The sequence below is a fragment of the Kitasatospora sp. NPDC088861 genome (assembly GCF_044750105.1).
In the GTDB taxonomy this organism is placed as follows: domain Bacteria; phylum Actinomycetota; class Actinomycetes; order Streptomycetales; family Streptomycetaceae; genus Kitasatospora.
Window position 1 is genome coordinate 14,577 of sequence record NZ_JBIVJF010000013.1, and the last position, 57,416, is coordinate 71,992.

A 57,416-nucleotide genomic window follows, 5' to 3' on the forward strand; every position below is an offset into this window, starting at 1 on the left:
GCCGTGCGCGGCCTCGGCGGGGAGCCGAGGCCGCGCGCCGGGTTCAGTTGGCCAGGCTGAAGTCGCCGCCGAGGGGTGCGGCGATCTTGTCGACGCCGGTCAGCGCGGTGAGCGAGGTGACGGGGGTGCTGCTGTCGGTGGTGGTGCCGTTGCCGAGTTGGCCGGAGCCGTTGTTGCCCCAGGAGCGGACGGTGTTGTCGCCGAGCAGGACGATGGTGTGTTCGCGGCCGCCGGCGATCAGTTGGATGCCGGTGAGGCCGGGGACCTGGACGGGGGTGATCCGGTAGTCGGTGGTGCCGTCGCCGATCTGGCCGGAGGTGTTCCGGCCCCAGGCCTTGAGCTTGTTGTCGCTGTCGGTGACGGCCAGGCTGTGGTGGGCTCCGGCCGCGATCCCGGAGACCCCTCCGAGCCAGCTGCCCTGGGTGTCGACCGGGGTGAAGCGGCTGATGGTGGTGTTGTCGCCGAGCTGGCCGGTGGCGTTGTAGCCCCACGCCTTCACCGCGTTGCCGCTGGTGGGCTTGGTGGAAGTGCTCGGCGGGCCGACCAGGGCCAGGTTGTGGTCGGCTCCGGCGGCGATCCGGGTCACACCGGTCAGGTTGTTCACCGGCGACGGTACGTTGCGGCTCGCCGAAGTGCCGTCCCCGAGCTGGCCGTTGATGTTGTAGCCCCAGGCCCACACGGTGCCGTCCTCGCGCAGCGCCAGACTGTGGTTGAGTCCGGCGGCGATCGCGATCACCTTGTTGAGTCCCTCGACCCGGACCGGGACGCTGCTGTCGGCGTTGGTGCCGTTGCCGAGCTGGCCGTAGTTGTTGCGCCCCCAGGCGACCACGGTCCGGTCGGCGAGCAGTGCCAGGCTGTGCACTCCGCCCGCGGCGACGTCGGTGGCATCGGAAAGGTTGACGACCTGGCCGGGCGCGTTGTGGCTGAACACCGAACCGTCTCCGAGCTGCCCGGACCCGTTGGCGCCCCACGTCTGCACCGTGCGGTCGGTCAGCAGGGCCAGCCCGAAACCTGCGGTGGGGCCACTTCCCCCGGCGGCGATCTTCACCACCTCGGCGCTCGTCAGCCCCAGCACGGTGGTGGCCGTCGTACGGATGTCCGTCCAGGTGCCGTCGCCGAGCTGACCCGCGCGGTTGTTGCCCCAGGACTTGAGCCGCTTCTCCTGCACTTCATCTCCTCATCGGGTGTGCTGTCACTCGGGAACGCGACCGCGCCGGGCGCGGCCGCCGAGGCCGCCACGAGGACGCGGCGATGTCGCCTCCCGACAGACCGCTCCTGCCCGGCACTCTCCGCAAGATCTCGAACGCATCATCGGTGACGAGCGATCAGAACTCGGGGCCCAATCTCGATCTTCACTCGAAAAGGTGACCTTCCGGTGTTTCCAGGCGCGCCGGGCCGTCCCGCACCGCGCACACCCGCCCCTTGGCGGCGCTCCTGACGTCAACACGACGGCCCGGCACCTCGTGGGTGCCGGGCCGTCGGGTGGGGTGTGGGGGCGCGGGTTACTTGGGCATCTCGTTCCAGAGCTGCTGGGCGCTCTTGCCGGTGAGCTGGACCCAGATCTGCTCGTTGTAGTTCGTGGTGTTCAGCAGGTGTGCCAGGTCGGGCTTGTTGTAGGCCTTCGAGACGTAGTCGATGAACCGGGCGGTGGCCTGGTAGCCGCTGTCGTAGTTGGAGTCCGGGCCGAAGCGCTGGGCGCCGGTGCCCGGCTGGAAGTTGTAGTCGCGCACCCAGTCCGCCAGGCCCTCGCCCAGCCACCACTTGCCGGAGAACGGGCTGTCCCAGACCGCGACGTGCACGGCCTCGTGCACCAGGAAGCCGGTGTCACCCTGGTTGCCGCGGGTGTAGCCGATGTTGACGTGGACCTCCTTGACGCCGCTGCTGGGGTTCACCGTGGTGAACGCGGGGTAGTCGGTCAGCTTCGGGTCAAAGATGATCTTGAAGTAGCTGGGGGCGGCGAAGGCTCCCTTGGTGATCAGGTTGGAGATCGTCGGGTAGTAGTCCGCGACGGTCCTCTTCTGCTGCTCCAGCCACGGCCCGAGGTCCGGGGCCTGCGAGTAGTCGAGGTCGATGGTCGGGCGGCCGGCGGTCGGCGGGGTGGTGGCGCCGTTGCGGTCGAGGTTCCAGGACTGCGCCGGGTCCCCCGCGTTGCAGGCGGCCACCTTGGCGTTCAGGTCCGCGCCACGGGCGAGGCAGAGGTTGCTGTCCGAGACGCTGTGCAGCAGCCAGGCCCGGCCGTTGCCCATCGAGGTGTTCTCCAGCCACCACTTCTGATTGTCCGCGCCGACGTAGTTCCAGGCACCGACGGTGTTCTTGCCCCGGTCCCGGTCGACGGCGTTGTTGGTGCCGGGCACCTTGACCGACCAGGCGCCGTTGCCCTCGTCCCTGACCGTCCAGACCTGCTGGGCGGAGGACTCGTTCCAGTCGCGGACCACCACGTTGGAGGCGTTGTTGCGGCTGTCCCACTGGAGGGCGCCGCCCGCGTAGCTGGAGATGCGGTAGTCGGCGCCGCTGGACGGGAGCGACTCGGCCGCACTGGCGGTCCCGGCGCCGAAGGCCATCCCGGACACGACGGTCGCGGCGGACAGGACGACGGCGGCGGCGGCCGTACGACGGGTGATCATCTCGGGGTTCTCCTCTCGGGCGGCTCCCCCCTGGAACCGGCCTGCGGTCATGCCACCGGGCCCCGGTAGACGCGGCGTCAACGCTCCCGTCAACGGGTGCGTTGACGGGCCGTCGGTCCGGTGGTGTTCACCCGAAGGTCCAGGCCTTCTGCCAGGTGGCTCCTCACTCGCGGATGCCCGCGCTCTCGACCGCCCGCCGCCGGGTCGCCCGCCGCCGGTGTCGCCCGACAGCGACAGCGGCGCTGTCACGCGGTGACATGCCGCGCACTGACCGTCGGATCCGTGCCAGGCCCGGCCAACGCGAGCCCCTGAGGGGCAACGCGACTCGCCGGAGGTCGGGTGCCTTCGTCCTCGGACTCTGGCACGCTCGGTGTGGCGAGGTCGAGTCGAGTGGTCGTCCCATCACCGATGTTCCGTACGAGGAGGCATAGTTGACGCTGAGGAAGAAAGGGTCGCGCCTGATCACCATCGACGAGGTGGTGTACCGGTGGCGGGTACACGGTGGTGTCCGCTGCTGCATCGCGTGCGCATGGGGCCGGTCCGGTTTCGCGGTCCAGCGGGTCGACCAGATGGGCCCGGTGCTTCTGGCAGCCACGTCAGCGTTCCCCGTCGTGCCGTCCATCGTCGAGGCGGGAGTGCGCACCGCGCTCGATCAAGGATGGCAATCTACCGGGGCAGGGCCCGCTTTCCGCCTGCGGGAGCTGGTTTAGAGCGGAGGCGAAGGCCGCGGTCTGCGGCATCGGATCGGCCACCGGCAGGTCGACACGACTCCGTGTAGAGCGACGCGCTCGACCACCCGACCAGGAGCGGCGCAGCCGGGAGCGGCTGCCGACCGGACGGCGACGGCGCCTGCTCCACCCGCCTGTCCGTGATCGGGTCCGATGGCAGGAGCCCCTGATAGAGCACCTCAAGGGGTGGCAGCCTCGATGGCAGAATGACGGAATGGTGACGAATCAGCCGTGGGCAGGACTTCATGCTGACCTGCTGGCGGCGAAGGCCTTGGTGTACGACCCGAGCGGTTTGGCCTGTTCGCCCCCGGTGGCCGAACCGGAGAGCACCGAATACGCGGCTTGCCGGTTCACGATCGACGGCCGCTCGGTCCGGTTCCGCGCGGCCAAAACCACCCCGACGAAGGCGGGCCAGTTCGTCACCGTGTGGCTGCGATCCGAAGAGGGACCGATCCGGCCCTTCGACACCGACGACGGGGTGGACCTCTTCGTCATCAGCTGCCGCGACGACAACGGCTTCGGGCAGTTCGTCTTCCCGTCCGAGGTGCTGTGCGAGCGCGACATCGTCTCCCGCAACGGCTCCGGCGGGAAACGAGGGTTCCGCGTCTACCCGCCATGGGTGACCACGACCAACCGGCAAGCGCGCAGCACGCAGGCCTGGCAGGTGAACCACTTCTTCCACATCGGCCAGAACGGGCCCGCCGACCTGGCGTACGCCCGCGCCCTCCACCACCCGTAGCCGCCCCCGTGCGCCGGCTCGGCTGTCGGGATGACATCCGGGCGCGGCCCACCCGGAGCGGCGGTCCGCGCTCTGGTACGACGGGGCTGATGTCCGCGCCGGCGGTGCGTCCCCCGTCCGCCGGCCGTCCCGGAGGAGAGATCGCCGTGCCCGTGCCCACCACCTTCGACCACCAGGCGAAGAACTACAGCGTCCCGCACGCCTACTGGCTGGCGAAGGCGTCCGAACTCGCCTACCAGGACGAGGCCACCATCGAACAGCAGGCCCGCGACTGGGGCTTCGACCGGGTGCGTCACCACCAGACCCGGTTCACTCCGCCCTTCCCGCTGGAGGACACCCAGGGCTACACCATGGCCAGCGACCACATGGTCGTCACGGCGTTCCGCGGCACCCAACCGACCGAGATCCGCGACTGGCTCTCCGACTCCTCCACGCCGCCCTGGCCCGGCCCCGCCCGCACCGGCTACGTCCACTACGGCTTCGCCGAAGCGCTGGAGTCGGTCTTCCCGGACGTCCGGGACGTCCACGCCCAGCTGCGCACCAACGGCCAGACCGTGTGGTTCACCGGCCACAGCCTCGGCGGAGCCCTGGCGATGCTGGCCGGCGCCCGGTTGTACCTGGAGGACCCGCGCCTCCAGGCCGACGGCATCATCACGTTCGGGCAGCCCCGCACCTGTGACCGGCTGCTCGCCGCCGCCTGCAACGAGGGCTTCAAGGGACGCCTGTACCGGTTCGTCAACAACAACGACATCGTGCCCCAGCTGCCGCCGGAGCCGGCCTACACCCACGTCGAGGCGCTGAAGTACATCGACTCCTCGGGCCGGCTCCACGACTCCATGGGCCTGGTCGCCGGGCTCGCCGACCGCGCCAAGGGCCTGACCGCCGACGCGTTCGCTCCGGCCACGGCCGGTGTGCGCGACCACGCGATGAAGCGCTACCTCGCGGCCCTGGAACAGAACCTCGCCTGACGGAGTCAGGCCCTGCGGGCGGGACGGGCGCCGGTGGGTCCACGGCCGGCAGGCCGGGCCCGGCGAGCGGAACCGGGCCGAGGGCCGAGTGAACCGATGGTACGAACAGCCTCCCCCCGGTAGCGATGCGCACACGACCGTGTGTGGATGGTGACGGGCCGCCACACCACGGCCGTCCGATCCACCCTCACCATTCGCACCTCGAAGGGTTCCACCCATGCGTACCGCGCACCGCATCCTGGCCGTCTCCGTCCTCAGCCTCCCGCTCGTCATCGGCGCGGCGACCACCGCCTCCGCCGCCGAGACCGACAACATCCCCACCGTCAACTTCGACAGCGGCGCGTTCGCCGTCGGCCCGAACGGCAGCGCCCTTCAGGTCACCGACGCCCAGTTCGGCCCCTGTGGCTCCTCCTTCCTCACCGGCGCCGTCGTGGTCGGCCCTGGCGGCGTCGCGGGCAGCGCCACCGAGACCGGCATCAGCACCGGCGGGCAGGGCTGACCCCACCCGCACCCGCGCCACGGCTGCCCCGGGAGCACCCCGCCCCGGGGCAGCCGCCCGTCCGAAACCGGACGGGGCCAGGACAAAACGCCCTACCCGGCCCGCGGGAGGACACCCGCCCCCTGCCGGACGGCACCGCCAACGCCACGATCACCGGCGTCAGCGGCGCCGCCGTCCTCACCGAAGCCACCGGGGGACCGGGCGCCGGAGGGCACGGCAGCCGGCGCGCGCAGTGTCCGTCCGGCATCTGGTGCGTGGTCACCGGACGGCCCAGGCCAGGCAGGCGGGCTGGTGCCAGGTCGTCCGGACCACCTGGCCGCCGGGCAGCCTGTGCTCGCTGTTCCAGGTCCGGCAGCACCCGGCGGCAGGTCGACGCGGCCCGGACGGCACCGCGGGACCGACGGCCTGGCGGACGGGCACGGGCGCGAAGGCCGGCTTGCCAGGGCGGCCCCGGCGGCGCCTGGTGGAGGAAGTCGTCATGCCCGCCGTTCTGCCACCCCCGGCCCCCCTCCAACCTCGCCTCACCCGAACGGATGAGCAGCCCGGGCCGGCTGCGGGACGCTGACGCGGCAGCAGGAAGCGGTGAGGGGCGTCCCTGGGCGAGGACGTCGAGCAGGGGGCCTGCTGGGAGGCGGGCTTGCCGTCGGCGCGGCCCGTCTACAGGTCCCGCACGGGGATCAGGATCATCTGGGGCTGCTGGTCGACCGTGGCCACTGGCGGGGCATCGGACCCGTCGCGGGTTCACAGCTGGTACCGCAGCGAGATATACGCGCCAGGGCCATCCGTTCATCGTTTGTCTACCACCCACTGTCAACGTGCCCCGGTACAGCTGTGAAGTTTCAAGGAGTTTCTCAATGGCACACCCGGGCACGGCCGCCTCACCGACCGAACGGCGAATACCGTGGCGACCACAATGGGCGTACACGGCGGTCGTACCGCTGTTCGCCCTGCTGGCGGGGCTCATCGGCGCGTTCCCGATACCCGCGCACGCGGTGGGCCCCGTCGCTCCGCCGCAGGCCGTACCAGCGACCGTTCAGGAACACTCGGCCGCGACCTACAACAATCGGTACGGCACCAGATGGCGGGGGGAGATCTTCGATCTCGCCCAACGTGTTGACATTCTCGCGCTGCAGGAAATCCGGGACGCGGAACCGGACGATCCGGACATCGTGCCCGAAGCATCGATCAACACGAACGGTTTCGAGGTCCAGAGGTACCGATGGGAGGTGTTTCCCGCCTGGACAGGCGGCACTCGCACCATCTACCGGGTCAGGACAGCCACCCGTGAAGAACGCTCGCTGGCCCTCGTGGTGCCCCGGAGCATCGACAACGCTGCGGCGCCCGTGGTGAGGGTCATCCCGCCTCAGCCGGAGAACAACGGCCAGGTGGCTAACGATGCCAAGCCCATCCTGGGCGTCAAGCTCGCGGACGGCACGTGGTACTACTCCATGCACGCCACCAACAGGGCAGCAGGCTTCCATGAGCGGAACAACGTGCCGGCCGCCATCCAGGCGGTCACGGCGACGGGCGACGCGAACTGGGCCCTGATGGGCGACTTCAACCGCGAGCCCGGGTCGCTGTCGATGGCGCAGGTGTTCGGCGACGGCCGTCGGCTCGTCAGCTCCGGCATGATGACCTACTCCAGGAACCGCCCGACCTCCGAATACGACTACATGATCGCCCGGGGGCTGCCGGCCGACCACCAGTACACGGCGCGCCGCCTCGGCTACGTGGAGGAATCGGACCACTTCCCGGTGATGTTCAGCAAGGACCCGCTGCGTCGCAAGGACGAGACCTGTCGGCCGAACGTCCCGTCCCCGCCCCGAGCAGCGGCCGCGTCCATGATCTCCCTCGCGGCGGCCGGCGTCCCCGCTGACGTCCCGGCCGGCGTCCCGGCCGACAGCGCGCCGCCGACGGCCTCCGCTTCCGCCGCCACAGCCCGGGAGCCGCAGCACGGGAAGGTCTCCGTCCTGACCTCCGGAGCCGCCGGCCTGGTCGCCGACGTGCCGGACGCCTCGCCCGCTCCGGGCAGCCCGGTACGGGCCGCCGCCCCCGACTGCTCCGCCGGGCAGAGCTGGGCGACCTGGCAGAAGGCGGACGACACCTGGGTGATCGAGACCGGCCGGACCAACGGCACCACCCCGGCCGGACAGGGCAGCGTGCTCAGCGTCCCCGCGTACGGTGACCGGCTGGCCGTGCGGCCGATCGAGAACGACGCGACGAACGGCAAGCCCGACGGCAGCCCCGGCCAGCGCTGGCGCTTCGTCGCCGACGGCGCGGGCGGCTACCGCATCACCACGGCCACCGACGGCCGTTGCCTCACCCTGGACGGCACCGCGCTGACGGTGGCGCCGTGCGACGGCTCCGACCGGCAGGGCTGGCACCTGTCCGTGCCGTGCTCCGGCGCCGGCCACACCGTCCCCGGCTTCCCCGACCTGCCGTGGCCGACCGTCGCGGACCGCCCCGAGGTGACCTGGCCGTCGCTGCCAGGGCACCCGGCGATCCCGTGGCCGTCCGTCCCGGGCTTCCCGGGCGTCCCGATGCCCGGCCACCCCGACCTGCCCGAGCTGCGCTGGCCCGGCTTCCCCACTCTGCCCACCACGGCGTGGCCCGCCGTCTCCGGCCACCCCGAGGCGACCTGGCCGGCCGTCCCCGGCTCCCCGACCGTCCCGTGGCCCGCCATGCCGGGCCACCCCGGCGTCCCGTGGCCGGTGCTGCCGCTGCCCGGCAACGGCAACGACGACGGCAGGGCCCTGATCCCCGGGCTGCCGAGCGCCACCGACCCGGCGATCCCGGGGCACCCGGACCTGGCCTGGCCCACCGTGCCGGGATTCCCGCAGGTGAAGTGGCCCTCGGTGCCCGGCTCCCCGAACGTGCCGTGGCCGGGCCACCCCGACCTGCCGGACGCGCCGGGGACGGACGGGCCCTCGCTTCCGGACGTCACCTGGCCGACGCTCCCGAGCATCCCGCTCTGGCGCTGGCCGTCCGTCCCCGGGTTCCCCACCGTCCCGTGGCCCTCCCTGCCGGGGCTGCCGGACGTCCCGTGGCCCACGACCACCGGCTTCCCGAACGACCCCGCCGCCTGGTCGAACCCGCCCAAGTCGCCGGAGGAGCCTCCCAAGTGCAAGCGGAAGGACCAGCCGGACGGCAACACCCCTGGCGGTGACAACGGTTCCACCGGCGGCCGTCCGCCGGTGCCCGCGCCTCCGGGGATCTCGCTGCCCGGGTTCCCCGTTCTGCCCATGTTTCCGCCGATCTTCGGCGGCCCGTCGACTCCCAGCGGCCCCAACAACGGCACTGGCCCCGACGGCGGCACTGGCAACGACGCCGGGACCGGCGCATACCTCCAGCCGGGCACCGGGGACACCCTCGTGCCCGACGTCCGCGGCTCCAGCACCGTGGCGGGCAACGCCGTCCAGGCCTACGAGCCGAACGGCACGGACGCGCAGAAGTGGGTGTTCTGGGACCGCGGCAACGGGAACTGGGCGATCGAGACCCGGCTCACCTACAACCGCGCCTCCGCCGCCGAGCGCATGCTGCTGGCCCACGACACCGGCCGGCACGAGAGCGTGCTCGCACCGGCCGCCGCGGACGGGCAGCCCGGCCAGCTGTGGCAGTTCAGGGACGCCGGGGGCGGCTGGACGAACGTCGTCAGCGCGGCCGGCGGCTGCCTGACCCAGCGCGGCGCGCACGAGGTACTGGCCGTCCGCGACTGCGACGGCAGCGCGCAGCAGAAGTGGAAGCTCTCCGGCACCGTGCCGACGACCGGGGGCGGCAACGGCAACAACGGCGGCAGCACGGGCGGTGGCGGCACCGGCGGCCAGCCGCCGCTGGGCGCCGGTGGTGCGCAGCCCGTACACAACCGGACGGTGGTACTGCAGTCGGGCAACGGCGGCCTGCTCGCGGACCTCGACGGCGCCAACACCGCCGCCGGGACCCGCATCAAGGCGCAGGGCCGCAACGGCAACGACGCGCAGAAGTGGACGCTGTGGCAGAAGCCGGACAGCCGGTGGCTGATCGAGACGAAGCTCGGCGGCGGCATGGTGATGGACCACAACCCCACCACCCACCGCACCCATCTCATCGGTGCGCAGGAGGGCAACGCCAACCAGCTGTGGCGGTTCACCGACGCCGGGGGCGGCTGGTTCACGGTCGTCAGCGCCGCCGGCAACGGCTGCCTCACGGCGGCGGCCGACGGTGCGGAGCTGGCGATCCTCGGCTGTGACGGCACCAACGCCCAGAAGTGGCGCCTGACCGAGGCCGTCGACAACCCGTCGACCGGCGGTGGCACCGGTGGCACCAGCGGTGACGGTGGCGGTGGCGGTGGCGGGAACTCCGGCGGCGCGGCCGCGGTGCCGGTCTACTCGGCGCTGCCGTCCAAGTGCCTGGACGTCACCGCCGGCAACACCGCGAACAACACCCCGATCGACCTCTACGACTGCAACAACACCGCCTCCCAGCAGTGGACCCCGACCGCGACCAGCGACGGGCTCGTCCTGAAGGCGTTCGGCAAGTGCCTGGACGTCGCCGCCGGCAACACCGCCGGCGGCACCCGGGTGGGTCTGTACGACTGCAACGCCAGCGCGGCGCAGAACTGGCGCCAGGGCGCGGACTCCTCCCTGGTCAACCCGAACTCGGGCAAGTGCCTGGACGTCGTGGGGGGCAACTCCGCGAACGGCACCGCACTGCAGATCTGGGACTGCAACGCCAGCGACGCGCAGCGCTGGGGCCTGGGCACCGTCCCGCCGCGCGCCCCACAGCGGCCCGCGCAGCAGCCCGGCACCACCCCGGTGGTGAGCCCCGGCGTCGGTTCGTCGCAGGTCGCCACCCTGCGCTCGGCGAACAACACCATGGTCGCGGACCTCGACGGCGCGAACACCGCCTCCGGCACCGCGATCAAGGCGCTCGGCTCGAACGGCAACGACGCGCAGCGCTGGGCGTTCTGGCCCACCGCGAACGGGCGCTGGATCATCGAGACGCTGCTGACCGACGGCAAGGCCGCCGCCGGCCAGGGCATGGTCATGGACCACGACCCGGGCACCCACCGCGCCCACCTGATCCGGACGATGGACGGCAACGCCAACCAGCACTGGGCCTTCCACGACGCCGGAGGCGGCTGGTTCTGGATCACCAGCGACACCGACAGCGGCTGCCTGACCGCCAACAACGCCGGTGAGCAGCTGGGCATCTGGGCCTGCGACGGCTCGGACCGCCAGCGCTGGCGGCTCGACAACATCCAGAACGGGCCCACCCCTGGCGGCGGCTCCGGCGGAGGCGGCGCCGGTGGGAACACCGGCGGCTCGTCCGGCGGTGGCGGTGGGAACAACGGCGGGAACAACGGCGGCTCGACGGGCGGAGGTTCGACCGGCGGCGGGAACGCCGGCAGCGGGGGAACCCCGCAGGCGCCCGGGGGCAGCGGGGTGCGCCACGGCGTCACCACCGTCCTGCGCTCCGGCAACAACGGCCTGGTCGCGGACCTCGACGGCGCCAACACCGCCGGCGGCACCCGGATCAAGGCCCTGGGCGGCAACGGCAGCGCCGCACAGCAGTGGATGCTGTGGCAGAAGCCCAACAACCAGTGGCTGATCGAGACGAAGTTCGCCGGGGCGATGGTGATGGACCACAACCCCAGCACCCACCGCACCCACCTCACCAGCGCCCAGGAGGGCAACGCCAACCAGCTCTGGCGCTTCCAGGAGAGCCAGAACTTGCCCGGCTGGTACCGGATCATCTCCGCGGCCGACAACGGTTGCCTCACCGCCGTCAACAGCAGCGAGGACCTCGCCGTCTGGGCCTGCACCTCCTCCACCGCCCAGTGGTGGAAGCTCGACGACTCAGCGGTCACCGGAGGTGGCGGTGGGAACACCGGCAGTGGCGGTACCGGCGGAGGCGGAGGCGGCGGGAACACCGGCGGCGGTGGCGGAGGAAGGGACCCGCGCTTCCCGGACAGCATCCAGCTCCCCCCGGTCTGCAACGGGCGGCAGTCCTCCGACTCGTGGATGTGGCACGGGGACACCCTGTGCCCAGGGCAGAGCCTGGAGTCCTCGGCGGCGGAGCAATCCACCCGGCTCGTCATGCAGCAGGACGGCAACCTCGTCGCCTACTACACGCAGGGCGACGCCATCGGCGACCACACCTGGCCCGTATGGGAGTCGAAGACCGTGGGCTGCGGGGCCAAGGCCGTCATGCAGGACGACGGGAACCTCGTCGTCACCGCCGCCGACGGGCGGGTCTGCTGGGCCTCGGGAACCAATGGCCGCAATGGCGCCTGGCTGATGGTCAGCCCCCTGGGCGACGTCCAGATCCTGCAGGCCGGCGACGCCACCGGCGCCGCCATCGACGGGGCCCGCGCGGTGGCCGCCGCAGGAAAGGGCGACTTCCTGGAGGCCTTCATCTACGCGCTCCAGGCGATCATCAAGGGCGTCCCGAAGGTGCAGTGGCAGACGAACACCGGACACCCGCGCCTGGTGCCGCCCAAGTGCGTCGTGACAGGAGGCCGGGTCATCCCCTGCACCTGACCTTCCTCCCACGGGCGGCCCGCGTGCGCCCGGCACCCGCCGGGTGCGTCCGGACTCGCCGGCCTCTCGGAAACCGGCCCGGTGGCCTCCATCCCGCTCTCGGGGTGGAGGCCACCGCCATGTGCCCATCGCCACGTGCCCACCGCCGCGTGCCCATCGCCATGTGCCCACCGCCATGTGCCCACCGCCATGTGCCCACCGCCGACGGCCTCGCCGGCCCGCTCCCGGAGGGGGCGTGGTCGGAGGCGCGGTTCAGCGGATCGGGGCGTGGTCGGAGGCGCGGTTCAGCGGATCGGGGCGGCCCGCAGGGGGAAGTGGCAGGCGGCCAGGTGGTCGTCGGGGCCGAAGGCGGTGAGCTGTGGCTCGACCTCCGCGCAGATCTGCTGCGCCGCCGCGCAGCGGGTGCGGAAGCGGCAGCCGGACGGCGGGTCGATCGCGGACGGGAGTTCCCCGGCGACGCCCCGGCTGCTCTTGGCCTTCTCCACCACCGGGTCGGCCACCGGGATGGTGTCCAGCAGGCCGCGGGTGTAGTGGTGCACCGGCCTGGCGTACACCGACGGCGCGGGGCCGATCTCCACCAGTTTGCCCAGGTACATCACGCCGATCCGGTCGGACAGGTACCGGACCACGGACAGGTCGTGCGAGATGAACAGGTACGACAGTCCGAGTTCGCCCTGAAGGTCGCTCATCAGGTTGAGCACCTGCGACTGGATCGACACGTCCAGGGCCGAGACGGGCTCGTCCGCGACGATGAGCTTGGGGCGCAGGGCCAGCGCGCGGGCCAGTCCGATGCGCTGGCGCTGGCCTCCGGAGAACTCGTGCGGGTAGCGGTCCAGGGCGGTGAGCGGCAGGCCGACCAGGTCGAAGATCTGCCTGATCCGCCGGTCGCGCTCGGCCTGGCCGTCGACCCGGTGGATGTCCAGCGGCTCGCGCATGATCGATTGGACGGGCATCCGGGGGTTCATCGCCGCGTAGGAGTCCTGGAACATGAGCTGGACGTCCCGGCGCAGTCGGCGCCGCTCGGCCCGTGGCACCAGGGCCAGGTCCCGGCCCTCGAACACCAGGCTGCCGCTGGTGGGCCGCTCCAGGCCGACGATGAGCTTGCCGACGGTGGTCTTGCCGCAGCCGGACTCGCCGACCAGGCCGAGCGTCTCTCCCCGGCGGACCGTCAGGGAGATGTCGGCCACGGCGCTGACCGCGCCGACGGCCCGGCGCAGGATCAGGCCGCTGGTCACCGCGTACTGCTTGACCAGGTTGTCGATGCGCAGCAGCGGTTCGGCCGGCGCGTCGTCGGGCACCGCGGGGGCCCGTACCGCCGGGGCCCGTACCGGCGTCGCCGGGGGCGGTGCCACGGCGGTGGGGCGGCCGCCCGGCTCGGCCTCGCCGACCGGGAAGTAGCAGGCGTAGCGGTGTTCCGGGGCCTCCCCGGACAGCGGCGGCTCCTGCGCGTGGCACCGCTCGGTGGCGTAGCGGCAGCGTGCGGCGAACCGGCAGCCGGGCGGCGGGGTGGTCAGGTCCGGCGGCAGGCCGGGGATCGAGTAGAGCCGGCCGCCGGACTCGGCGAAACGTTCCGGCAGCGATTCGAACAGTGCCTCGGTGTACGGGTGGCGGGGGTTGGTGTAGAGCTCCTCGGTGCCGGTGGTCTCGACGACCTTCCCGGCGTACATGACGGCGATCCGGTCGGCCCGTCCGGCGATGACGCCGAGGTCGTGGGTGACCAGGATGACGGCCATGCCGAGCTGCTGCTTGAGGTGGTCGATGAGTTCGAGGATCTGCTTCTGGACGGTGACGTCGAGGGCGGTGGTCGGCTCGTCGGCGATGAGCAGCTTGGGCTCGTTGGCCAGGGCCATGGCGATCATGGCCCGTTGGCGCATCCCGCCGGACAGTTCGTGCGGGTAGACCAGGGCCCGCTGGGCCGGGCTGGGCATCCCCACCAGGGACAGCACCTCGACGGCGCGCTCGTGCGCCTCCTTCCGGGAGGCCCGGCGGTGGATGCGCACGGACTCGGAGATCTGCCGGCCGATGGTCATCGTCGGGTTGAGCGAGGTGGTCGGGTCCTGGAAGATCATCCCGATGTCGTTGCCGCGCACCCGGTCCATCTTCTCGGGGCCGAGCGCGAGCAGATCGCGGCCGTCGAGCAGGACCCGGCCGTCGACGACGCTGCCGCCGTTCGGCAGCAGCTGCATGATCGACATGGCGGTCATGGTCTTGCCGCAGCCCGACTCCCCGACGATGCCGAGGGTCTCGCCGACGTCCACCGCGAGGTCGACGCCGTCCAGGGCGTGCACCACCGAGCGCTTCAGCCGGATCTCGGTGCGCAGGCCGGTCACTTCGAGGAGCGCCACTGCTGATCCTCCGTCGGGTTCACCGCTTCTGCAGCCGGGTTTCGAAGGCGTCGCGCAGGGCGTCGCCGATCACGTTGAAGCACAGGATGATCAGGATGATCACGGCGGCGGGCGGATAGATCATCCACCAGCAGCCCTGGCCGGCGAAGGTGGTGCCGACGTCGAGCATGCCGCCCAGGTCGTTGTTGGGGGCCTGGAGGCCCAGGCCGATGTAGCTGAGCGTGGACAGGGCGAAGACCGCGTCGGCGATCGAGAACGTGGTGTTGACGATCGTGGTCCCGATGGTGTTGGGCAGGATGTGCTTCAGCACGATCCGCCGACCGCCCGCGCCCATCATCCGGGACGCGGCCACGTACTCGCGGACCTTGATGGCCAGGGCCTCGCCGCGGACCAGGCGGGTGATGCCGAACCAGGAGGTCAGGCCGACCTCCAGGATCAGCATGGCCTTGCTCTTCCCGTAGACGCTGCTGAGGTAGATCAGCAGGAAGATCAGCGGGAAGGACATGAAGGAGTCGATCACCCGCATCATCAACGCGTCGATCCAGCCGCCGAGATAGCCCGCGACCGCGCCGTACAGCGCGCCGAGGACGGCGGCGATCAGACCGGCGGCGAGTCCGATCTCCAGGCTGGTCTGCCCGCCGACCATCACCTTGCCGAGCTCGTCGATGCCGTCGTTGTCCGTGCCGAGCGGGTGCCCGGCGCCCGGCGGCAGGGTGACGGCGGAGAGGTTCACCACCGAGGTGTCGGCGTGGTAGAACAGCGGGCCGAGGAAGCAGAAGGCGATGATCGAGACCAGGACGGCGACGGCGACCAGGGCCAGCCTGTTCTCGGCGAAGACCTCCGCGCCGCGCCGGAGCATCGAGCGGGGCCGCCCGGCCGGCTCCCCGCCCGGGGCGGAGGCGGGCCGACCTTCCGTGGTACCGGGTGTCAGGGCCATCAGGTGAGCCTCACTCGTGGGTCCAGCACGGCGTAGCCGAGGTCGGCCAGCAGCGAGCCGACCACGGTGGTCACCGCGGTGAGCAGGGTGGCCGCCAGGGTGATGCCGTAGTCGTTCTGCAGCGCGGCACGGGTGGTCAGCAGGCCGATGCCCTGGATGTTGAAGACGTACTCGACGATCAGCGCGCCGCCGACCAGCGCGGGCAACGAGAGACCGACCAGGGTGACCATCGGGATCAGGGCGTTGCGCAGCACGTGGCCGTACAGGGTGCGGCGCCGGGAGGCGCCCTTGGCCTGGGCGGACCGCACGTAGTCCTGGGTGATCTGGTCCAGCACCCCGGAGCGCATGTAGCGGCTGTAGCCGGCCACGGTGGTGACGGTCAGGGTCAGGACGGGCAGGCAGACGGCCCCGGGGTGGGTGAGCGCGTCGCCGAAGGTGGCCACCTGGTCCTGCACCGAGACCCAGTGCAGGTCGTCCTCGAACCACTGCTGGATCAGGAAGCCGATGAAGAACGTCGGCACGCCGTAGGCGACGAAGGAGAACACCGTGAAGGCGTGGTCCAGCACGCTGTTGCGGCGGGTGGCCTGGAGCAGGCCCGCCGGCACCGCGATCAGCAGCGCGAGCAGCAGCGAGGCGCCGACGATGTAGGCGGAGGCGCCGAGGGCGTTGAACAGCAGGTCGGAGATCGGGCGCTGCTGGATGTAGTCGAAGCCCAGGTTGCCGTGCAGCAGGCCGTCCAGCCAGGTCCAGTACTGCACGTAGACGGGGCGGTCCAGACCCATCTGCTGGGTCAGGTGGGCGATGTTGGCCGGGGTGGCGTGGGAGCCGAGGATCGCTCGGACCGGGCCGCCCGGCATGAGCTGCATCAGGCCGAAGGAGATGACGGTGACCATCAGCACCGTCAGGAGGGCCTGGAACAGCCGTCGGATCAGGTAGGCCGTCACCGCCGCCCCCCGAGGGGGGCAGCGGCGACGCCGTTACGGATGGCCGTCATTTCGTGTAGTACCAGTACTCCGGCTCGTAGCCCTGGAAGGGGTCACCGGCGTCGAGGTGCAGCTTCTTGGTGACCTCGCTGATCGCGAGCGTGTTGGGGGTGTAGATGACCGGCTGGTCGCCCGCGATGTAGTCCTCGTAGGCGTACAGGTCGTTGACGTCGCTGCCGGTGGTGGTCTTGACGATCAGCTGGTCCAGCTTCGGGTCGGAGAAGCTCCAGACGTTCGGCCCGGCTCCGGTGGCGAACAGCGCGTCGCCGGTCGGGTAGTAGTCGGGGGCGTAGACCCAGCCGCCGTAGAGCAGGCCCTGCCACTGGCAGCCGGCCGGCTGGTCGGCGCCGCAGGCCACGCCCTCGTTGCCGATGGTGTTCTGGGTCTGGCTGACCATGGTGATGCCGATGCCCGCCTTGGCCGCGTCCGAGCGCATGTCCGCCGCCATGGTGTCCAGCGCGGCCTGGCCGGAGGGGTAGTCGAGCGTGAACGCGGCCTTGGTGCCCGCCGCGATACCGGCGCCGCACTGGTTCGGGCCGGTGCCCGGGTCGGTGCAGGTGGCCGGGACGCTGTCGGTGTTCCAGCCGTGGCTGCTCAGCAGCTGTTTGGCGGCCGCCGGGTCGTAGGTGGCGCGCTCGGACTGGCTCTTGGGGGAGAGCGGGTTGCCGGCCGGGAGGCTGGGCACGGCGCCGGTGCTCGGGTAGCCCCAGCCCTTCCAGATGCCGTTGATGATGCCCTGCTGGTCCACGGTGTCCTGGACGGCCTTGGTGAAGTAGGGCTGCTTGAACAGCGGCCCTACGGCCGGGTTGGCGAAGTTGATCTGGTAGTACGAGATCTCGTCCAGGTAGGTCGGGGCCGGGATGTAGTAGCCCGCGCCGCTCAACGGGTTGCCCGCGTCCGGGTTCTTGGCGTTGAAGGTCGGGGAGTTCTCGGCCGGCAGGTAGCCGACGTCGATGGCGTTGGCGCCGCCGCTGCCGGCCTTCAGGTCCGCGTACTCCGTGGTGGCCGAGGTGTACGGGACGAAGTCCACCTCGTCGAGGTGCGGCTTCTGCGGGCCCGAGTAGGCGGGGTTCGGCACGATCCCGTACGCGCCGGAGGTGCCGTTGTAGTTCTTGAGCTTCCACGGGCCGTCGACCACCGACCACAGCGGGCTGCCCGCGAAGTCGCCGCCCTTGGTCGACTGCGCGCTGAGGTAGGCGTAGTCGGCCGCGCAGTCCTTCGCTGCGGCGTCCGAACCGAACGCGTCGCTCGCGCAACTGCCCTTCTGCCCCTGGCCGGTGAGGTCCCAGGCGAGCGGCATCGGCGTGATCTGGCTGAGCTCGTCGTCGGTGAACCAGGTCTGGTTGACCGGGGTGTTGAGGGTCAGCGTCAGGGTCTGTCCCGAGGCGGTCGCCGAAGCCACGTTGTCCGGGAAGTACTTGGCGCCGATCGCCGGGTTCGGCGGGGTGTAGTAGCCGCTGTTGGACGACTCGGCCTTGGCCATGTTGATCCAGAACAGCACGTCCTGGGCGTTGACGTCCTCACCGTTGGACCACTTCCACGGCTTGACCTGGAGGGTGACGGTCCTGCCGTCCGCGCTCCAGGTGGGCGCCTCGCCGAGGGAAACCTCCGGGTCGAGGGCGACCTTGTCGTTCAGGCCCCAGTAGTACAGGGGGCGGTAGAACAGCTCCTGGAACTGGCTGGTGTTCACCGTGGTGACCTGGGCCGGGGAGTCGAACGGCCAGATGGCGTCCGGGAAGGTGGAGGGCGCCTCGGCGACCCGCACCACACCTCCCTGCACCGCCGCTCCGGCCGGCCCCGGGTTGCCGCTGCCGCCGCCCCCACCGCCGCCACTGCAGGCCGCGGCGGTTGCCACGACCGTGACCAGCGCCACCACCTGCGCGAATCTGCGCGCTCCTGCGGACTTCGTCATCCTTGACTTGCCCCTCTCCCCCACGTGAACACCACGAGTTCTTTCCTTGCGCGACCTGACGGTTCGCCGACGCGGGCATGGCGATGCCGTGGCCGGGCAAGGTGAGCGGCTTTCCCGACGGCGGGAAGGCACCGGCGTCCGTGGGCTTCAGCCGCTTGCCGCGTGCTGGCCCTGCCCCGTCCGGTGCTACCAGTTAGACCGATTTTTCGAACAGAGAGAAGCCTTGGGGACGACTCGTGTTCGTCAAGTTTCCATCAAGGAAAGGATCTTGAGGATGCGCGTGGTTCTCGCACCGGGACCGGCCGGAGTTCTTACACGCCTTTGCCGTCGCTCTGCCGAACCGCTGACCGGCACCCGGCAGGGTCGTGCCCACACCGACCGCAGAACGTACGGAGGGCACCACGATGACGACGAACACGGCGACGAACACGGCGGCAGGGACGACCGGTACGGCGACGGACGCGACCGCGAGCCGGGCGAAGGAGCCGGCCCGCCGGGGCGGGCTGGCCGCCGCCGCGCTGGCGGTGCTGGCGGCGGTGCTTCCGGTCACCACCGCCTCGCCCGCGCAGGCCGCCCCCACCGGGGCGGCGGGCCGGCCCGCGTGGTGCCCGACCGTCCCCGGGCACCAGGTCGACTGCACGACCATGCGCCGCCCGCTGGTGGCGGACGAGCCGCGCCTGGGCGGCATCGGCGTGAGCTACGCGGTGGTGCGCCACAGCCGCCCCGGCCCGGCCCGGGGCACCATCGCGTTCAACCCCGGCGGCCCCGGCGAGACCCTCATCGACCGCGCCGACCAGGTGGCCGGGGCACTGCAGGGGGTGCTGGACGACTACGACCTGCTCCTGCTGGACCCGCGCGGCACCGGCCGCTCCGGCCGGCTCCCCTGCGACGTCACCGAGGCCGACTACCGCTTCGCCCCGCGCCCCGCCCAGCGCGAGCTCGTCGCCGACTGCGCCGAGGAACTCGGCCCGCGCGCCCGCGGCTACACCAGCGCCGCCACCGCCGACGACCTCGATGCCGCCCGCGCGCGCCTGGGCGCCCCGAAGCTGGTCCTGTACGGCCTGTCGTACGGCACCTACCTGATGCCGGTCTACGCCGACCGCCACCCCCAGCGGGTCGAGTCGATGGTGCTGTCCGGCGCCTACCCGCTCGCCTTCGACTCCCTGGCCCGGCCCGGCGCCCAGCAGGTCTCCCTGACGCTGCGCCGGATCTGCGAGCGCAGCGGGGCCTGCGACCCGGAAGGCGCCGTCCGCGACCTCGCCGCCACCACCGAGCGGCTGCGCACCCACCCGCTGGTGCTGACCGCCTCCCTCGGCGGCAGGCCGCGCACCGTGGTCTTCAGCGAGGACAAGCTCGCCGACCTGATGTACGAGCCCGCCACCCGAGGCATCGGCCTGCACCCCGAGGAGCCCGGTCTGCTCGGCGCGCTGCCGGCCGCCCTGCACGCCCTCGCCGCGGGCGACGAGGGGCCGCTGGCCGCCCTGGTGCGCGCCGAGGTCGAGCACACCGGCACCGAGGACCAGGCCTCCTTCCTGGCCGTCACCTGCAACGACTACGCCCGCGCCTGGGACCCGGCCGCCCCGCCCGCCGAGCGCCGCCGCCAGTACCGGGCCGCGCTGGCCGCCGCCGACCCGGCCGACTTCGGGGCGTTCAGCGTCAAGGGCTGGACCGAGGGGCAGACCGACGGCGGCGACAACTGCCTGTCCTGGCCGCGCCGCGGCACCGCCGACCCGCAGCCGACCGACCTGAAGAACGTGCCCGACGTGCCCGTCCTGGTGCTCTCCGGGGACCTCGACACCAACACCCCCGAGGCCAACTCCCGCCTCTCCGCAGCCCAGTTCCGCCGCAGCGCCTTCGTCTCCGTGCCCAACAGCGGGCACATCCCGGAGATGGAGTCCACCGGCTGCGCGGTGGACATCTCCACCCACTTCATCCGCACCGGCGCGGTCGGCGACACCTCCTGCCTCGCGCACATCCCCCCGGTCCCCGTCGTCCCGGTCCCCCGCTGACCCTCTGACCGGCCGCCCTCGACCACCCCCCGACCGGCATGACCACGCCCGCCACCAGCGAAGATGACACCATGACAGATCCCACCGCCGCCCGGCGCACCGTCCTGGTCGTCGAGGACGACCCCGGCGTCCGCAACACCCTCGACCACCTGCTGCGCTTCGAGGGCTACCGGGTACTCACCACCGCCGACGGACAGGAGGCCCTGGAGCTCCTGGAGCACCGGCGCCCCGACCTCGCCGTGGTGGACGTGGTCATGCCCCGCCTCGACGGCCTCGCGCTGTGCCGGATGCTGCGCCGGCGCGGCGACCGCCTGCCCGTCCTGGTCCTCACCGCCCGCCACCAGCTCGGCGACCGGGTCGCCGGGCTCGACGCCGGCGCCGACGACTACCTGGCCAAGCCCTTCGCCACCGAGGAACTCCTGGCCCGTATACGCGCCCTGCTGCGCCGCACCGAGCCGCTCGGCGGCGAGAGCGCCGAACTCGGCCTCGACGACCTCGCCCTGGACCCCGGCGCCCGCCAGGCCCACCGCGGCGGGCGCCGGCTCGACCTGACCAAGACCGAGTTCGACCTGCTGGAACTGCTCCTGCGCAACCAGGGCACCGTCCTGACCCGCCACCAGATCTACGAACGCATCTGGGGCTACGACTTCGACACCGACTCGCGCTCGCTCGACGTCTACGTCGGCTACCTGCGCCGCAAGACCGAAGACGGCGGCGCGCCCCGGCTGATCCACACCGTGCGCAACGTCGGCTACACCGCCAGGACCGCCTGATGCTGCGCACCAGGATCGGCCTCGTGGTCCTCGCCTCCGTCCTGCTGGCCATCGCCGTGCCCGTCACCGCCGCCTACCGCGGCGTCAGCACCCTGGTCGCCGACCAGCTCGACCGGAGCCTGGAGGACCGGGCCCACACCGTGCTCGCCGCCCTGGACCTCGACCGCTCCCCGCCCGCACGGCCCGACACCGTCGAACAGCTGCTGCTCCCCGACGGCACCACCCGGCCGCTGGGGGCCCCGGGCGGCCCGGCGCTGCCCGTCTCGGCCCGGGCCCGGGAGGTGGCCCGTACCGCACAGGGCGCCCACCAGGAGGACGCCACCGTCGACGGCACCCCCTACGGCATCCTCACCAAGGCCCGCCCCGACGGGCAGGGCGCGGTGATGGTCGGCCAGACCTACGCCGGGGCGCAGACCGTCGACGACGCGTTCCTGCGCCGCATCACCTGGACCAGCGCCGCGGCCGCGGCCGCCTCCGCGCTGCTCAGCTGGCTCGTCCTCGGCCGGATCCTGCGCCCGGTGCGACGCCTGGCCCGCGCCGCCGAACACATCACCACCACCCGCGACCTGGCCACCCCGCTGCCCGCCGCCGGACGCGACGAAGTCGGCCGCCTCACCCGCGCCTTCGAGGCGATGGTCGGCGCCCTGCGCCGCTCCCGCGACCAGCAGCAACGCCTGGTCCAGGACGCCAGCCACGAGCTGCGCACCCCGCTGACCTCGGTACGCGGCTGCGCCGAACTCCTCCAGCGCGCCCGCGGCCGGCTCGCCCCCGCGGACGAGGAGCAGATCCTCGCCACTCTGGTCACCGAAACCGTCGCACTCGACGAACTCGTGCGCGAACTGGTCGAGTTGGCCACCGACCAGCAGACCGTGGAGGACCCGGAGTCGGTGGACCTGACGGCCGCCGCCGAGGACAGCGCCCGGCGCTTCCGGCGCCGCACCGGCCGCGAGATCACCGTCACCGCCGAACGGCCCGTGCCGGTGCGGGCCCGCCCGCGCGCGCTGCAGCGCTGCGTGGACAACCTGGTCGGCAACGCCGTCAAGTTCAGCCCGGACGGCACCCCGGTGGAGGTCCACGTCACCGGCACCCGGCTGGCCGTGCGCGACCACGGGCCCGGCATCGCCCCCGGCGACCGGCAGGCCGTCTTCGAGCGCTTCTACCGCGCCGCCGGCACCCAGTCGACCCCGGGCTCGGGGCTGGGCCTGGCCATCGTCCACGACCTCGTCGCCGCCGACCACGGCACCGTCTTCGCCACCGCCGCCCCCTCCGGCGGCGCCGAGGTCGGCTTCCACCTGCCACCCGCACCGGAGGGCTGACGGCCCGCCCGGAGGTCGGGACGGCGGGTCGGTGGTCTGCGAGCCCGGCCGAACGGCGTGGCCCGTCGCGGACGGGTCGGCGCGTCAGTCGGGCTGTTCGGCGTTGCGGGCGCAGCGGAAGCCGGCGTGGCCGCTGGAGCTGTCGGGGGTGTTGGAGCTGCGGGCGGCGACGCGGTAGCGGTTGCAGTAGGACTCGTGGCACAGGTGGGAGCCGCCGCGGATGACCTTGGCGGTTCCGGTGGCGGGGCCGGTGGGGTTGGCCGGGGTGGGGGATGCGGGGTGGTCGGTGGTCCACCAGTCGGCGCACCACTCCCACACGTTGCCGGACATGTTGTACAGGCCGAAGCCGTTCGGTGCGAAGGAGCCGGCGGGGGCGGTGGCGCGGTGGCCGTCCGCGGCCGTGTTCTTCGCCGGGAAGGTGCCGCGCCAGATGTTGCAGCGGTGGGTGCCGTCGGGATCGAGTTCGTCGCCCCACGGGTACCGGGCCTGTTCGAGTCCGCCGCGGGCCGCGTACTCCCACTCCGCTTCGGTGGGCAGGCGCTTGCCGGCCCAGGAGGCGTAGGCGTGCGCGTCGTTCCAGGAGACGTGGACGACGGGGTGGTCGCCGCGGTCGGCGACCGTGCTGCCCGCGCCCTCGGGACGGTCCCAGGCGGCTCCGGTGACCGCGCACCACCAGGGGGTTCGCTCCACCCGCACGGCGGTGCGCCGCACGGCGGCCGGGAGGAAGCCAGCGAAGACGTAGGACCAGCCCAGGCGCTCGGCGTCGGTGCGGTAGCCGGTGTCGGCGGCGAACGCGGTGAACTGCTCGTTGGTGACCGCGCGGGCGTCGATGAGGAACGGGTCCAGCCGGACCTGCCGCACGGGGCCTTCGCCGTCGTCGGGGAAGCCTTCGTCGCCGTCGGTGCCCATCAGGAACCCGCCGCCGGGCAGGAGGACCATGCCGTCCGTCGGGCCGGCGGGACGCGGGGCCGCGAGGTGGAGCGGGCGGAGCGCGCCGGGGCCTCGCGAGGGCGTGCAGCAGGGCGCCGAGGGCAGGTTCACGGGTTCCTCCGGGAGTGGGTTCAGCCGGCCGTGTGAGGCCGGCCGTGCAAGGCGGGCCGGGTCAGGCGGGCCGGGTCAGGCCAGGGCTGCCCGGCGCCTGAGGTCGAGCTCCCGCTGCACCCGCTGAACGTCCTTCGCGTAGGGCAGGTGGAGGAGCGTCAGGAAAGCGCCGTTGACGAGCATGAGGACCACCAGGACCGCCAGGAACACCGGGCGGAGTCCGACCGCCTGGCCGAGGAAGCCGGCGCCCAGGCCGAAGGCGGCCCACGCGAGGGCTTCGAAGACCGAGACGTAGATCGTGAAGGCGGTGGCCCGCAGCTCGGGTGGGGTGACCGCCATGACCATCGGGCGGTTGAGGCTGGGATTGACGCCCTGGGCGACACCCATCAGGCAGAAGAGCAGGGCGTAGGCGCCGATGCCGCGGTAGTGGACCTGGGTGCCCAGGAAGGCGAGGACGGCGAAGGCGACCTGGGCGCCCTGGAGCGCGCCGGGAAGCCCGTGGCGGGGGCTGCGGCGGGTGGCCCAGTCGGCGAGGAAGCCTCCCAGCAGGGTGCCCAGCAGGTATCCGATGCCCAGCGGCATCAGGACGACGGCGGCTCGCTGGGTGGTGAAGCCGAACACGTCCACCAGGTAGACGACGGCGAACGAGGAGAGCAGCAGGTGTCCCGAGAGCAGCCGCGACACCAGGAGGATCGCGAAGCTGGGGATCTTGAACAGCGAGACGACGGTGGCCAGGCCGACCTTCGTCCGGGGCTCGCGGGCGGCCCGGTCGAGGTCCGCGAGTTGCCGCTCGGCCGCGCCGCGGCCGGGGTCGCGGAAGCAGAGCAGCAGCACCCCGCCGAAGAGGATGTTCAGGACGCCGACGCCCCACAGTCCCCAGCGCCAGCCGTCGTGGACTCCCGCCAGTTGCCCGATGAGCGGGCCGAGCACCGAGCCGACCAGCGACAGCGCACCGTAGAGGGCACCGACGGCGCGACCGCGCGACGCCGGGTCGAACAGGTCGCCGATGATCTCGGAAACCAGCGGCTGGGCGGCCGCGTAGCCGGCCGCGAGGACCGTGACGAAGACCAGCAGTTCGGTGAAGTCCCTGGAGAAGCCGGCGGCCACGCCCCACACCCCCCACAGGCCGGTGGACAGGACCAGGACGCTCTTGCGCGACCAGCGGCGTGCCGCCCACACCCACAGGGGGGCCGCGAGCACGCCGATCAGCTTGCCGGCGGCGGTCAGGACGCCGAGCGAACCGAGGGTCAGGCCGAGGGCGTTCCTGATGACCGGGAACAGGCCGGTGACCAGGCCGGCCTCGGTACCGTCGACCAGCATGGCGCCGCCGAGGACCGAGAGCTGGGCCCATCGGCCTTTGACCGGGGGCGGGCCGGTCCTCGTGGCGGGCCCGGAGGTGCCCTCGATAAGGTCGGACATGCGCGACTCCACTTCTTCGCATCGTTCGTCACAGGGGCAGTGCGGGGGAAAGGCGGCGTGCTCGCCGGTGACGGGGCTGCAACCCCGTCACCGGTACGTCGTGCGCCGGCTGGTCAGAGAGCGGCGAGTTCCTCGGCCACCCGGCGCAGGGCCGACACGTCGGTGAGGCCGCCGGCCAGGGCGGCGACGTCGATCAGCGGCGTCGGGCCGAGGAACTGCAGGAATTCGGAGTCGACGATGCCGGGCAGGTGCCTGCGCATCACCTCCACGGCGACCGGGTCGGAGATCAGGGCGAACACGGGGGTCCGCAGCGAGAAGCGTCCTGGGGGGTAGTCCTCCGGGTGGGGCAGCGGCTCGGCGGCCCGGTCGGCCTGCTCGCGCTGGGCCCGGACCAGCAGGTGCTCCGCGCCGACCGGGCCCTCGGCCGGCAGGCCGAGGCGCTCGTACTGGCTCGGCGGTGCGTCGCCCGCGCGCATCAGCTCCACCAGCAGGGTCGCCATCCGCAGCTCGGCCGCGTCGTCGACGAGGGGGGTGCGCTGGTCGGGGTCGCCCTCCAGGTCGAACAGCAGGGTGCCGTGCTGGTAGGGGTTGATGAAGGTGCGGCCGGGGACGCGCAGGGTGCGCACGCCCTTGGTGAAGGTGAACGGCTCCGCCAGTTGGAGGTTCGCCAGCTCGGCCGGGGAGAACCGCCCGCGCATGTGGGTGGGCATCAGCGTGTGTTCCAGCAGCGGCGCGTTCTGCGCCGTGGCGGGGGCGCGCATGTAGACGTACCGGCCGTCGGTGACGTTGACGTGGCCGCCGTGGATTCCGAACAGGGCCGCCTCCCGCACCGGGGTGTCCTCGGCCACCGGCAGCGGGCGGCCTTGCACGTCCGCGGGGCGCTCGATGCCGAAGTACTCCAGCAGCGTCGGTGCGAGGTCGATCGTCTGCACCAGGGCCCGGCGCCGTTCCCCGGCCTTGCCGGCCCGCGGGTCCCACACGAACAGCGGCAGGTGGACCAGTTCGTTGTACCAGGGCTGGACGGTCTTGCCCCACCAGCCCTTCTCTCCCAGCAGCAGGCCGTGGTCGGTGTTGACGATCAGCAGGGTGTCGTCCCAGAGGTTCTGCTCGTCCATCAGGTCCAGCACCCGTCCGAGGGAGTGGTCGCACATCGACAGCAGCGCCGCGTACTCCAGGCGGGCGTGCTCGACCTGGCCGGGGGTCTCCACCACGCGCTTGTAGTCGGGCCAGTCGAAGTGCGGGCCTTCGTAGTCGTGCGGGTAGAGGTCCTTGAACCGCTGGTGGCTGAAGAACGGCTCGTGCGGGTCGAAGGTCTCGATCTGCACGAACCACCTGTCCGCCTCCCGGTTGGTGCGGACGAACTCCAGGCCCGCGTCGAAGGTCAGCGTCTGCGGGTGGCGGTCCTCGGTCGCCAGGTGCGGGCGGTTCACCCAGTCCTGCCGGTAGGACTCGAACCGGAGCTTCTTCAGGTCCTCGGGGATCTCCGGGTCGGCCACCTGGCCCTTCCACGGGTCGCCCTCCTGGCCGCGGAAGAACTCCCAGGTGTTGTACCGGCCGTGGTAGGTGGCGCCGCCGTCCTCCCAGTAGTGCGGGTGGTCGCTGACCAGGTGGGTGTACACCCCGTTCTGCTTGAGGAGCTCGGGCATGGAGTCGTCGAACGGCTCCAGCGGGCCCCAGCTGCGGTGCAGGAAGTTGTACCGGCCGGTGTGGATCTCGCGGCGGGCCGGCATGCACGGCATCGACCCCGCGTAGGCGCTGTCGAAGGTGACCGACCGCTCGGCCAGCCGCGCGAAGTTCGGCGCGTGAGTCCAGTCCCCGCCGTAGGGCGGCAGCATGTGCCGGTTGAGGCTGTCGAACATCACCATGATCGCCTTCATGCGGCGCTCCCTTCTCCGGCCGGTGGCGTCTTCCGCCCCGGCTGCCACTGTTCGAGACGCCGGAGCATGCGCTCCAGCCAGGCCACCCACGCGTCCATCGCGCCGGCGCCGTACTGGTGCAGTTCCTCGTAGACCTCGCGTGCCAGTTCCTGGTCCAGCTCGGGCAGCGGGTCCTCGAAGCGGACCGTGCGGTCGCGGGGCCGGTTGCGGGCGATCTGCTCGCGCCGGTGGTCCAGTTCGGTGCGGATCAGCAGGATCGCCGCCTCGCGGTCCAGGACCGCGGCGAAGGCGAAGCGGGAGAGGAAGTCCGCGTCCTGGAACCGGCTGGGCGGCTCGTACGGGGAGCGCACCCACTCCATCAGCGCTTCCCGCCCCACCGGCGTGAGCCGGTACACCTTCGCGTCGGGACGCCCCTCGCGCGGGTCGACCTCGAACGCCACCCAGCCGTCCGCCACCATCCGCCCCAACAGGCGGTAGATCTGGCTGTGGTGGGCCCGCGAACGGAGGAACTGGCCCTCCGTCTCGACCCACTTGCGCAGGTCGTACCCACTGAACGGCCGGCCGGCCAGCAGGGCGAGCAGGACGTACTCGAACTGCATCGAGCCCCCTATGTGCGGAATCACTTATGTGCTCAGTGTTCTATCCGCGACACGGGGGTCGTCAACGCGGCGGGCGGTGAATTATCCGACCGTTCATATGAGTTCACGGTGATTCACAGTGCACAGCGCACAGTGCACAGCCCCTGCGCTACCGGCGGGGACGTCGAAACCCGGCGCGGCTGCGACGGAACAGGCCCCTCCCGGGAAAACGGGCGCCCCGTGGCGGTCCGGGCGAACCCGGAACCGCCACAGGGCGGGCCGTGCCTGTCGTCACCGGAGCGGCACGGTCCCCGGCCTGCGCGTCCGGGGCGACCCGGGCGGCCGAAGAGGTGTGCTCAGGAGAGGCGTGCTCAGTTGAAGACCAGGACGTCGGTGCGCATCGGCAGCGCGCTGCCCCAGCCGATATTGATCTTGAACGTCACCAGCCCGTTGCCGGGGGCGATGCTCGACACCTGGAAGGGCGCCGCGCCGACGAACCGGTTCCCGTTGCCGTCGATCTCGGAGGCCGTGATGACGACCGTCGAGTCGATCCCGATGACGTTCCAGGCGATCTGGAGGTTGAACGTCCCGTTCCCCGGGGTCCACGTCCACCACCCCCGCCACACGGCGCCGACGTTGCCGCCGATCGCCGCGAGGCCCTGGTCCCGGTCGGCGGGCTGCGAACTGCTCGCGATCCGCGGCACCTCGATGGAGGAAGATTCGGCTGCGGCCATGACGGCTCCCCTCGCGCCGGGAGAGCTCCCATGAGCTCCCCGATACTTAGAGTGTCCAGTAATGTGCACAGCGTAACAATCACTCGTGCGAGTGAACCTCCGGCGCGCCTCCCCCGGTACTTCGTTACGGCCTCTGGTCGGGCGGTTCGATGGCGAGGGCGTGCCGGAAGATGTTGCACGGGTCCCAGCGGGCCTTGATCTGTTGCAGGCGGGGGTAGTTGTCCTTGTAGTACAGGGCGTGCCACGGGGTGCCGGAGGTGTTCCACGCCGGGTCGGCGAGGTCGGTGTCCGCGTAGTTGATGTAGGAGCCGTCACTGACCTCGCCGGGGACGGGGACGCCTCCGGTGTCGCGGTACACATCGCGGTAGAAGCCGCGGACCCAGGCCAGGTGGGCCGCGTCGTCCGACTCGTCGGCCCAGACGGTGTAGTAGACGGCTTTCATGACCGAGTCGCGCTGGGCGACGGCGGTGGCGTACGGGGGCACCGCGTTGACCTGGCCGCCGTAGCCGACGAGGAGCAGGCCGCACTCCGCACCGCCCGTGCCGTCCGTCAGGTACCGGTAGGCGGTCGCGAGTTGGGGGTCGGTGAGGGAGCGGCGCAGGTAGCCGGCCTTGTCCTTGTAGCGCCGGGTGATCGAGCTGCCGGCCTCGCCGGTCCCCGGCCAGGTGCTGGTGGGCAGCCAGGGCATGGTGCCCCGGAGGGTGGCTGGTTCGGTGGCACCCACGTCGGCGGTCACCGCGCGCACGAAGTCGGTGAGCACCGCGTCGGAACCCGGAACACCCGCGTCGATCTGCACGACCAGCTCAAGGGTGCCGGACTTGCGGTGTCCGGCGATGAGGACGGCATACAGGTTCGCCGCGGGGGTGCCCGGTTCGCTGTTGCGCTCGTGCCAGGCGCCGTAGTTGCGCAACAGGGTGGTGAACGCCCGTTCCGTCATCTTCTCGTCCCAGGTCCAGGCGACCAGGCACCTCCGCAGCTCGCCCGGGGCGCGCGGCAGGAGTGCCGCGGGGTCGCCGTGGGAGCGGGTGCCGGGGCCGGGGGCGTCGGGGCCGGGGGCGTCGGGGGTGTCGTGGGAGCGGAGCCAGTAGCGGGTCACGACGCCGAAGTTGCCACCACCGCCGCCGGTGTGGGCCCACCACAGGTCGTGGTTCGGATCGTCCGGGTCCCGGGTGGCGACCACCGCCCGGACGGTCCCGTCCCGGTCGGCCACCACCACCTCCACAGCGTGCAGGTAGTCCACGACCGAGCCGTAGGCGCGGGACAGCGGACCGTACCCGCCGCCGGCCAGATGCCCGCCCGCGCCCACCTCGGGGCAGCCGCCGGCCGGGATCGTCACACCCCAGCCCTTGAACAAGGCCCGGTACACGCGCCCGAGGGTCGCTCCCGGCTGCACCGCGAAGGCACCCATCACGGGGTCGAAGCCGACGGCGTCCATGGGAGAGAGGTCCAGCAGGAGCTGCACCGCCGGGTCGCCGGTGAAGTTCTCGAAACAGTGGCCACCGCTGCGCACGGCGATCCGGCGCCCGGAGCGGACGGCGTCGGCGACGGCCCGCACCACCTGCTCGGTGGAGCCGGCCAGGCGGATCTCCTCCGGCCGGCCGACGAAACGGTAGTTGTCGCCCCGCAGCAGGCTGTCGTAGCGGGAGTCATCGGGGCGGACCGTGACCGGCCCGAACGGCCGGCCCTCCGGCCCGCCCCCACCTCCCGCCGGACCACCTCCCGCTCCCGCCGGCCCCGGGCCTTGGCGGCCCGCCGCCTCGGCGGGCCCGACGGCCAGGCCGGCGACCGCACCGCCGACCGCCACCGCACCGGCCCGAGCGAGCAGGTGGCGACGCCCCAGCCGTTCGTCCGCCGACCAGTCCATCTCTCCTCCGTTCACCACGACCATCCGTCAGCGCATGCTACCGGCGCTCACGGCATCCAAATATGCTTACCGTAACGACTATTGACGTAGAATCAGCAACGCTGATCGCCGACACGCCCAGCCCGCCCCCGGCGGACGTTCAGCGGGCGCCGCAGAAGACGGCGTCGAGGAACTTGATGCCCGCCTGGTTCTGCGCCGTCTGCTCGGCGTCATCGCCCCGCGGGGTGTAGGAGACGGCGACCTGGCGATCGGCGGTGCCCCACAGCTGGGTGCTGAAGCCGAAGGTGCCGCCGTTGTGGCCCAGCACGGTGGTGCAGGAGAGCTGCGCCCGCGCCAGCCCCATCCCGTAGTCGATCTCGTGCGAGCCCGGCACGGTCTCGAGCATCGTGGTCATCTCGCGCTGCTCCGCCGGACGCAGCAACTTCCCGTTCAACAGGGCCTGCTGGAACCGGATCAGGTCATCGGTGGTGGAGATGATCTCTCCGGCGGCGCCCGCCCAGGAGGGGTTCTGGTCGGTGACGTCGATGTCGGTCTTCTTGACGTTTCCGGTGCCGGCGCCGTCCACGGTGGTCCAGTAACTGTGGGCGTGCGGGCCGGGGATCGTGGTGGAGCGGCCGGGGACCGTGGTCTTCGTCATCCCGAGCGGGCGCAGGATGCGCTGACCGACCTCCTGTCCGTAGGGGTGCCCGGTGACCTGCTCGATGATCAGGCCGAGGACGTCGAAGTTGGTGTTGGAGTAGCCCCATTGGGTGCCGGGCGCGAAGTACGGCGCGTGGGAGACGGAGGCGGTCACCAGCTGGCGCGCGGTGAACGTACGGTTCAACCCGCCCTGGGCCAGCCACGTCCGGAAGACGGCCGGGTCGTTGAGGTTGGGAAAGACGTCGGTGCCCTCGTTGGTGACGTCGAACAGGCCCGTGCGCTGGTTGAGCAGCTGGCGGACGGTGATGTTCTGCCCGTTGGGGACCAGCCCCGGCAGGTGGCTCGACACCGAGTCCTCCAGGCCGAGCCGGTGCTCGCCGACCAGTTGCAGCACCGTGGTGGCGACGAACGTCTTGGTGACGCTGCCGATCCGGAACCGGCCGTCACCACGGACGGGTGCCTGACCGACCAGGTCGGTCACCCCCGTGGTGCCGCGCCACCGCTGGTCACCGTCACGCACCTCGGCGATCGCGGACACCGCCTTGGCGTCGGTCAGCCCGTTGAGGGCGAGTTGCAGCGGACCGCCACGCGGGCGGACCGACGAAGCTGCGGAGTCCTCGGCTCCCGCCACAGCGGCGGAGGCGGGTGACGCGGACACCGCCAGGCAGAAGGCTGCGATCAGGGCACTGGTCAGACGACGAGACATGGGGCTTCCCTTCACTCGGGCGAACAGGAGTTCGCCACGAGTCAGCCTGTCAGCGCCGCCACCGAGGGAGCATCACTCCGGATGAGGACCCGTCCATCCTTCAACAGGCTTACGAAATCGACACCTTAGGACACCAAAGAGGTACGTGAGGGGTCGTCCGGCGGTCGCATCCGGGGATGCGCCCGCACGCCCGGCGAGTTGTGGCCGGGGGGAGCCTCTGGTCTGGTGGCTCCCGCCGGCGTCGGCACAAGGTCCCGCGCTTCGGCCGGTCAGCCGGTCAGCCGGCGCTGACGACCTGGCCGCAGACGATCGTTCCGTTGAGCGTGACCGTTTGACCGAGGTCGTAGGTGGCGGCCACCTCCGTGTTCGTCAGCGTGACCGTCCAGCTGTCGCCGGTCTTCGTCGCCTTGACGCCGGTCGCGTTGTTCTTCACGTAGCCGCCGACGTGGGCGGCGGTGCTGACCGGCATCATCCAGCCGGTGCCCGACTGGACGCCGGCGACGCTCGGGCCGCCGGCGTTCTGGTCCGACGGCGCCTGGAAGGACTCCAACTCGCCCTTGATGACGGTGCAGGTGCTGTCGGCGGCCTTGATGGAGCCCGACTCCACGCCGCTGAAGGTCACGTCGGCGCTGCCCTTGCCGGCCTTCCCCGGCGCGCCGGTGGGGGCGCCCGCCGCCGGGGGCGCTGCCGCGTCAGCCGTCGCCGCACCTGCGGACGTCGAGACCGCGGCCCCAGGTGCGGTGGCGCTCTTCGCCGAGCTCGACGATCCGCATCCGGCGAGGGATATCAGCGTCGCACCGGTTATGAGCCCGATGACGACACGTCGTCGGTGGAGTTCGGTCCGTGACATGTTCTCGCCCCTAGATCTCGCGTGTGAGTACTTGTCGATCACTGCGCAGAGTACGGCAGGCGGATGTCGGTCTCGGGATGCCGGCCGGATGCCGGGCCGGTGTTCTGCGCTGTGATCGCCATGCCCGGCACCATAGCCTGACGGTCTGACAAAAAGTGTTCGCGATCGAGTTGGTGGACACCGGTCCACCTGGCGGCAGAACGGCCGACCCTGACCCGCCACGCGGAAAACCGGATTCCTCCCCGGGCTGAAGGCCGGGACATCCCCCGACACCCGGGTGAAGCACCGCACGAGCGGTTCTTCGCCCCGGAGGGCCAGGCGGAGCGGATCCTCGTCGACTGAGCGTATGTCCCCTCCAGCAACGGCCGCCGGGCCGTACGCGGGCCTCCGGAGGTCGCGCGATGGCCTGATCGGCGGTTCCGTGTCCTGAGCCGGCGCGCTACCCGGTCAGCGCCGTGTGCAGGGGGCCCAGTAGGGAGAGGTCGTCGGTGGTGACGGTGAGGTGGGTGGCGCCGGCGGACCGCCAGGCCTCGGCGAGGGAGCGCCAGGTGTCCGGCCGGCCGGGGGCGGGGCGCAGGCGGGCCTCGACGCCGAAGGCGCTCCAGTCGCGGCCGGCTTCGGTCACCGCCGTCCGCAGTTCGGCGATGAGTGCGGCACCGCGGTCGACCCGGTTGGCGAGCAGGCCGGACATGGTGAAGCCGTCGGCGAGGGTGGCGATCCGGCGCAGTGAGCCCGGTCTTCCTCCGGTGCGCAGGGTACCGCCGCCCATCCAGAGGGGTACGGGACGCGGCCGGGGGGTGAGGGTGACGCCGGAGAACGCGACGTGCTCGCCGGCGAAGTCCGCGTCCGGCCGCGTCCACAGCAGGCGCAGCGCCTGGACCTGTTCCTCGAACAGTGCCGCACGGGTGCCCGGGGCGACGCCGAGGGCGGCGGACTCGGCGGGGTCGGATCCGATGGCGACGCCCAGCCGCAGCCGGTCGCCGCTGAGGTGGGCCAGTTGCGCGGCCTGCTTGGCGGCGAGCACCACCGGGCGGTGCGGCAGGATCGTCATCGCGGTGGCCAGCTCGATCCGGGTGGTGACGGCTGCCAGGAACGCCACCAGCGTCAGGCTCTCGTACGCGGGAACGTCGGACACCAGGTGTTCGGGGACGGACAGGTGGTCGTACCCGAGGCTCTCCGCGGTCACCGCGAACGCGCGGAGTCCGGCGGGTGAGAGGGTCGTCGGGACGGTCCAGCCGAGGCGGAGGGTCATTTGCGGAAGGCCTCCGGGTCGGCGGTGGAGACGAACACCGCGCGCGGGCGTTCGGCGGGCAGCAGCTGGGAGTTGAGGAGGTGGCGTAGCGCTTTCTCGCCGCCGGGGAGGGTGCCGGTGACCGACAGGTGGACGTGGAGGACTTGCGTGCCGTCCTCGTTCACCACCTCGGGCACGCAGTGCACGACCCCCGGGATGGCGTGCGCGGCCTGCCGGACGGTGTTCAGTGAGACCTTCTCGCCGCGCAGCACCACGAAGTCCGACAGGCGTCCGTGGAAGGTCAGATAGCCGTCGTCGATCGAGAAGGCGTCCCCGGTGGCGATGGTCCGCGGCCCCAGCAGGACTCTGCCGCTGTGCTGCCCGACCCGTCGCAGCAGGACGGTGCCGGATTCGACCAGCAGTTCTCCCACGTCGTCCTGCACCCCGCGCAGTGACGCGCGCACTCCCGGCAGCGGGCGGCCGACCGAGCCGTACCGGTGCGCGGGCTCGGCGTGCGCGGCCAGGGTCGACACGCGTGGTCCGGCCTCGGTGAGCCCGTAGGTCAGGTACAGCTCCGCGGAGGGCCGCGCGGCCAGCAGGTCGGCCACCTCCGCGGGTGCGAGCCGGTCCCCGCCGACCGCCAGTGCCCGCAGGCCGCGTGGCACGAGCCCGGGGTCGGCCAGCAGTTGGCGGGCGATCGTCGGGGTCACCGCCGAGTGGGTGACCCCGCGCGCGGTGACCGCGTCGCGGTACGCGGCCGGCGAGAACGGCGGCCCGTCGAGCACCAGCCGCGCCTTGGTCACGTACGCGGCGAACGCCTGCGCCACGAGGGCGTAGGAGTAGTACAGCGGCAGGTTCACCAGCAGGGTGTCGGCCGGGGTGATGCCCGTGGCCCCGGCGTGCAGGCGGGCGTTGTGCAGGAGCGAGGCCACCCGGTGCACGCACGCGCTGAACATCCCGGAGGTGCCGGAGGTGGACAGCAGGATCTCGCCCGGCCGGTACGGGGTGGTGGGGTGCCCGGTCGGCACGGCCAACGCGCCGCCCACCGGCAGCTGCGGCCCCGCGCCGGCCAGCCGGGTGGTCACCACGACGCCGGCCCCGACATGCCCGGCCAGCGCGCGCACCCGCTGCCACGGCGTGCTCGGCGGCACGGCCAGCGGCACCAGGCCCAGCAGCAGCGACGAGAGCAGCACGCGCAGCAGTTCGACTCCGTTGGTGAGGCAGAGCACGACCGCGTCGCCCGGTGCCAGGCCCAGCCCGGCCAGGTCCGCCAGCACGTCGTCCACCCCGGCCGGGGCGCCGCCGCCCGTACTGGCCGGGGTTGCCTCGACCCGGGTCAGGAAGTCGGCCACCTCGGACCGGGTGAGGCTGTTCACCGGTCGTCCCGGGCGCTGGTCAGGACCAGGCAGCGACACAACTTCCCCTCTCCCGCAGCGGGTTGCAGGCCGACCAGGAGCACGTGCCGGGCGTGGCCGTCCGCGAGCCAGCCGCCGAGCACCGTGAACGCGACGGGGGTGGCCCGGTCGGGGTGCGCCGCCAGCAGCAGGGACGGCCCGCGCAACCCGTGGCGCAGGGCGGGCAGCCCGGCCAGCACGCCCGGGTTCGCTCCGGCGAAGCGCAGTGGCGACACCCGGGACCTCGGCACCGAGTCGGCGATGCGGCGCATCGTCCGCTCGCTCCCGGTCGCGCTCATGACCAGGATCCCGGTGTCGGCGGCGTCGTCGAGCACGGGTTCGGCGCAGTCCGCCAGTGCCCGGTCCACGGTCTCGGCGACCAGCCAGGCCGCCGGGTCGGCGTAGAAGGACGGTTTGTTCACCGCGTACTCGTCCGGGTCGTCGGCGACGACCGTCGCCGAACCCAGCATCCGGGTGCCCGTCGGCACGTGTGTCACGCCCTCACCCCTTCGAACAGCAGGCACGTGTTGAACCCGCCGAACCCCAGCGTCAGGCTCAGTCCGGCGCCGGGGCCGACGGGTTGCGCCGATTCCGTGGCCAGCCGCAGCGGGGCCACCGGATCGCGCAGCCCGAGGACCGGTGGGACCTGTCGATGGCGCAGTGCCAGGACCGTCGCCACGGCCTCGATGGCCCCGGTCGCGCCCAGGCTGTGCCCGAACGCCCCCTTGGTGGCGAACACCAACGGGCCGTCGGCTCCGAACAGTTCCAGCAGGCTGCGCGCCTCGACCTCGTCGTTGAGCGGTGTGCCGGTGCCGTGGGCGTTGACCACCGCGATGTCCGCGGGTGCCAGGCCCGCGGAGGCCAGACAGCGTTCGACGGCGCGCAGCACGGCGCGTCCGGACGGGTCCGGTGCGGTGAGCCCGGCGGCGTCGTTGGCCGCGCCGGCCCCGCGCAGCCGGGCGTGCACCCGGGCGCCGCGTTCCCGGGCGGAGTCGGGGTGTTCGACCACCACGAAGGCCGCGCCCTCGCCGAGCAGCATCCCGTCGCGCGCCCGGTCGAAGGCCCGCAGGCCGGTGGGGCTCATCGTGCCCAGCGCGGAGTGCCCGAGCCGCTTGGCCTCGGTGACCACGTCCACCCCGCCCGCCACGCAGACCCGCCGCTCGCCCGAGCGCACCAGGGCGCGCGCGACGGCGATCGCGTCCGACCCCGCGGAACAGGCGGTCATGACGCAGACCGGCGTGCCCGGGTGCCCGATGCCCGCCGCCGCGTCGTCGGCCCAGGCGTGCAGCGTCGGCTCCGCCTCGTCCAGGCAGGCGCCGAAGCTGGTGCCCAGGACGAGGCCGACCTCGGGGTCGGTGGTGGACAGGCCGGCATCCGCGAACGCGGCGGACAGCGTCCGCCCGGCGAGCGCGCGCTGGCGCTCGCCCGCCCTGGTCCCGTACGGCACCGACGCGATGACGGCGGCGGCGGTGTTGCGCAAGGAGTGCGGCGAGTGGACGGGCGCCAGCGCCGAATCGCCCGCGCACAGCCGTTCCCACACCGCCTCCTGGTCCCGGCCCAGCGGAGTGTCCCAGGCCAGTCCGGTGATCACCGGGGTCACCACGGCCGGGCCGCCGCGGGATCGACCTTCGTCCGGCTCATCGCGCCGCGGAACCCGGCGACCGACCGGCCCTCCACGGTCACCACGGCGGAGAAGGCGAAGGTGGGGCCGGACAGCCGGTCCGCGCGGACGTCGAGCACGACCTGGTCGCCGGGCACGACCGGGGCGAGGAATCGGGACTTGACCGTGCCGACCAGGGTGACCTCGTCGTCGGCGAGCGGATCGCTGCTCAACTGGTAGAGCAGGACGCCGGACTGGGCGAAGGCCTGCATGGTGTGGCTGCCGGGCAGGATCAGCCCCGGGGTCAGGCCGCGCTCGGGCAGGTGCCCGGACAGCGCGCCCATCTCCGCCGAGACGGCGAACATGCTGCGCAGGAACACGCCGGGCTCATGGTCCAGAACCCGGTCGATGAACAGGCGGGGGTGGCGTCCGCGCACCAGGGCCGCGATGGCCGAGGTGCCCAGCGGACGCGCCTCGCGGACCGTGACGGGAGGGGGTGCCGATTCGTTCGGGTGTCGCATCCGGGACGATTCCTCTCAGGGCCTGTCGCAGCGGTGCCGGCAGGGGCACCGCGCGCCGGGTGTCGGGGGCGACGGCGGCGAAGACGAGGTCGCCGGTCACCAACGGGGTGCGGGTGCCGTCCTCCTCCTCCCGCAGCAGACGTACCGCGAGGGCGAACCAGGCCGCGCCGACGTGGTCGACCCGGGTGTCCCCGATGATCACGTCGCGGTACACGGCGCTGTTGAGGTAGGCCACCCGCAGGTCGGCGACCACCAGGTCGACGTTCGCCGCACTGAAGGCGGTCAGACCCGCGTCGTGCGCTTCGAGGTGTTCGGTGCCAGCGGTCTCCATCAACGAGGTGTAGCGGGAGAAGTGCACGATCCCGGTCGCGTCGGTGTCGACGTGCTCGACCCGGGTGCGGAACCCCGCGCTCACCACAGGGCCCGGGCGCCCGCCGCCACCCGGTCCACGATCTCGTCGGCCTGCGTCCCGGTGGTGATCAGCGGCAGCACGATCCGCAGGGTGGGGTGGACGTAGCGCCGGCCACCGGAGCGTTTGCCCGCGCCCGCCATGAACTCCGCGTACACGCCCGCTTCGATCAACTCCCGGCGCAGCGCGCCGATCCGGTCCGCCGCCGCGGCGGTCAGTTCCACGCCGAACATGACCCCGCTCCCGCGGACCTCGGTGAACACGTCCGGGTGGCGGCCCACCAGGGCGTCGTCGAGATGCTTGGCCAGGTTCACGCCGACGTCGGCCGAGCCTCTCAGCAGCCCTTCGGTCTCGATGTGCTCGATGCCGTCGCGGATCACCGCACAGTTCGGTGGTCGCAGGTCGGAGGTGGTCACGGCGCCGGAGGAGCGGACGGCGAGCTCCTCGCGGGCGATCACCATCGAGGTGGACACCGTGCCCATGCCCAGGAACTTGCCGATGACGGTGATGTCGGTGGGCACCGGTCCGTCCGCGTCGCGCATGGCGAACCAACTGCCGGTCTTGGCGAACGTCAGCACCTCGTCGGCCACCAGCAGCACGTCGTCGGCCGCGCACCGCCGCGCGAGTTCGCGCAGGTATCCGGGCGGAGGCGGGAGGATGCCCGCGTCGCCCTGGATCGGTTCGACCACGACGGCCAGCAGCCGGTCGGCGGACTCGGCGAAGTACTCCGTCAGGGCGTCGAGGTCGCCGAACGGGATGTGGTGGACCCGGACTCCGTACGGGCCGGCGGTGTCCGCGCCGGGCAGCCCGGCCCGGTAGTACCTGCGGTTGAGCAGTTGCACCAGCCCACTGGTCCAGCCGTGCCAGGCGCCGTGGAAGGCGAGGATGGTGTCGCGCCGCTCCTTGCCCGGGCGGTGGCACAGCCGCCGGCCGTCGAAGCGGGACTCCAGCACCAGCCGCAGCGCCAACTCGTTGCCCTCCGAGCCGGAGTTGCGTCCGCTGACGTGGTACCGCCCTGCGGGGAAGTGGTCGGTCCACAACCCGCCGGGGCCGAAGAGCCGGTCGAGGAGCTCCGCCCGTTCCAGCGAGCCCAGTTCGTCGGTGACGTTGCCGACTCCGGTGCCGCGCGCCAGCGCCGCCCGTACGACGGGGTGGTCGCCGCCGAGGGTCGCGCTGGCGTAGCCGCCGCTGGCGTCCAGCAACCTCAGCCGCCTGCCCCGGCGTTCCGGGCTCAGATCGACCACGTCGAGGTGCAGGCCGCGCCCGCCCACGCAGGCGAACGGGAGCCGGGCCGCCCCGTAGTGGTTGAGGTGCAGGTCCGCGCCGCGCAACAGCGCACCGGTCCGGTCCCCAGTGTGGTCGTCACCGGCGACCGGGGCCGTGCTCACGCGGTGGCCGGGGGGCGGTCGGCCCCCGCCAGCCGCTCGACCAGTGCCAGCACATCACCGAGGGTGGACAACTCCCCCGCCGCGATGGCCTCGTCGGGGATGCTGATGTCGAACGCCTCTTCACACTGCACGCGCAGTTCCACGAAACCGAGCGAGTCCATGCCGTAATTCTCGCGCAGCCTGTCGTCGAGTCGCATCCGGTCGATCGGCACCTCCACCAACACCTCGGAGTGCAGAATTCGCTTGATGGTCTGCAAAGGATTCACCAGAACTTCCCCTCTGGGTGGGTTCATTCGAACAGGCTGCGACCGGACGTCCGGCGCGCGGAAAGGCGAGCGAGATCGCGGAAACGGTCGGGCCGAAAGTGGGCCGACGCTGATCGAAATTGAGGCGGTGTCAGCCATTCGCGCTTTATCGAAGCTAGCCGAGGCTTTATCACCTGTCAATGGTCCCCGATTTACCCGCCATGCGGCTTCGAGCTCCGGAATCGACGATTCTTTTGCACGTTAGTTCGACGGCGATTCGGCCATTCACGAGCACACGGTCCATTTACCTGCGAAAACCAGCCCGCAGCGCGTCCCGGGCGGGCCGGCATCGATGGCCAGGTGATAGTTATGCACCTTTTACACTATTTGAGACACATCTCCGCCTGGCGCATATGCTTCTTGTCCTGGTGAATCGTCCCGAACTAGCCTGAGGTCGTCCATTTGTCTGGATGGACGCACAGCGCGGGAACGGGTACGCCATCGGGCCCCCGGCGGCGGCGTCAGGCCTCGCACCCGGCTCCCTCCCAGTTCACTGCAAGCGCACCATCTGATGACGCTGACTACTTCTGCTTCCTGCCGACCGAAGTCCACGCCCCTTGCACGGCCGTCGGCAGACTCCTTCGAAGGAGCTTCGAAAGTCATGAGTGTCACCCCGGACGCCCTGCGCGGCGTCACCGTGTTCGTTGGCGGCCCGATCCAGCACGCCTTGGTGCCCGGCGGGATGGCGGCGCCGATCCACGATTTCCTGAGACTGACCATCGACCAGTCGCAGCAGGCCGGCGCCACCGTGCTGTCCGCGCACGTGGCCGAACGATTCGGTGCCGACACCGCTTCGTTCACCCCCGAGGAGGTGTCCGTGCGCGACTACGCGTGGATGCGCGAATGCGATGTGTTCGTGCCGGTACTGCCGGTGCTCGACGGCACCTTGCTGCGCACGGACGGCACACACATCGAACTGGGGTGGGCCAGCGCGCTGGGCCGCCCCATCGTGGGCATCACCGACCAGCCCTTCGCCGAGTCGGCCAGCCACCTGCTCAAGGGGCTCGCCCAGGTCGCGTCCGCAACGTTCCTGTCCGCCAAGGAGATCGCCAAGGACCCGGCGCTGCTGGTCGACGGCGTGCTCGCGGCGCTGGGCCGGACCAGGGCGGCGGCCTGACATGGCGGCCCCGACCCACCTGCTGGGAATGCACCTGGCCAACCCTGTCGTGGTCGGCTCCGGCCTGCTCACCGACCAGGAACGCAACATCCGCAGGCTGCTGGACGCCGGCGCGGGCGCGGTGGTCACCAAGACCATCCACCCCAACCCGCCGATCGGCCTGGACGAGCGCCTCGTCAGACTGCCCACCGGAATGATCAACAGCACCACCTACTCCAAACGGTCCGTCGATCACTGGGTGCACATCCTGCGCGACCTGACCCGGGACGGGCTGCCGGTCATCGCGTCGCTGCACGCCGACAGCCCGGCGGAACTCGCCGAGTTGGCGGCCCGGGTGGAGGCGACGGGCTGCCCGGCGCTGGAACTGGGCATCTCCTGCCTCAACGAGGAGGACGGCCTCGACGACACTCCCGAGCGGGTGCACGCCTACACCGCGGCCACCCGCGCTGCGACACGGGTGCCGTTCTCGGTCAAGCTGGCCAGCGGGGAGGGCCTGCACGCCCGGGCGTTCGCCGCCGCCCGCGCCGGCGCCGACGCGGTGACCATCAGCGACACCCTGCCCGCCGCCGCCGTGCACCCGGAGACCGGCGACCTCCAACTCGGCGGCGCGTTCGGCTACTCCGGACCGGGCATCAAGCCGCTCGTGCTGGCCTCCCTGTGGAAGCTGCGCCGAGCCGGGTTCGCCCTTCCCGTGCTGGCCTCCGGCGGCGTGCAGTCGGGCCGGGACGTGCACGACTACCTGGCGGTCGGCGCGGTGGCGGCCCAGGTGTACACCGCGCTGCACACCGACATGTACCACACGCTCGCCCGGATCGTGACCGAGACCACCGGGACGGGGAACACCGGCCACGGCCTCGCACCCGTCACCGGAGCGGACCGATCCGAGCAGGTGCAACCGTGACCCCCCGCAGCTCCGGGCCGCAGCTGTGCGACCTGAGCAGCGCCGACGTCCTGGCGGCCACCGCCGGGCGGACCGTGGTGTGGCCGGTGGGGGCCACCGAACAGCACGGTCCGCACCTGCCGCTGTCCGTGGACACCGTGCTGGCCGACGCGTTCGCCCGGCAGATCGCCTACGAGCTGAACGCCCTGACCCTGCCGGCGCAGTCCATCGCGGCGCGGTCGCTGCCGCAGAGCGGCGGCGGCCTGGCCTTCCCCGGCACCGTCTACGTGCGCGGTCGGTCCCTGCTGGCCTTCCTGGAGGACGTGCTGGAGTCGTTGTGCGCCCTGCCCTGGCGCCGACTGCTGGTCGTCAACGGCCACTTCGAGAACGAGCCGTTCCTCTTCGAGGCCCTCGACGAGGTGGGCCGACGGCCGGCGGCCGCGGGCAAGGAGTTCATCGCGCTGAGCTGGTGGAGCCTGGTCGACCCGGACTGGCTGGCCGGGCGGGTGCCGCTCTTTCCGGGCTGGCACGCCGAGCACGCGGGGATCACCGAGACCAGCCTGATGCTCTACCTCCGCCCGGACCTGGTCTCGGCCGCCCGGCCCGACCACGCCGACCCACCCCGCCCGGGGATCTACCTGCACCCCGCCGACGTGAACCGCACGACCAACCAAGGCGTCCTGTCCAGCACTTCGGGCGCCACCGTCGCCCTGGGCAAGGAACTCTTCTGGCACGTGGTCGCGGCCGCGGTCGACCTGGTGTCCCGGGGCGACGGACTTCTGCACGATCTGCACGAGGAGAAGCCTTGACCGTACCCACCCTCTGCGTGAGCAACGCCGTCGACACCCTGCGCGACTTCGCCGTCCGCGCCGACGACGTCGACGAGCTGCTCTCGGAGTGCTACGCCCAGCAGGACCAGGCGCTGTTCTGGGGGCCGCTGGACAAGATGCTCATCACCTACGAGCCGATCGGAGACCTGGACTGGCAGCGGAAGTTCCTGGAGATCGACGGTGTGGTGAACCTCAGCCCGGCGGGCCGCACCGGCTCGCTGTTCGCCGACATGCTCGCCGATCCCGAGCTGATGGCCGCCGTGGCCGCCCACGCCGGACCGGGCCGCAGACTCCGGCTGATCCCGCACACCACCACCGCCGACCTGTGGCGGTTCACCGAGGCCCTGCGCACCCGGTACGACGTGGTGACCGAACTGCCGGAGAGCCCGCCGCAGCAGGCCCTGCGCGACCTGCTGGACACCAAGACCGGCCTGCGCGACCTGGCCGCCGACCTCGGCATGACCGACGGACCCTGCCGCATCCCGCCCGGTACGCACTGCGCCGGGAAACAGGACGTGCCGGCCGCGGTCCGGGACATGCTCGCGACCGGCACACCGTGCATCGTCAAGGCGGACCGCGGCGAGGCGAGCCTCGGCCTGCTGATCTTCCGGCCCGGCGACGACGACATCGCCGAACGCCTGGCCGGGAGCACCTTCTACGACGAGGACCCGGTGGTCGTCGAGGAGTTCCTCGACGGCGACATCACCTTCCCGTCCGTGGAGTACATGGTGCCCGCGGACGCCCCGCCCCACCTCTGCTACACGACCGACATGCTGTTCGAGGGCGCCACGCACCTGCGCGGCAACGTCACCGCGCGCGAGCTGCGCCGCGCATGGTGGTACCGCCCGCTGACCGAGGGCGGACTCCGGCTGGCCGAGGAGATGCAACGGCGCGGCTACCGCGGGCGCTTCGGCATCGACGCGATCGCCCGCGACGGCGTCGTCTACCTGCACGACCTCAACGCCCGCCGCACCGGGTCGAGCCACGTGCACGAATTCGGCGAGCACCTCATCGGCCCCGGCTACCTCGACACCCACGCGGTCGGCAACTACGACTTCTACGGCCTTCCGACCGGGCTGTACCTGCCGGAAGTGCTGCGCCTGCTCGGACCGCTCGTGGCCTCGCCCCGACACACCGACCGGGGTGTGGTCCCGACCGAGCTGACGGACCTTCAAACTGGCAGACTGAGCTGCATGTTCTACGCCCCCAGCCTCGCCGAGCTGCACGACCTGATCGACAGAGCCAGGACGGCTCTGGACCTCGGCCGGTGAGCAGCCCGCTGCCCGTGGTCGGGACGGCCCGGCGCTGGCTGGTGCTGACCGTGGTGCTGCTGTGCTTCCTGCCCGCCGCCGTGGACGTCACCATCCTCACCATCACCGTCCCGACCCTCGCCCACGAACTGCGGGCGTCCCCGACCGAACTGCTGTGGGCGGTCGACGTGTACTCGCTCCTGATGGTCGGACTGGTGCTGGTCAGCGGGCCGTTGGGCGACCGGATCGGGCACAAGCGGCTGCTGCTGGCCGGACTGGCCGTCTTCAGCGCGGCCTCGGCACTGTGCGCGGCGGCACCGAACCCGCCGGCCCTGATCGGCGCCCGGGCACTGCTGGCGATCGGCGCGTCGATGATCATCCCGGCCACGCTGGCGCTGATCCGGCAGACCTTCGGCGACGGCCGCGACCACGCGGTGGCCATCGGGGCGTGGAGCGCGGTCGCCGCCGGCGCCTCGGCGCTGGGACCGGTGGCCGGCGGCTTCCTGCTCCAGCACTTCTGGTGGGGCTCGATCTTCCTGGTCAACCTGCCGATCGTGGCACTGGCCGTACCCGCCGTGGCACTGCTGCTGCGCAACGAGGTCGAGTCCGAGCGGCAACCGTGGGAGGCCACCTCGCCCCTGCTCTCGATGGTGGGGTTCCTGGGCTGCGCCTACGCCATCATCGCCTTCACCCACGACGGCGTCGGCATCCCGGAGGTGGTGCTGCCGGCGGCGGCGGGCCTGACCGCGCTGGTGCTGTTCGTGCGACGGCAGCAGCGGATGCCGCACCCGATGCTGGACCTGTCCCTGTTCCGGCTGCCCGGGCTGCGCGCCGGAGTGGTGGCCTCGGTACTGCCGGTGCTGGTGATGGTCGGCTTCGAACTCCAACTGGTGCAGTACCTGCAGATCGCCAAGGGACTGTCGGCGGAGGCCGCCGCGCTGTACCTGATCCCGATGCCGTTGGCCGCGACGGTCGCGGGGCCGGTGGGCGGACTGCTCCTCTCCCGCCTGGGACAACCGCGCGCGGGCGTGCCCGCCGGCCTGCTGCTCGCGGCGACCGGATACGTCCTGGTCGCCTCCGGCACGGTGGCCCCGCTCGGGCTGGCCCTGATCGGGTTCGGCCACGGCCTGGTCCAGATGGTCGCCTCGAACCTGATCATGACCACCGCGCCGTCCTCCCTGGCAGGCGCGGCGGCGGGCATCGAGTCCGTCGCCTACGAGGCCGGCGCCGGCCTGGGGATCGCCGTCTTCGGCACGGTCACCACGGTGGCCTACCGACTGCTCCTCCCCCCGGGCACGTCATCGTCCCCGCTGGACGCGGGCGCCTCCCCGGAAACCGCCCGGGCCTTCACCGAGGCCTTCCACTCCACCACCTGGCTGGCTGCCGCCCTCACCCTGGCCACGATCCTCCCGGCCACCGCGAGGAGGGCGTCGGCGCGGTCCGGAACACCCGGCGCAGCCACGAACGCCTCGACTTCCCCGATCCCGTCGAGTCCGGGGACGAGCAGCACTTCGGGGACGAGCAGCACGCCGAGCAGGAAACAGCCGAACGAACGGACCTGAAAGCCCGTCAAGCAGACCCCGACGGCGCCCTCACTACTGCTGCCCGGATGCCGGTAGCGTTGAGGCCGTCCGCGATCCCGAGCACGTCACCCAGGACCCGCCCTACGTCGTGGTCGGTGTGGACGGCAGCCCTCGCGGCGCCCGAGCCATGGCTCTTCGTGTCCGTCATGTCGACCGCGCTTGAATACGCGGCACCTCGACCTGCGGGCCTACCAGTCCCGGGGCCGGAGCCTTCACTGCGTGATGAGGACGGCGGCTCCGGTGATCCGGTCCGCCGCGAGGTCGGCCAGCGCGGCGTCGGCACGGTTCATGGGGTAGCGCTGCACGTGCACCGCCGGGTGGTGCCGGGCGACTTCCGCGAGGTAGGCGAGACCGTCCTCACGGGTGTTGGCGGTGACGCTGCGCAGACTGCGCTCCTGGAAGAGGTGCCGCTGGTAGTCGAGGGCGGGAACGTCGGTGAGGTGGATCCCGGCCACCGCCAGCGTGCCGCCGCGGTCCAGCGCGGCGAGCGCGACCGGCACCAGGTCGCCGACCGGGGCGAACAGGATCGCCGAGTCGAGGGGTTCGGGCGGTGTGCCGTAGGCGTCGCCGACGGAGGACGCGCCCAGCTCCAGGGCCAGGCGCCGGGCGCTCGCGGCCCGGGTGAGGACGTGCACGGTGGCGCCCCGGGCGAGCGCGAGCTGCGCGGTGAGGTGCCCGGAGGCGCCGAGGCCGTAGATGCCCAGCCGTCCGCCGGGCGGCAGCTGCGCGCGTTCCAGGGCGCGGTAGCCGATGATGCCGGCGCACAGCAGCGGGGCGAGGTCCTCGTCGGGCGGCCCCTCGGGGAGCGGGTAGGCGTACCCGGCGTCCACGAGGGTGTGTCCGGCGTAGCCGCCCTGGACGTCCCAACCGGTGTACCAGGAGTTCGGGCAGAGGTTCTCGCGGCCGGCCCGGCAGTACCGGCAGTCGCCGCAGGTGCTCGCGAGCCAGGCCGCGCCGACCCGGTCGCCGGGAGAGAAGTCCCGCACCTCCCGGCCCGTGCTCAGCACCCGGCCGACGATCTCGTGCCCCGGTGTGCAGGCGGGCCGGTGCGGCGGAAGGTCGCCCTCGGCCAGGTGCAGGTCGGTGCGGCACACTCCACAGGCCCCGACCTCGATCAACAACTCCTGGGGTCCGGGCGGTTCCAGCATCCGCTCCACCCGGCGCAGCGGGGACGAGCACATCGGGCCGGGGCGCTCCACCACCCAGGCCGTGGTGCGCTGCCCTGCACTTTCGGCTGCTGTCATGGCCATTCCTCCGACAGGGGTCTTCCGCGGTCGGCGCCGCCTGCTCACACCTCGGTCGAGGCCGACCGCGTTGAGCGCGGTGCGAACGCGTGCCGCCCCGAGCGGTCCGGAGCGGGAGCCGATCGCGGGACGTCACAGGAGGGGTCGGCCGGTCGGGAGCGGAGCGCCGTCCGCCACTGACCGTGGTCACCCGCCTGTCCGTGCGCCTTCCGTCGGGGCGCCCGCGGCGGCCAGGAGCTCGGTGGCGGTGCGGGTGTTGGCCGGTTCGCATGCCGCCGTCATCAGCCACTCGGCGGTCGGGGCCTCGGTCTCGGGGGGAATCACCAGGAGGTCCAGTCGCCGGGGCACGAAGGAGCACACCACCACCTCCTCCGCGTCCTGTTCCTGTTCGAACCAGCCGACGTGGATGACATGGCCGGTGACCGGGACGCGCCGGGGGATGACCGGCCAGTGCGCCGGGTTCACGGTGACGCGGAGGATCTCTCCCCACGACGGGGCCAGCGTCGCCGCCAGCGGGGGGAGTTCACGAAGGAGGTCGTGGGAACGGGGCCACCAGGCCCCGCCCAGCCGCCCCGGGGCGACGCCCTCGGGGACCAGCGAGAGCCGCGCGGGCGGCTCCGGGTGGGACGCCCGGGCGCCGCCGGGCTCGGAGGTTGCGGTCATGTCGGAACACCTGCCCTTGGCTCGCCTGGGTCGGCCTGACGCTGTCGCCGGGGCACCACGGACCGAACCCGCAGGCCGCGGACAGTGGCTCTTCCACCGTACTCCGGACGCCGGCGGCGCCCCGGGGGAAGAGGAGCGGCGGGCGGATGGGCCGACCGGGCGCGGGGAGGCACCCCGCCCGATCAGGTGCGCTCGGTTTCGGTGACGGCGGGCGGCTGCTGCTCGCGAGCCGCAGGCCTCGACCGTCCGCGGTTCGGTGTCATGACGCCCCCGCCCGGTGCCCTTCCACCGCCCGGCGGACCTCGGCGACGACGCGCGGCACCGCGTCGACGACAGCCGGGCTCAGGCCCTCGCCGATCGAGAAGTCCACGCCCTCCACCGCGACGATTCACCTGGCCCGGCCGCGGGTGGGAGGTTCCCGCACCCTCTCCCCCGTTCCCGCCCACAGGCCCCGCCCTACCCGGACGGATGGTTCTGCCTGGGCGCGGGCGACGAATGGAAGCCCGGCACGGTACGCACCCGCAGGCTCAAGGACGAGGACGTGGCGCGCAGCTCAGCCCTCCCACGGCCCAGGGGCCCGTCGCCACCGTCCACCTCCAGTTCCGCGACAGTCCGCTGCCGCTCCTGGGGAACCTGGTCACGGAGTTGGAGGCGACCCCCTACGGACTCGGCGCGGACCGGGAGTAGGCCGTAGTGGAGAACGCCATCTCACTGGTCGGTACCGTCGCCTCGCCAATGGACTGCCCACCAGACCCGGCAGGCGCAGACGTTGCACACCGCCGCCCGGCCGCCACCGGTTCGCACGGCGGGTAAGCCATCGCCGGAAGGTGTCCGGGCGGTCTGCCGCGGCGCTCTTCGGGTGATCCGGATCTGCCGGGCGTGCCGACGCCGTCGCCTGTGCGTTGGACGGGCGTATCCGCGTGTCGGCCGCCGTGGCCGGCCCCTGACTCTGGAGTGCGCTGTGAAGAAGTCCCCCGTGCGCCTTGCCGCCGTCGCCGTCCTGGCGTTCGCGGCGCTGGCCCCCTCCTCGGCCTCGGCCCAGGCGCCCGGTGCGCTGCTCCCGCCGCTCCAACTGCGCGGCGGGACGCCCTTCGACTACTGCCTGACCGATACCGCCGCCAAGGCCCTCTCCGACGCCGGCGTCACCTTCGACGCGGTCGCACCCGCGACATTGGTCACCCTGAACGGCCACCAGTGCATGCACTCGATGCTCGACAGCGGCGAGATCAACACCGACCTGTCCGGCCTCACCGGCCGGGCCCGAGGCGGCTTCGCCTTCCAACGCGACGGGCAGCGCTCCGAGTTCGCAAACCTGGAGCTGGCGATGAAGCTCGACCGCACCAGCGTCATCACCACCGAGCACCTCGGCCGGCGCATCGACACGCTCACCGTCACCGACGAGGGCATCAGGCTCTCCCTGACCAAGGTCAGCGCCGAGAACACCCCCGTCAACCTGGCCGCGCCGGCCGCGAACGCCCTCTCCCAGGAGTTCGGCACCAGTCCGCTCGCCACCGGGGAACAGCTCTTCTCCGCCACCCTCAGCTTCGACGTCCTCCAGGGACTCACCGGACTCAGCACCGGCCTGTAGGGCGGACGCGGTCTGGGCGGCCCGCGGAGGCCGCGCCCCTTGAAGCACCCGCCCCGGGTCAGCCGAGCGAGGATCCGGCTGCGCCGAGGGTGTCCCGCAGCCACTGCTCGACGCCTGCCACGTGCACCGTCGCCCAGGCGTGCGCGACGTCGGGGCGGCGGTGGGCGATGGCGTCGAGGATGGCGCGGTGCTGCTGGCGGGTCCGCTCGACCGCGCCTTCCTCGGTCAGCCCGCGCCAGATCCTCGCCCGGGCGGTCGGGCCGGACAGACCGTCGACGAGCGAGCACAGGACGGTGTTGCCCGAACCGGCCGCGATCCTGTGGTGGAACTCCAGGTCGTTGTCGATCAGCTCTTGCAGGGGGGCGTCGTCACGCAGGCTCTCCAGGACCTCTCCGAGCGCGGCGATGTCCTCGTCCGGCATCACTCGGGCGGCCATGGCCGCGGCGGCGGGCTCCAGGATGCGGCGGACCTCCAGGAACTCCAGCACCGAGTCGTCCTGGTGGAAGTCGACGACGAAGCCCAGCGCGTCCAGCAGCAGGTTGGGCTCCAGACTCGTCACGTACGTGCCGTCTCCCTGGCGTACGTCGAGCACCCGGATGAGCGAGAGAGCTTTCACCGCCTCACGCAGGGAGTTGCGCGACAGACCGAGCCGCTCGGCCAGGTCGGCCTCCTTGGGGAGTCGCGAACCGGGGCGCAGCTCACCACTGACGATCATGGCTTTGATCTTCTCGATCGCCGAGTCGGTGACTGGCACGCCGATGCCTCCCTGGTCCTGATCCCTGCAGCATAGTCTCCCCGACACCCACCCGGAGCTGGCCTTGATCGCGACAGGTCAAGACCATCCGGCACGTCCCTCCGCGGGCCGGCGCGGGGCGCCGAGCCCGTACACGCGGACCGCGTTGTGCCGGAACACCGCGTCCTCCTCCCCCGCGCTGAGCCCGTCCGCGAGGTGCCGGGTGATCCGGGCGACCTCGGCGTAGCCGGCCTCCAGGGTGCACACCGGCCAGTCGGAACCGAAGAGGAGCCGTTCCGGGCCGAAGGCCTCCAGGGCGGTGTCGGCGTAGGGCCTGAGGTCCGCCGTCCGCCACCGGCCGGGGGCGGCCTCGGTCACCAGGCCGGAAAGCTTTCCCACGGTGTTGGGCAGCGCGGCCAGGCGGCGCAGGTCCGCTGCCCAGGGGTCGAGCGCGCCGTCGGCGATCGGGGGCTTGCCGAGGTGGTCGAGGACGAACGTCAGGCCGGTGTGCCGGGCGGCCGCGAGGGCGGCGGCGGGCAGCTGGTGCGGCTTGACGACGAGGTCGTAGGCGAGACCGGCCTCGGCGACGGCGAGCAGGCCGCGCTGGACGTCGGGGCGCAGCAGCCACTCGGGGTCGGGCTCCTCCTGGACCTGGTGCCTGATGCCCACCAGTCTTTCCCCGCCGGGGAGTTCACGCAGGGTGGCGATCGCGTCGGCAACGCCGGGGGCGGTGAGGTCGGTCCAGCCGACGACGCCGGCGATCAGGTCGCTGCCGTCGGCCAGCGCCAGCAGTTCGGGGGTCTCCTCGGGGACGCAGACGGTCTGCACGACGACCGTGGCGACCACTCCGGCCGCCGCGGCTTCGGGGGCGAGGTCGGCGGCGGTGAAGGAGCGGGCCAGGGGAGCGAGGGCCTCGCCGCTGATCCAGGGCTGCGGCCGCGCGCCGAGGTCCCAGACGTGGTGGTGCGCGTCGACGATCTGACGTCCGGTCACAGTTCCCACACGGCCGGGAGCCCGGCCCCGGCGCCGGCGTTCGAGTAGTCGTGGCTGATGTCGAGCAGTTCGCCCATCCTCTCCTGCCAGGCGGTGTTGGCCGGGAGGTGCTCCAGTTCGGCGAGGAGCCGGGCGTAGTCCTCGCACTCCAGCAGGTGGAACAGCTCGCAACCGCTGCGCCAGATCGTCCACGAGGTGGCGCCGGCAGCCCGGATGGCTGCGACGAGTTCGGCGGGCACGTCCCGGTGGGCGGCCTCGTACTCGGCGATCCGGTCCGGGCGGAGGCGGGTGTGCAGGGCGACTCTCATGGCTGCTCCGGGTGGGTGGGGTGGTCGACGATGACGACGTGCAGGGTGCGGGGGCCGTGCACGCCCTCGACGCGGTCGAGTTCGATGTCGCTGGTGGCAGAAGGGCCCGAGATGAAGGTCAGCGGCAGCGCGGGGTCGAGGCGGGCGAGGGCGTCGGGGACGTCGGCGGCGATCTGTCCGGCGCGGATGACGCACAGATGGTAGTCGGGGACGAGGGTGAGGGCGCGGCGGCCCTGGCCCGGGCCGGTGTCGAGGACGATGGTCCCGGTGACGGCGATGCCGGCGGCGGCGAGGGTGCAGGCGCCGTCCAGGGCGTTCAGGGCCTGGACGTCCAGCGGTTCCGGGTGCCACTGCCAGTCGCCGGGCGGCAGCAGCTCGACGGGAAAGCCGCTGGGCAGTGCCAGGTTGCTCGCCCCGGCTGCGGTGAGCGCGGCGGCGATGGCGGCCGGCAGGCCCGCCTGGTCGGTGCGGGTGACGTCCGCGCGGTAGTCGGCGACCCGCTCGGCGAACAGGGCGACGGTGTCCTCGCCCGGCTCGGTGTGGCTGCGGCGGTAGGTCCGGGGTACGGGGACGTCGTCGGGCCGTTCGTCGGCGGGGACGTCGGCGAGCGCCGCCCGGATACGGCCGAGAACCGCCTCACGGCTGCTCATCGTTCACCTTCCCTGTTCTTGCGCCACCAGGTGCGGAAGGACTCTGCCGGAGGTGCGGGGGTGTCGCGGGTGTCGGACCAGCCGTGCAAAGGGCCCGGCAGCCGGCCGATCCGCCCCTCCCTGGCGAGGGCCCTGCCGCCGAGCGCGGCGGCCTTCTGGGCCGCGGAGAGCAGGCGCGGGGAGTCGAGGACGGTGGCAGCGGCCTTCATGGCCAGCGCCTCGGCTCCCCGAGGCTTGCTCTCGACGGTCTTGGCCCGCAGGTGGGCCAGCACCTCCGGGATGTTGATCTTCACCGGGCAGGCGTCGTAGCAGGCGCCGCACAGGGTGGAGGCGAACGGCAGGGACGCCGCGTTCTCCACGCCGACCAGTTGCGGGGTGAGGACGGCGCCGATCGGTCCTGGGTAGACCGAGCCGTAGGCGTGGCCGCCGGTGCGCTCGAAGACGGGGCAGACGTTGAGGCAGGCCGAGCAGCGGATGCAGCCGAGTACCTGCCGTCCGACCTCGTCGGCGAGGGTGTCGGTGCGGCCGTTGTCGAGCAGCACCAGGTGGAACTCCCTGGGGCCGTCGCCGTCGGTGGTGCCGGTCCAGGTGGAGGTGTAGGGGTTCATCCGCTCGCCGGTGGAGGAGCGGGGCAGCAGTTGGAGGAAGACCTCCAGGTCCTGCCAGGTCGGGACGGTCTTCTCGATGCCCATGACGGTGATGAGGGTTTCGGGCAGGGTGAGGCACATCCGGCCGTTGCCCTCGGACTCCACGACGACGACCGTGCCGGTGTCGGCGACGGCGAAGTTGGCGCCCGAGACGGCCACCTTGGCGGTGAGGAACTTCTCCCTCAGGTGCAGGCGGGCGGCTTCGGCGAGTTCACGCGGGTCGTCGCCGAGGTTCTCCGGTGCGGGCTTCCCCCAGTGGGCCATTTCGGCGAGGAAGAGGTCGCGGATCTCGGTCCGGTTGCGGTGGATCGCGGGGACGAGGATGTGGGAGGGGCGGTCGTCGCCGAGTTGGACGATGAGTTCGGCGAGGTCCGTCTCGTAGGCGGTGATGCCGGCTTCGGCGAGGGCCTCGTTGAGGCCGATCTCCTGGGTCGCCATGGACTTGATCTTCACGACCTCGCGTTCGCCGGTGGCCCGCACGAGTTCGGTGACGATGCGGTTGGCCTCGGCGGCGTCCGAGGCCCAGTGCACGGTGCCGCCCGCGGCGGTGACGGCGGCCTCCAACTGGACGAGGTAGCGGTCGAGGTGGCGTGAGGTGCGGTTCTTGATCGCGGCGGCAGCGTCCCGCAGGTGCTCCCAGTCGTCCAACTCGGAGGCGACGGCCAGCCGCTTGTCGCGGATGGTGGTGGTGGCGCGTTTCAGATTGGCGCGCAGCCGGGTGTTGCCGAGCGCCTCGCGGGCGGCGTCGGGAAAGGACGGGGAACCGAGCCAGACGACGCCACGGCCGCCGGGCTTGCTCATCGTGCGGTTCCTTCGGTGGCGGCGAGGATCTCGGCCAGGTGCAGGGTCCGCACGGTCGCGCCCCGGCGGGACAGTCCGCCGCCGATGTGCATCAGGCAGGAGTTGTCGGCGGCGCACAGGACCTCGGCTCCGCTGTCCAGGACGGCGGCGTTCTTGTCGGCGAGCATCGCGGCGGAGGTGTCGGCGTTCTTCACGGCGAAGGTGCCGCCGAAGCCGCAGCAGGAGTCGGCCGCGGGCAGGTCGACCAGGTCGATGTCCTCGACGGCGCGCAGCAGCCGGTCCGGGCGGTCGCCGAGACGCAGGCCGCGCAGGGAGTGGCAGGTGGGGTGGTAGGCGACCCGGTGCGGGAAGCGGGCACCGACGTCCGTGACGCCGAGCACGTCGGTCAGGAACTCGGTGAACTCGTGCACCCGGGGCACCAGTTCGGTGACCTGTCGGAGGAGCGAGGCGGTGCCGTGCCGTTCGGCGAGCAGGGGGTGGTTGTCACGGACCATCCCGGCGCAGGAGGCGGACGGCGTGACCACGGCGTCGTAGTCGGCGAAGGCCCGGACGAAGCGGGTCACCAGCGGGACGGCGTCGGGGCGGTAGCCGGTATTGAAGTGCATCTGGCCGCAGCAGGTCTGTTCCTGGGGGAACTCGACACGGTGGCCGAGCCGCTCCAGCACCGTCACCACCGCGCGGCCGGTGTCGGGGAAGAGGGTGTCGTTGAAGCAGGTGATGAACAGGGCGATGCGCATCAGCTCACCTCCCCGGGGGTCGGGACGTCCGTGGGAAGCAGTCCGCGGTGCTTGAGCTCGGCCCAGAGCGCCGCCGGAACGGGGTGGTCGAGCATGGCGGCGGCGTCCCGGGCCTCGCCGGCGCTGCGGGTGCCGACCAGCACGCTCGCCACCGCCGGATGCCCGAACGGGAACTTCAGGGCGGCGGCGCGCAGCGGGACGCCGTGCCGCTCGCAGACGACCTTGAGGTCGGTGGCCCTGGTGAGCAGGTCTGCGGGGGCCGCGGTGTAGTCGAAGGTGGCGCCGGGCCGCGGGTCGGCGAGCAGGCCGGAGTTGAAGACGCCGCCGATCACGACGCCGACGCCGCGCCGGTGGGCCAGGGGCAGCAGTTCCGCAAGGCCTTGCTGGTCGAGGAGGCTGTAGCGGCCGGCGAGCAGGACGGCGTCGAGGTCGGTCTCGCGGATGAACCGGGCGGGCAGCCCGGCCTGGTTCATGCCGACGCCGATCGCTCCCAGGACGCCTTCGGCGCGCAGGCGTTCGAGTTCCGGGTAGGCCTCGGTGAGTGCCTGTTCGGCGTGGTCGTCGGGGTCGTGCAGGTACGCGATGTCGATCCGGTCGAGGCCGAGCCGGTCCAGGCTGTCCTCGATGGAGCGGCGCACGCCCCGGGCGCTGAAGTCCCAGACGCGGTGGTGGGTGGCGGGCACGGCGAAGCCGTTGGCCAGGTCGTCGCCGTCGCCGGAGGGGGCCGGTTCCAGCAGGCGTCCGACCTTTGTGGAGATCGTGTACTGGTCCCGGGGGAACGCGCGCAGGGCGGCGCCGAGCCGCCGCTCGGACAGGCCCAGACCGTAGTGCGGGGCGGTGTCGAAGTACCGTACGCCGGACTCCCAGGCGGCGGTGACGGCCTGTTCGGCCTGCTCGTCGGTGACCGGGGCGAACAGGTTGCCGATGCCGGCGGCGCCGAAGGCGAGTTCGGTCACCTGGGCCCTGCTGCGGCCGAGGGGGTGGTGGCGCGGCTTCACGGGCGTGGCTCCGGTCGCAGGCGCAGGCCGGCCATGCCGCCGTCGACGGCGAGCGCGGTGCCCGTGACGCTGGCGGCGGCCGGGGAGGCGAGGTAGGCGATGGCGGCGGCGACCTCCTCGGCGGTGACCAGTCGGCCGGTGGGCTGGCGGGCGTTCAGTGCGGAGCGCTCGGCGGCCGGATCGTCGGCCGCGTCGAGCAGCCGGCCGACCCACGGGGTGTCGACGGTGCCCGGGTTGACGCAGTTGACCCGGATGCCTTCGCGGACGTGGTCGGCTGCCATGGCCAGGGTGAGCGAGTGGACGGCGCCCTTGCTCGCCGAGTACAGCGCGCGCTGGGGCAGTCCGGCCGTGGCGGCGATGGAGCAGGTGTTGACCACCGAGGCGGAGGCGGAGCGGCGCAGGTGGGGCAGGGCGGCGCGGGTGGTGCGGACGATGCCGAGCACGTTGACGTCCAGGACGTGGTGCCACTGCTCGTCCGAGTTGTCCTCCACGGTTCCGGCGGCGCCGATGCCGGCGTTGTTGACCAGGATGTCGATCCCGCCGAGCGCCTCGGCCGCCGCCTGGACGGCCTCGCGTACGGAGCGGTCATCGGCGACGTCGGCGGTGAAGCCGCGCAGCGGGGCGCGGACGCCGCTCGGGTCGAGGTCGAGGACGGCGACGTCCGCTCCGCGTGCGCCGAGCAACCGGGCGGTGGCCAGTCCGATGCCGGAGGCACCGCCGGTGACCAGTGCGGTGAGCCCGTCGAGGTCGGTCGTCATGAGCGCTCCTCCTTGTCGCCGCCGGCCAGGTCGGCTGCCCAGAACGTGCCGTCGGGGTAGGTGTAGGTGTCGATGGCGGCCTGGTGCATGGTGGCGGAGAACCCGGGCACGGTGGGTGCCCGGTAGCGGCCGCCGTCGATGACCACGGGGTCGAGGAAGTGCTGGTGGAGGTGGTCGACGTACTCGATGACGCGGTCCTCGGTGGTGCCGGAGAGCGCGACGTAGTCGAACATCGACAGGTGCTGGACGAGTTCGCACAGGCCCACGCCGCCGGCGTGCGGGCACACGGGGACGCCGAACCTGGCGGCGAGCAGCAGGATGGCGAGGTTCTCGTTCACGCCGGCCACCCGGGCCGAGTCCAGTTGGAGGACGTCGATGGCGCCGGCCTGGAGCAGCTGTTTGAAGACGATGCGGTTCTGCACGTGCTCGCCGGTGGCGACCTTGACGGGGTGGACACCGCGCCGGACGGTGGCGTGGCCGAGCACGTCGTCCGGGCTGGTCGGCTCCTCGATCCAGTAGGGGTCGAACTCGGCGAGCTGGTTCGTCCACTCGATCGCCTCGGCGACGTTCCAGCGCTGGTTGGCGTCGATCGCCATCCGGATGTCCGGACCGATGGCCTCGCGGGCTGCGCGGCAGCGGCGGATGTCGTCCTCCAGGTCCGCGCCGACCTTCAGCTTGATCTGGGTGAAGCCGTCGGCCACCGCCTCCTTGGCGAGGCGGGTGAGCTTCTCGTCGCTGTAGCCGAGCCAGCCGGGCGAGGTGGTGTAGGCGGGGTAGCCGCGGCGCAGGAGTTCGGCGGCCCGCCCGGGTGCGCCCTGTCTGCCCTTGCGCAGCAGTTCGAGGGCCTCATCGGGCGTCAGCGCGTCGGCGATGTAGCGGAAGTCGACCTGGGACACCAGCCATGCGGGGTCGGCGTCGGCCAGCAGCTGCCACAGCGGCTTGCCCTCACGCTTGGCGGCGAGGTCCCAGACGGCGTTGACGACGGCTCCGATCGCCATGTGCATCACGCCCTTCTCGGGTCCGAGCCAGCGCAGCTGGCTGTCACCGATCAGGTCGCGGTACAGGGAGCCGGGGTCGGCGCACAGCTGGGCGACGGACCGTCCGACGACGTGCGGGCGCAGCGCGTCGATGGCGGCGACCTGGACGTCGTTGCCGCGACCGATGGTGAAGGTGAACCCGTGGCCCTCGTGGCCGCCCGCGGAGGCGCGCAGGACGACGTAGGCGGCGGAGTAGTCGGGGTCGGGATTCATGGCGTCGGACCCGTCCAGCTCCCGCGAGGTGGGGAAGCGGATGTCGTAGGTGTCGACGGCGGTGATCCGCGCTGTGGTTGCGGACAACGTGGTGCCTTTCAGGCGTTGGAGAAGGTCTGGCGCTGGGTGCCGAGGCCGTCGATGGCCAGTTCGACGGTGTCGCCCGCGCGCAGGTAGGGGGTGCCGGGCAGCCCCAGGGCCACGCCGGCCGGGGTGCCGGTGTTGATGACGTCTCCGGGCCGCAGCACCATGTACTGGCTGAGGTACCAGACCAGGTACGGGACGTCGAAGATCATGTTCTTGGTGCTGCCGCTCTGCCGCTGCTCGCCGTTGACGGCCAGACGAAGGCCGAGGGCCTGCACGTCGCCGGCCTCGTCCGGGGTGACCAGCCAGGGGCCGAGCGGGTTGAAGGTCTCACAGGACTTGCCGAGGTCCCACTGCCCGGAGTACTCGAGCTGGAACTCCCGCTCGGACACGTCGTTGCTGATCGCGTAGCCCGCGACATGGGCGAGGGCCTGTCGGGGCGAGTCCAGGTAGCGGGCCTCGCGGCCGATCACGACCGCGAGTTCGACCTCCCAGTCGGTCTTGGCCGAGCCGCGCGGGATCAGCACCTGGTCACAGGGACCGACCACGGCGGACGGGTCCTTCATGAAGACCACCGGCCGGGCGGGGACGGCAGCGCCGGTCTCCTCGGCGTGGTCGCGGTAGTTGAGGCCGATGCAGACGACCTTGCCCGGCCGGGCGACGGGGGCGCCGATCCGCAGGCCGACCGGGTCGATCGCAGGGAGTTCTCCGGCGGCCAGGGCGGCGCGAACGCGGTCGATCCCGTCCGAGGCGAGGAACGCCCCGTCGATGTCACCGGTCAGGCCCGAGAGCGCGAAGACCCGGCCGTCGTCGCCGAGGGCTGCCGGAGCCTCTTCTCCCGCCGGTCCGATCCGCATGAGCTTCATGCCATGGCTCCTGTCATAGGTCTGCGGGCCGGGGTTCTTCACCGGGCCGACACATCGGATGAATCCTCGACGCCCTGACCATACGAGTGTCGGCCACGCACCGCAAGAAGTCCTCCGATGTCTGTCGGCGCCCGTCGGGGTCAGGAGCCGAACATCTCCTAACTGTTCATCAAATCTCCAGCTCAGAGAGGAGATGACAGCTCGTTATCATCCGACATGGAGGCTCGGACGTTACGGTTGAGATTCGCCCGAGGTTTCCCTATTGTCAGTCACGTGCCAAGCTCGTATGGTCCTCGTGATCGCAAGCCATCCGATGACTGCGGGGAGCACGATCCAGCGCGCCTGCCACGACCCGCCGCATCCATGGCCTCCCTCCTGGATGACGGCCGGGAGGGGAGGTCCGGCTCAACCACCCCCGCTTCACCTCCCGGGGGGACAGGCCTCTCCGCCTCCCGCCACACCGGCTCCCCACCCTCGCAGGGGAGCCCGGACATCCCAGCCAAGGAGATCAGCACCATGAAGCCTCGCT

At 72.1% G+C, this 57,416-nt stretch carries 50 protein-coding genes (1 of these 50 only partly in view); 15 read left to right on the forward strand and 35 right to left on the reverse strand.

Annotated elements, in window-relative coordinates; translation table 11 throughout:
- Positions 1 to 43 precede the first annotated feature (43 nt).
- Complete coding sequence (locus ACIP37_RS21985; RefSeq protein ID WP_363581303.1) at positions 44 to 1,168, reverse strand: hypothetical protein; 1,125 nt, start codon at positions 1,166 to 1,168, stop codon at positions 44 to 46.
- A 334-nt stretch (positions 1,169 to 1,502) separates the two neighbouring features.
- The gene (locus tag ACIP37_RS21990) at positions 1,503 to 2,624 is read right to left on the reverse strand and encodes a basic secretory protein-like protein (RefSeq protein ID WP_400844318.1); all 1,122 of its coding nucleotides are present in this window, start codon (positions 2,622 to 2,624) and stop codon (positions 1,503 to 1,505) included.
- Between the two features lie 431 nt (positions 2,625 to 3,055).
- Here ACIP37_RS21990 and ACIP37_RS21995 point away from each other — a divergent pair, with 431 nt between their 5' ends.
- The 4 genes from ACIP37_RS21995 to ACIP37_RS22010 all read left to right on the forward strand — a co-directional run bounded on the left by ACIP37_RS21995 (position 3,056) and on the right by ACIP37_RS22010 (position 5,558).
- Positions 3,056 to 3,334 carry a hypothetical protein gene (locus tag ACIP37_RS21995; RefSeq protein ID WP_363581299.1) on the forward strand — a complete coding sequence of 93 codons (279 nt, stop codon included), beginning with the start codon at positions 3,056 to 3,058 and terminating at the stop codon, positions 3,332 to 3,334.
- 232 nt (positions 3,335 to 3,566) lie between these two features.
- Complete coding sequence (locus ACIP37_RS22000; RefSeq protein WP_363581297.1) at positions 3,567 to 4,091, forward strand: MepB family protein; 525 nt, start codon at positions 3,567 to 3,569, stop codon at positions 4,089 to 4,091.
- Positions 4,092 to 4,237: 146 nt separating this feature from the next.
- Positions 4,238 to 5,059: a lipase family protein gene (locus ACIP37_RS22005; protein WP_400809210.1), complete on the forward strand. Its 822-nt coding sequence runs from the start codon at positions 4,238 to 4,240 to the stop codon at positions 5,057 to 5,059.
- 217 nt (positions 5,060 to 5,276) lie between these two features.
- Positions 5,277 to 5,558, forward strand: coding sequence for a hypothetical protein (locus tag ACIP37_RS22010; RefSeq protein WP_363581293.1), 282 nt, complete (start codon positions 5,277 to 5,279; stop codon positions 5,556 to 5,558).
- Between the two features lie 258 nt (positions 5,559 to 5,816).
- Here the strand turns inward: ACIP37_RS22010 and ACIP37_RS22015 are convergent, their stop codons facing one another.
- Entirely contained in the window at positions 5,817 to 6,038 is a 222-nt protein-coding gene (locus tag ACIP37_RS22015) for a hypothetical protein (protein ID WP_400809214.1), read from the reverse strand.
- A 905-nt stretch (positions 6,039 to 6,943) separates the two neighbouring features.
- On the opposite strand from ACIP37_RS22015, the gene ACIP37_RS22020 reads away from it, so the two are divergent.
- A complete protein-coding gene (locus ACIP37_RS22020; RefSeq protein WP_400844321.1) occupies positions 6,944 to 12,076 on the forward strand; it encodes an RICIN domain-containing protein in 5,133 nt (1,710 codons plus the stop codon).
- Between the two features lie 284 nt (positions 12,077 to 12,360).
- Here ACIP37_RS22020 and ACIP37_RS22025 read toward each other — a convergent pair whose 3' ends face one another.
- Genes ACIP37_RS22025 through ACIP37_RS22040 form a run of 4 tightly spaced genes read right to left on the reverse strand, consistent with a single transcriptional unit; the run spans position 12,361 to position 18,253 of the window.
- Positions 12,361 to 14,421 (reverse strand): ABC transporter ATP-binding protein, encoded by a 2,061-nt coding sequence (locus ACIP37_RS22025; RefSeq protein ID WP_363581287.1) that lies wholly within the window; start codon positions 14,419 to 14,421, stop codon positions 12,361 to 12,363.
- Positions 14,422 to 14,440: 19 nt separating this feature from the next.
- Positions 14,441 to 15,358, reverse strand: a complete 918-nt coding sequence (locus tag ACIP37_RS22030) for an ABC transporter permease (protein ID WP_363581285.1) — start codon at positions 15,356 to 15,358, stop codon at positions 14,441 to 14,443.
- Positions 15,358 to 16,302: an ABC transporter permease gene (locus ACIP37_RS22035; RefSeq protein ID WP_363581283.1), complete on the reverse strand. Its 945-nt coding sequence runs from the start codon at positions 16,300 to 16,302 to the stop codon at positions 15,358 to 15,360. The genes ACIP37_RS22030 and ACIP37_RS22035 overlap by 1 nt, the downstream gene beginning before the upstream one ends.
- A 46-nt stretch (positions 16,303 to 16,348) precedes the next feature.
- Positions 16,349 to 18,253, reverse strand: coding sequence for an ABC transporter substrate-binding protein (locus ACIP37_RS22040; protein WP_363581281.1), 1,905 nt, complete (start codon positions 18,251 to 18,253; stop codon positions 16,349 to 16,351).
- 404 nt (positions 18,254 to 18,657) lie between these two features.
- Between ACIP37_RS22040 and ACIP37_RS22045 the strand changes: the two genes are divergently transcribed.
- The 3 genes from ACIP37_RS22045 to ACIP37_RS22055 all read left to right on the forward strand — a co-directional run bounded on the left by ACIP37_RS22045 (position 18,658) and on the right by ACIP37_RS22055 (position 22,351).
- A complete protein-coding gene (locus ACIP37_RS22045) occupies positions 18,658 to 20,262 on the forward strand; it encodes an alpha/beta fold hydrolase (protein WP_400809221.1) in 1,605 nt (534 codons plus the stop codon).
- A 71-nt stretch (positions 20,263 to 20,333) separates the two neighbouring features.
- Positions 20,334 to 21,035, forward strand: a complete 702-nt coding sequence (locus ACIP37_RS22050; RefSeq protein WP_363581277.1) for a response regulator transcription factor — start codon at positions 20,334 to 20,336, stop codon at positions 21,033 to 21,035.
- Positions 21,035 to 22,351, forward strand: coding sequence for a sensor histidine kinase (locus ACIP37_RS22055; RefSeq protein WP_400809224.1), 1,317 nt, complete (start codon positions 21,035 to 21,037; stop codon positions 22,349 to 22,351). The genes ACIP37_RS22050 and ACIP37_RS22055 overlap by 1 nt, the downstream gene beginning before the upstream one ends.
- An 84-nt stretch (positions 22,352 to 22,435) precedes the next feature.
- Here ACIP37_RS22055 and ACIP37_RS22060 read toward each other — a convergent pair whose 3' ends face one another.
- From ACIP37_RS22060 to ACIP37_RS22135, 16 genes are all read right to left on the reverse strand, one after another.
- Positions 22,436 to 23,392, reverse strand: coding sequence for a formylglycine-generating enzyme family protein (locus ACIP37_RS22060; RefSeq protein ID WP_400809227.1), 957 nt, complete (start codon positions 23,390 to 23,392; stop codon positions 22,436 to 22,438).
- Positions 23,393 to 23,467: 75 nt separating this feature from the next.
- A complete protein-coding gene (locus ACIP37_RS22065) occupies positions 23,468 to 24,811 on the reverse strand; it encodes an MFS transporter (RefSeq protein ID WP_363581273.1) in 1,344 nt (447 codons plus the stop codon).
- A 113-nt stretch (positions 24,812 to 24,924) separates the two neighbouring features.
- Positions 24,925 to 26,688 (reverse strand): sulfatase, encoded by a 1,764-nt coding sequence (locus ACIP37_RS22070; protein ID WP_363581271.1) that lies wholly within the window; start codon positions 26,686 to 26,688, stop codon positions 24,925 to 24,927.
- On the reverse strand, positions 26,685 to 27,287 hold the full coding sequence (locus ACIP37_RS22075; RefSeq protein WP_363581269.1) for a PadR family transcriptional regulator: 603 nt from the start codon (positions 27,285 to 27,287) through the stop codon (positions 26,685 to 26,687). Before ACIP37_RS22075 ends, ACIP37_RS22070 begins: the two co-directional genes overlap by 4 nt.
- A 350-nt stretch (positions 27,288 to 27,637) precedes the next feature.
- Entirely contained in the window at positions 27,638 to 28,000 is a 363-nt protein-coding gene (locus tag ACIP37_RS22080; RefSeq protein ID WP_363581267.1) for a hypothetical protein, read from the reverse strand.
- Between the two features lie 124 nt (positions 28,001 to 28,124).
- Positions 28,125 to 29,888 carry an FAD-binding oxidoreductase gene (locus ACIP37_RS22085; RefSeq protein ID WP_400844325.1) on the reverse strand — a complete coding sequence of 588 codons (1,764 nt, stop codon included), beginning with the start codon at positions 29,886 to 29,888 and terminating at the stop codon, positions 28,125 to 28,127.
- Between the two features lie 115 nt (positions 29,889 to 30,003).
- Complete coding sequence (locus ACIP37_RS22090) at positions 30,004 to 31,209, reverse strand: serine hydrolase domain-containing protein (protein WP_400809237.1); 1,206 nt, start codon at positions 31,207 to 31,209, stop codon at positions 30,004 to 30,006.
- A 277-nt stretch (positions 31,210 to 31,486) separates the two neighbouring features.
- Positions 31,487 to 31,831 (reverse strand): hypothetical protein, encoded by a 345-nt coding sequence (locus ACIP37_RS22095; RefSeq protein ID WP_400809240.1) that lies wholly within the window; start codon positions 31,829 to 31,831, stop codon positions 31,487 to 31,489.
- A gap of 667 nt (positions 31,832 to 32,498) precedes the next feature.
- Complete coding sequence (locus ACIP37_RS22100) at positions 32,499 to 33,311, reverse strand: TIGR03619 family F420-dependent LLM class oxidoreductase (protein WP_363630776.1); 813 nt, start codon at positions 33,309 to 33,311, stop codon at positions 32,499 to 32,501.
- Positions 33,308 to 34,666 (reverse strand): class I adenylate-forming enzyme family protein, encoded by a 1,359-nt coding sequence (locus tag ACIP37_RS22105; RefSeq protein WP_400809243.1) that lies wholly within the window; start codon positions 34,664 to 34,666, stop codon positions 33,308 to 33,310. Before ACIP37_RS22105 ends, ACIP37_RS22100 begins: the two co-directional genes overlap by 4 nt.
- On the reverse strand, positions 34,663 to 35,181 hold the full coding sequence (locus ACIP37_RS22110) for a polyketide synthase (protein WP_400809245.1): 519 nt from the start codon (positions 35,179 to 35,181) through the stop codon (positions 34,663 to 34,665). The genes ACIP37_RS22105 and ACIP37_RS22110 overlap by 4 nt, the downstream gene beginning before the upstream one ends.
- The gene (locus ACIP37_RS22115; protein ID WP_363581254.1) at positions 35,178 to 36,275 is read right to left on the reverse strand and encodes a beta-ketoacyl synthase N-terminal-like domain-containing protein; all 1,098 of its coding nucleotides are present in this window, start codon (positions 36,273 to 36,275) and stop codon (positions 35,178 to 35,180) included. The genes ACIP37_RS22110 and ACIP37_RS22115 overlap by 4 nt, the downstream gene beginning before the upstream one ends.
- Before the next feature lie 5 nt (positions 36,276 to 36,280).
- Positions 36,281 to 36,664, reverse strand: a complete 384-nt coding sequence (locus tag ACIP37_RS22120; protein ID WP_350876226.1) for a polyketide dehydratase — start codon at positions 36,662 to 36,664, stop codon at positions 36,281 to 36,283.
- A 7-nt stretch (positions 36,665 to 36,671) separates the two neighbouring features.
- The gene (locus ACIP37_RS22125) at positions 36,672 to 37,220 is read right to left on the reverse strand and encodes a thioesterase family protein (protein WP_363581252.1); all 549 of its coding nucleotides are present in this window, start codon (positions 37,218 to 37,220) and stop codon (positions 36,672 to 36,674) included.
- Positions 37,217 to 38,602, reverse strand: a complete 1,386-nt coding sequence (locus tag ACIP37_RS22130) for an aminotransferase class III-fold pyridoxal phosphate-dependent enzyme (RefSeq protein WP_400809250.1) — start codon at positions 38,600 to 38,602, stop codon at positions 37,217 to 37,219. The genes ACIP37_RS22125 and ACIP37_RS22130 overlap by 4 nt, the downstream gene beginning before the upstream one ends.
- Entirely contained in the window at positions 38,599 to 38,868 is a 270-nt protein-coding gene (locus ACIP37_RS22135; protein WP_363630781.1) for an acyl carrier protein, read from the reverse strand. The genes ACIP37_RS22130 and ACIP37_RS22135 overlap by 4 nt, the downstream gene beginning before the upstream one ends.
- Positions 38,869 to 39,508: 640 nt before the next feature.
- Here ACIP37_RS22135 and ACIP37_RS22140 point away from each other — a divergent pair.
- The 5 genes from ACIP37_RS22140 to ACIP37_RS22160 are packed head-to-tail and all read left to right on the forward strand — an operon-like array spanning position 39,509 to position 44,546.
- Entirely contained in the window at positions 39,509 to 40,024 is a 516-nt protein-coding gene (locus ACIP37_RS22140) for a hypothetical protein (RefSeq protein ID WP_363581246.1), read from the forward strand.
- 1 nt (position 40,025) lies between these two features.
- On the forward strand, positions 40,026 to 40,925 hold the full coding sequence (locus tag ACIP37_RS22145; protein WP_400809255.1) for a dihydroorotate dehydrogenase: 900 nt from the start codon (positions 40,026 to 40,028) through the stop codon (positions 40,923 to 40,925).
- Entirely contained in the window at positions 40,922 to 41,713 is a 792-nt protein-coding gene (locus tag ACIP37_RS22150; RefSeq protein ID WP_363630783.1) for a creatininase family protein, read from the forward strand. The genes ACIP37_RS22145 and ACIP37_RS22150 overlap by 4 nt, the downstream gene beginning before the upstream one ends.
- Positions 41,710 to 43,005 carry a hypothetical protein gene (locus tag ACIP37_RS22155; RefSeq protein WP_400809259.1) on the forward strand — a complete coding sequence of 432 codons (1,296 nt, stop codon included), beginning with the start codon at positions 41,710 to 41,712 and terminating at the stop codon, positions 43,003 to 43,005. The genes ACIP37_RS22150 and ACIP37_RS22155 overlap by 4 nt, the downstream gene beginning before the upstream one ends.
- Positions 43,002 to 44,546 carry an MFS transporter gene (locus tag ACIP37_RS22160; protein ID WP_363581239.1) on the forward strand — a complete coding sequence of 515 codons (1,545 nt, stop codon included), beginning with the start codon at positions 43,002 to 43,004 and terminating at the stop codon, positions 44,544 to 44,546. Before ACIP37_RS22155 ends, ACIP37_RS22160 begins: the two co-directional genes overlap by 4 nt.
- A gap of 233 nt (positions 44,547 to 44,779) precedes the next feature.
- Here the strand turns inward: ACIP37_RS22160 and ACIP37_RS22165 are convergent, their stop codons facing one another.
- On the reverse strand, positions 44,780 to 45,811 hold the full coding sequence (locus tag ACIP37_RS22165; protein ID WP_400844327.1) for a zinc-dependent alcohol dehydrogenase family protein: 1,032 nt from the start codon (positions 45,809 to 45,811) through the stop codon (positions 44,780 to 44,782).
- Positions 45,812 to 45,997: 186 nt separating this feature from the next.
- Complete coding sequence (locus ACIP37_RS22170) at positions 45,998 to 46,474, reverse strand: DUF5994 family protein (protein ID WP_363581235.1); 477 nt, start codon at positions 46,472 to 46,474, stop codon at positions 45,998 to 46,000.
- A gap of 961 nt (positions 46,475 to 47,435) precedes the next feature.
- On the opposite strand from ACIP37_RS22170, the gene ACIP37_RS22175 reads away from it, so the two are divergent.
- Positions 47,436 to 48,062, forward strand: coding sequence for a hypothetical protein (locus ACIP37_RS22175; RefSeq protein WP_363581233.1), 627 nt, complete (start codon positions 47,436 to 47,438; stop codon positions 48,060 to 48,062).
- A gap of 58 nt (positions 48,063 to 48,120) precedes the next feature.
- On the opposite strand, the gene ACIP37_RS22180 is transcribed toward ACIP37_RS22175, so the two are convergent.
- The 10 genes from ACIP37_RS22180 to ACIP37_RS22225 all read right to left on the reverse strand — a co-directional run bounded on the left by ACIP37_RS22180 (position 48,121) and on the right by ACIP37_RS22225 (position 56,887).
- Complete coding sequence (locus tag ACIP37_RS22180) at positions 48,121 to 48,816, reverse strand: FadR/GntR family transcriptional regulator (RefSeq protein WP_363581231.1); 696 nt, start codon at positions 48,814 to 48,816, stop codon at positions 48,121 to 48,123.
- A 78-nt stretch (positions 48,817 to 48,894) separates the two neighbouring features.
- Entirely contained in the window at positions 48,895 to 49,788 is an 894-nt protein-coding gene (locus tag ACIP37_RS22185) for an amidohydrolase family protein (protein WP_363581229.1), read from the reverse strand.
- Positions 49,785 to 50,096: an L-rhamnose mutarotase gene (locus ACIP37_RS22190; RefSeq protein ID WP_363581227.1), complete on the reverse strand. Its 312-nt coding sequence runs from the start codon at positions 50,094 to 50,096 to the stop codon at positions 49,785 to 49,787. The genes ACIP37_RS22185 and ACIP37_RS22190 overlap by 4 nt, the downstream gene beginning before the upstream one ends.
- A complete protein-coding gene (locus ACIP37_RS22195) occupies positions 50,093 to 50,746 on the reverse strand; it encodes a lactate utilization protein C (RefSeq protein ID WP_400809266.1) in 654 nt (217 codons plus the stop codon). Before ACIP37_RS22195 ends, ACIP37_RS22190 begins: the two co-directional genes overlap by 4 nt.
- Positions 50,743 to 52,194 carry a LutB/LldF family L-lactate oxidation iron-sulfur protein gene (locus ACIP37_RS22200; protein WP_363581223.1) on the reverse strand — a complete coding sequence of 484 codons (1,452 nt, stop codon included), beginning with the start codon at positions 52,192 to 52,194 and terminating at the stop codon, positions 50,743 to 50,745. The genes ACIP37_RS22195 and ACIP37_RS22200 overlap by 4 nt, the downstream gene beginning before the upstream one ends.
- A complete protein-coding gene (locus ACIP37_RS22205) occupies positions 52,191 to 52,931 on the reverse strand; it encodes a (Fe-S)-binding protein (RefSeq protein WP_363581221.1) in 741 nt (246 codons plus the stop codon). Before ACIP37_RS22205 ends, ACIP37_RS22200 begins: the two co-directional genes overlap by 4 nt.
- Positions 52,931 to 53,929, reverse strand: coding sequence for an aldo/keto reductase (locus ACIP37_RS22210; protein ID WP_400809269.1), 999 nt, complete (start codon positions 53,927 to 53,929; stop codon positions 52,931 to 52,933). Before ACIP37_RS22210 ends, ACIP37_RS22205 begins: the two co-directional genes overlap by 1 nt.
- Positions 53,926 to 54,687: an SDR family oxidoreductase gene (locus ACIP37_RS22215; RefSeq protein ID WP_363619843.1), complete on the reverse strand. Its 762-nt coding sequence runs from the start codon at positions 54,685 to 54,687 to the stop codon at positions 53,926 to 53,928. The genes ACIP37_RS22210 and ACIP37_RS22215 overlap by 4 nt, the downstream gene beginning before the upstream one ends.
- Positions 54,684 to 56,024 (reverse strand): L-fuconate dehydratase, encoded by a 1,341-nt coding sequence (locus tag ACIP37_RS22220; protein WP_400809272.1) that lies wholly within the window; start codon positions 56,022 to 56,024, stop codon positions 54,684 to 54,686. The genes ACIP37_RS22215 and ACIP37_RS22220 overlap by 4 nt, the downstream gene beginning before the upstream one ends.
- 11 nt (positions 56,025 to 56,035) lie before the next feature.
- Positions 56,036 to 56,887, reverse strand: a complete 852-nt coding sequence (locus ACIP37_RS22225) for a fumarylacetoacetate hydrolase family protein (RefSeq protein WP_363581213.1) — start codon at positions 56,885 to 56,887, stop codon at positions 56,036 to 56,038.
- A 516-nt stretch (positions 56,888 to 57,403) separates the two neighbouring features.
- Between ACIP37_RS22225 and ACIP37_RS22230 the strand changes: the two genes are divergently transcribed.
- Positions 57,404 to 57,416, forward strand: the start of a protein-coding gene (locus ACIP37_RS22230) for a sugar ABC transporter substrate-binding protein (RefSeq protein ID WP_363581211.1). It continues 1,034 nt past the right edge of the window; only the first 13 of its 1,047 coding nucleotides appear in the window; the start codon lies at positions 57,404 to 57,406; its stop codon lies beyond the right edge, outside the window.

Excerpts from the sequence above, each read along its gene's own strand:
- ACIP37_RS21990 (WP_400844318.1), bottom strand. The coding sequence starts at position 2,624 with ATGATCACCCGTCGTACGGCCGCCGCCGCCGTCGTCCTGTCCGCCGCG.
- ACIP37_RS22000 (WP_363581297.1), top strand. The coding sequence starts at position 3,567 with ATGGTGACGAATCAGCCGTGGGCAGGACTTCATGCTGACCTGCTGGCG.
- ACIP37_RS22010 (WP_363581293.1), top strand. The coding sequence starts at position 5,277 with ATGCGTACCGCGCACCGCATCCTGGCCGTCTCCGTCCTCAGCCTCCCG.
- ACIP37_RS22015 (WP_400809214.1), bottom strand. The coding sequence starts at position 6,038 with ATGACGACTTCCTCCACCAGGCGCCGCCGGGGCCGCCCTGGCAAGCCG.
- ACIP37_RS22030 (WP_363581285.1), bottom strand. The coding sequence starts at position 15,358 with ATGGCCCTGACACCCGGTACCACGGAAGGTCGGCCCGCCTCCGCCCCG.
- ACIP37_RS22040 (WP_363581281.1), bottom strand. The coding sequence starts at position 18,253 with ATGACGAAGTCCGCAGGAGCGCGCAGATTCGCGCAGGTGGTGGCGCTG.
- ACIP37_RS22045 (WP_400809221.1), top strand. The coding sequence starts at position 18,658 with ATGACGACGAACACGGCGACGAACACGGCGGCAGGGACGACCGGTACG.
- ACIP37_RS22050 (WP_363581277.1), top strand. The coding sequence starts at position 20,334 with ATGACAGATCCCACCGCCGCCCGGCGCACCGTCCTGGTCGTCGAGGAC.
- ACIP37_RS22055 (WP_400809224.1), top strand. The coding sequence starts at position 21,035 with ATGCTGCGCACCAGGATCGGCCTCGTGGTCCTCGCCTCCGTCCTGCTG.
- ACIP37_RS22065 (WP_363581273.1), bottom strand. The coding sequence starts at position 24,811 with ATGTCCGACCTTATCGAGGGCACCTCCGGGCCCGCCACGAGGACCGGC.
- ACIP37_RS22070 (WP_363581271.1), bottom strand. The coding sequence starts at position 26,688 with ATGAAGGCGATCATGGTGATGTTCGACAGCCTCAACCGGCACATGCTG.
- ACIP37_RS22075 (WP_363581269.1), bottom strand. The coding sequence starts at position 27,287 with ATGCAGTTCGAGTACGTCCTGCTCGCCCTGCTGGCCGGCCGGCCGTTC.
- ACIP37_RS22080 (WP_363581267.1), bottom strand. The coding sequence starts at position 28,000 with ATGGCCGCAGCCGAATCTTCCTCCATCGAGGTGCCGCGGATCGCGAGC.
- ACIP37_RS22085 (WP_400844325.1), bottom strand. The coding sequence starts at position 29,888 with ATGGTCGTGGTGAACGGAGGAGAGATGGACTGGTCGGCGGACGAACGG.
- ACIP37_RS22090 (WP_400809237.1), bottom strand. The coding sequence starts at position 31,209 with ATGTCTCGTCGTCTGACCAGTGCCCTGATCGCAGCCTTCTGCCTGGCG.
- ACIP37_RS22100 (WP_363630776.1), bottom strand. The coding sequence starts at position 33,311 with ATGACCCTCCGCCTCGGCTGGACCGTCCCGACGACCCTCTCACCCGCC.
- ACIP37_RS22140 (WP_363581246.1), top strand. The coding sequence starts at position 39,509 with ATGAGTGTCACCCCGGACGCCCTGCGCGGCGTCACCGTGTTCGTTGGC.
- ACIP37_RS22145 (WP_400809255.1), top strand. The coding sequence starts at position 40,026 with ATGGCGGCCCCGACCCACCTGCTGGGAATGCACCTGGCCAACCCTGTC.
- ACIP37_RS22165 (WP_400844327.1), bottom strand. The coding sequence starts at position 45,811 with ATGACAGCAGCCGAAAGTGCAGGGCAGCGCACCACGGCCTGGGTGGTG.
- ACIP37_RS22170 (WP_363581235.1), bottom strand. The coding sequence starts at position 46,474 with ATGACCGCAACCTCCGAGCCCGGCGGCGCCCGGGCGTCCCACCCGGAG.
- ACIP37_RS22190 (WP_363581227.1), bottom strand. The coding sequence starts at position 50,096 with ATGAGAGTCGCCCTGCACACCCGCCTCCGCCCGGACCGGATCGCCGAG.
- ACIP37_RS22195 (WP_400809266.1), bottom strand. The coding sequence starts at position 50,746 with ATGAGCAGCCGTGAGGCGGTTCTCGGCCGTATCCGGGCGGCGCTCGCC.
- ACIP37_RS22200 (WP_363581223.1), bottom strand. The coding sequence starts at position 52,194 with ATGAGCAAGCCCGGCGGCCGTGGCGTCGTCTGGCTCGGTTCCCCGTCC.
- ACIP37_RS22205 (WP_363581221.1), bottom strand. The coding sequence starts at position 52,931 with ATGCGCATCGCCCTGTTCATCACCTGCTTCAACGACACCCTCTTCCCC.
- ACIP37_RS22215 (WP_363619843.1), bottom strand. The coding sequence starts at position 54,687 with ATGACGACCGACCTCGACGGGCTCACCGCACTGGTCACCGGCGGTGCC.
- ACIP37_RS22225 (WP_363581213.1), bottom strand. The coding sequence starts at position 56,887 with ATGAAGCTCATGCGGATCGGACCGGCGGGAGAAGAGGCTCCGGCAGCC.